Genomic DNA, 56,693 nt, shown 5'->3' with positions numbered 1-56,693 from the left:
ATGACAGGACCCCGGGTCCCATTCCGCGAAATTGTACTTAAAGTACACAGCAGGTGCGATCTTGCCTGCGATCATTGCTACGTCTACGAACATGCAGATCAGAGCTGGCGTACCCGCCCCAAAACAATCTCTGACGACGTCATTTTCCAGACAGCTCAGCGCCTGGCCGAGCATGCCAAGACACATGCACTGCCCTCCGTGTCAGTGATCCTGCACGGAGGGGAGCCCCTGCTGGCGGGCCCCGCGCGACTGCGCCGGGTCTGCGAGGAACTCACCTCCGCCTTCGACGGCGTCGCGGAGCTCGATCTCCGCATCCACACCAATGGGCTCCAGCTCAGTCCCCGGTACCTCGACCTCTTCGACGAATTCGGCGTCCGGGTCGGCATCTCCCTCGACGGCGACCGGGCCGCCAACGACCGGCACCGCCGCTACGCGGACGGACGCAGCAGCCACCCCCTGGTCCTCAAGGCCGTCGAACTGCTCCACCAGGAGCGCTACCGCCACCTTGACCTCGGCCTCCTGTGCACCGTCGACATCCGCAACGACCCGCACGCGGTCCTCGACGCGCTGACCGAGCTCGAACCGCCCCTCATCGACTTCCTGCTCCCGCACGCCACCTGGGACGACCCGCCGCCGCGTCCGGACGGTTCGCCCACCGCCTACGCCGACTGGCTCCTCGCGATCTTCGACCGCTGGCAGGAGCGGGGGCGCCCGGTGCCGGTGCGGCTCTTCTCCTCGGTGCTCTCCACGCTGAGCGGCGGCCCCAGCCTCACCGAGTCCCTGGGGCTCGCCCCGACGGACCTCGTCGTCGTCGAGACCGACGGCCGGCTGGAGCAGGTCGACTCGCTCAAGAGCGCCTACGAGGGCGCCGCGGCCACCGGGTTCGACGTCTTCGCCCACACCTTCGACGAGGTCGCCGACCACCCCGGGGTGCGGGCCCGCCAGCTCGGGCTGGCCGGGGTGGGCGAGACCTGCCGCCGCTGCCCCGTGGTGCGCACCTGCGGAGGCGGCCTGTACACCCACAGGTACCGCTCCGAGGGCCCGTCCGGCGCGTTCGACAACCCCTCGGTGTACTGCGCCGACCTGTTCGCCCTGGTGCGCGGCATCGAGGCCCGTACGGCGCAGGAGCTCGTCGCGCCCGCGGTGACCGGGCCCGCCGGGGCGGCCGCCGCCCAACTGGACCTCAACCGCACCCTGCTCGCCCGGCTGAACGCCGACATCGGCCGGCGCGGCGGCGCGGAGTGGGAGGCCGCCTGGGAGCTCGCTGCCGCCGTCGAGGCGTCCGAGGAGGGCGCCCGCGCCCTGGACGAGGTGCTGGCCCTGCCGTACGCCCGCGGCTGGCTGCTCGGGGCGCTGGAGTCGGTCCACGAGCACTCCGGCGCCGTACGGGCGGCGCGCGGGCTGTCGGCGTACCTCGCGGCGGCCGTCGTGCGGGGCGGTCTCGACCTGCCCGTACCGGTGGACCTCCCGGACGGCGGCCTCTTCCTGCCCGGTCTCGGCGGGCTGCGCGTCCCTGGCGCGGGGGAGCGCGGCACGGGCGTGCTGCGGGCCACCGGGGGCGGTTTCCTCGTCCGGCCGGAGGGGAGCGGCGGGGCCGAGGTGCGGGTCGCCCGGCCGGCGGAACCCGGTCCGGGCTGGCGGCCGCTGCGGCGGCCGGCGATCCCCGGGACGGTGTCCGGTCCGGTGCTCGACGACGCCGATCCGTTCCGCGACTGCTTCCCGGTACCCGCCGCGGCCCCCCTCGACGACCGGACCGCTGCCGGTCTGGAGGCCAGGATCGTCGAGGCCTGGACCCTGATCGGGGCGAAGGCCCCCGGGCGGGCCGCGGAGATGGCGGACCGCCTCACCACCCTCACGCCCCTCACGGGTCTGGACCCGGCCGAGCCCGCCGTGGGACGACACGGGTTCGGGGCGCTGGGCATCTCCGTGGACGGCGGCGCGGAGGAACTGGCGTTCGCGCTGTTGAGGGGATTCCGGAGGGCCGAATTGCAGGCGCTTGTCGATGTCACGGATCTTTACGCGGCGGACGGCTCCTGGGAACATCGAATGCCTTGGAAGGAAGAGTCGGTTCCGTTTTCCCGGTTGCTGGCCGACACCTATGAGCGGATGGCGTTGGGCGCATTCGAGCCGAACTGCCTGGAGGGGGTACCGGAAGCCCTCGACATGCTGGAAGGTGCCGCCGAAGTGACCGTCGGCGGGAAAAGGTTGGTGGAGCTGATGAGAAAAGAGATCTGAGGGTCGAATTCCGGTTCGATCAGGGGTGCCGGTGTGCAGGGGACAACTGGGAGGAACGACCGCAGACCGAATTCGATCAAGGAAATGATCGGCCGAACCCGGGAACGTATGACTGAAAACCGGCGTTGAATGACTGAACGCCATGGGGGTGGAGCAACCTCCGCTCCGGAATGATGAATTCGCTCGCATTCACTTCATGCCTCGGGTGCGGGTGCTCACACAGGACGGGGGTCGTGTGCACGCGATGACGCAGCAGCGAGCGGCGGACCATCGGCCGTACTTCTTCTTGAGTTATGCCCACACACCGGGGTACGGCGGTGGAACGGACCCCGACATGTGGGTCGAACGCCTCTTCAAGGATCTCTGTGACCATGTGCTGGCCATGACGGATCTGCCCGCGGGCGCGCCCGCCGGGTTCATCGACCGGGAAATACGCTCCGGCGAGGGCTGGTCGGAGCGGCTCGGCGAAGTGCTCGCCACCTGCCGGGTGTTCGTTCCGCTGTTCTCGCCGCGTTACTTCGCCAGTGAGATGTGCGGCAAGGAGTGGTACGCCTTCGCGCAGCGCGCCATCCACTACCGGGCCCGCTCCAACCAGCCGGCCGAGGCGATCGTCCCGGCCCTCTGGGTGCCCGTGCCGCCGAGCCAGCTCCCCGGCCCGGCCGAGCGGTTGCAGTTCAACCACCGTGATTTCGGGGACCGTTACGTCAGCGACGGGCTCTACGGCCTCATCAAGCTCAGGCTCTTCGCCGAGGAGTACGAGCGCGCGGTGTACGAGCTCGCCAAGCGCATCGTCAACGTCGCCGACACCATAAGGATCGGCACCGGGCGCCCGGTCGACTACCGACTGGCCCCCAGTGCCTTCGGCCCGCCCAACAGCGTGGCCGGCGGACCCCGCCCCATGCAGGTGACCATCGCCGCACCCACCCGGCACGACCTGCCCGAGGGACGCATGGCCGACTACTACGGCGACAACCCGCAGGACTGGAACCCCTACCACCCCCACACCACCCGCCCGCTGGCCTATGTCGCCGAGGACCTGGTGCGTTCCCTCAACTACCAGGCCACCATCTCCTCGTTCGACGAGGAGGTGGGACACGGCGAGGGCAAGCAGCCGCCCAGCAGGCCCGAGATCCTGCTCGTCGACCGCTGGGCCCTGCAGGACGAGGACCGGCGCAGGAGGCTCGCCGCCTTCGACGCCGAGGACCGCCCCTGGGTCACGATGGTCGTGCCGTGGAGCCGCGAGGACCGGCAGAGCATGGCGGCCGAGGCCGAGCTGACCGAGAAGCTCGAACGGACCATGCCGACCAAGATGCGCCAGGGACGCGCCTACTGCCGCGCCGCGGCCAGGGGCGTGCCCAGCATGGAGGCGTTCGGGCAGATCCTGCCGCAGGTGGTCGAGGTGGCGGCCCAGCAGTACCTGAGGCACGCGGCGGTGTACCCACCCGCCACCGGTGGCGGACACAGCGAACGGACGAGGTTGCTGGGACCGATGGCACAGATGAACCACATCCCCGAGACACACGACCCTGCGACGGATGCGGAGGACACGGATGACGGCCGGTCGTGACGGGCGCATCGTCACCTTCTACTCGTACAAGGGCGGCACCGGGCGCACCATGGCCCTGGCCAACACCGCCTGGATACTCGCCGCCAACGGCAAACGGGTACTGGCCGTCGACTGGGACCTGGAGGCGCCGGGGCTCCACCGGTTCTTCCACCCCTTCCTCGACCCGTCCACCCTCGGTGCCACCACCGGCGTCATCGACCTGATCACCGAGTACGCGTGGGCCGCGACCAGTCCCGTCCAGCGCGCCGACGACTGGCACCGGGACTACGCCCGCATCCAGCCGCACGCCGTCTCCCTCACCCCCGAGGCCCTCGGCTGGGAGTTCCCGCAGGGCGGCACCCTGGACTTCGTGTCCGCCGGGCGGCAGAACCGCGAGTACTCCGCGACCGTCTCCACCTTCGACTGGGACAACTTCTACGACCGGCTCGGCGGCGGCCACTTCTTCGACGCCCTGCGCGACGACATGAAGGCCCACTACGACTACGTCCTCATCGACAGCCGTACCGGCCTCAGCGACATCGCCGACATCTGCACCGTCCACCTCCCCGACATCCTCGTCGACTGCTTCACGCTCAGCGACCAGTCCATCGACGGCGCCGCCTCCGTGGCCCGGCAGATCTCCGAGCGCTACACCGGCCGCCCCATCTCCATCTTCCCCGTCCCGATGCGCATCGACGAGGGCGAGAAGGAGAAGGCGGACGCCGGACGCGCCCTGGCCCGGCTGAAGTTCGACCGGCTGCCGCGCGACCTGTCCGGGGACGAACTCACCGCCTACTGGGGCGCGGTGGAGATCCCGTACCGCCCCTACTACGCGTACGAGGAGACCCTCGCGACCTTCGGCGACGAGGCCGGTCTCACCAACTCGCTGCTCTCCGCCTTCGAACGGCTCACCGCCGTCATCACCGACCAGCAGATCACCTCGATGCCGCCGGTAGGCGAAGAGGTGCGGCTGCGCATCCGGGACGCCTTCACCCGGCGCAGGCCGGCCCTGCCCGCCGACCTCTTCCTCAGCTACGTGGCGGAGAACCGGATGTGGGCCGACTGGATCGAGTCCGTGCTCACCAGGGCCGGGTTCCGCGTCGTCCCGCGCGACGTGTCCGCCGAACGGGACCTCCCGGAGACGGCACCCCCGGAGAACGCGACCCGCACCGTGGTGCTGCTCTCCAGCGCCTACCTCAAGTCCCAGCGCGCGGTGAACCTCTGGGACCGGGCCGTCGCGGAGGACCCCGGCGGCGGCCGGCGCCACCTGCTGCCGCTCAGGGTCGGCGACGTGCGCCTGTCCGCGCCCTACATCGACCGCAACCCCGTCGACCTCTTCCGGCTCGACGAGGTGCACGCCACCGCCGCCCTGCTGCGCGCCCTGGACCGGCCCGTGCAGCTCACCGACTCGGTGTCGCCCGGACCGCGCTTCCCCGGCACCGTCCCCCGGATCTGGAACGCGCCGCCGCGCAACCCCGGCTTCACCGGCCGGTCCCTGGTCCTGGAGCGGATGCGCGACCAGCTCGGCGGCGGCATGGCCGTGGTGCTGCCGCAGCCGCAGACGCTGTACGGGCTCGGCGGCGTCGGCAAGACCCAGGTCGCCCTGGAGTACGTGCACCGGTTCATGGCGGACTACGACCTGGTCTGGTGGATATCTTCCGAGCAGACCGACGACGTGGTGGCCGCGCTGGCCGAACTCGCGGTCCGGCTGGGCGCCCAGGGCGGCGACGACATGGCGGCGGCCTCCCGGGAGGCGGTCGACCTGCTGCGGCGCGGGGTGCCGTCGGACCGCTGGCTGCTGGTCTTCGACAACGCCGACGATCCCGAACGGCTCCGGCGCTACTTCCCGCAGGGCGGGTCCGGCCACATCCTGGTCACCTCGCGCAACCAGGCGTGGTCCCAGCACGGGGACGCGCTGCCCGTCGACGTCTTCCTGCGCGAGGAGTCCATCGAGCACCTCCAGCGCCGGGCTCCCGGGCTGAGCGACGAGGACGCCGCCCAGGTGGCCACCGCCCTCGGCGACCTGCCGCTGGCCGTCGAGCAGGCGGCGGCCTGGATCGCGGAGACCGCCACCCCGATCGACACCTATCTGGAGCAGCTGGCCCAACAGGCCCCCGAGGTCCTGGCGCTCAACCAGCCGGCCGGTTACCCGGAGCCGGTCGCCGCGACCTGGAACATCTCCATCGAACGGCTCAAGGAGCGCTCGCCCGCCGCGGTGCGGCTGCTCCAGCTCTGCGCCTTCTTCGCCCCCGAGCCCATCTCGGGGAACCTCCTGTACAGCAAGGAGATGATCGAGGCGCTGAAGCCGTACGACGCCTCGCTCCAGGAGAAACTGGTGCTGGGCCGGGTCATCCGGGAGATCGGCCGGTTCGCCCTCGCCAAGGTCGACCAGGTCTCCAACTCCATCCAGGTGCACCGGCTCGTCCAGGCGGTCATCCGGGCGCAGCTCAGCGAGCAGGAGCAGCAGGACGCCCGGCACGCCGTGCACCGCATCCTGGCGGGCGCCCGGCCCGACGACGACGAGCCGATCGACAACCCCTCGACCTGGCCGCAGTTCGCCACCATCTGGCCGCACCTCGGCCCGTCCGACGCGCGCAACTGCAAGGAGCCCGAGGCCCGCAGGCTGCTGATCGACCGGGTCCGCTACCTCTGGAAGCGCGGTGACTTCAGGACCGCCACCACGCTCTGCGAGGACCTGCGCGAGATCTGGCGGGAGACGCTGGGGGAGCGGGACATCCAGTACCTCTACCTCTGCTTCCACCTCTCCAACATCTACCGCTCGCGCGGCCGTTACGTGGAGGCCCGGGAGCTCGACGAGATCACCCTGGCGGTGCAGCGGGAGGTCCTGGGCCCGGAGCACCCGCACACGTACATGAGCACCAGCAGCCTGGCGACGGACCTGGGCACGCTCGGCGAGTACACCAGGGCGATCGAGCTGGCCACCGAAGCCACCGAGGGGTTCAACCAGATCTTCCACGAATCGCACCCGAGGACCCTGGCCGCGGCCAACAACCTGGCGTTCACCCTGCGCTCCATCGGGCAGTACGCCAAGGCCCGCGAGATCGACCAGGACGTCTTCGACCGGCGCGTGGAGGTGCTCGGCGCGGAACACCCCTACAGCCTCTCCTCGGCCATGAACCTGGCCCGGGACCTGCGGGACGTCGGGCGGTACGAGGACTCGGTCGGCATCCTCAGCCGTACGTACGACAGCTACAAGGCCACTCTGGGCCGGGCCTTCCCCGGCACGCTGAGCGCGGCGAAGAGCCTGGCCGTGTCGCTGCGCCGGGCGGGCAGGCTGGAGGACGCCCGCCGGCTGACGGTGGCCACCCGGGGCAGGTACCGGGCCAAGTACACCTCGGCCAACCCGGAGTCGCTGGCCTGCGACCTCAACATGGCGGCCGACCTGTACGCGGCCGGCGAGACGACCGAGGCCAGGGACACCGCGCAGGAGGTCGTCGACCAGTACATGAAGGTGCCGGGGGAGAAGCACCCGTACACCCTGGCCGCGCTGAACAACCTCGGTGTCTACCAGTCGGGCAGTGGCGCGGCGGAGGAGGCGGTGCAGGTACTGACCCGGGCCGTCGCCGCGATGCGCGAGGTGTACGGGCCGGAGCATCCCAACACCCTGTTCTGCGTGATGAACCTGGCCAACGCGACAGCGGAGAGAGGCGATCTCGAACTGGTCCTGGAGACCGAGGAGAAGGTGTCCGGGCAGCTCCGCCGGGTCCTGGGGGCGCACCATCCGGAGACCCTGGCCATGACGTCCAACATGGCGGTCACGCTCGACGCGCTGGGCCGCAAGGACGAGGCGCTGCGGCTGAGGAGCGAGACGGCCGAGGAGTTGTCCCGGCAGCTCGGCGACGACCACCCGATGACCCGGATCGCCCGGGACGAGCGCAGGTTCGAGCGCGAGCTGGAACCGATGCAGGTGTGAGTCCGGTGGGCGTCCGGCGGCGGCCGGACGCCCACGCACCGCTCTGCCGGGTCTTCAGAGGGCGGCGGGCTCCAACAGCCAGTTGAGGATGTTGGGCAACGCGTGCAACGCGTCGAAGTGCGCGGCCGCCGGTTCCACCACGACGGTGGAGTTCGGGATGCGCCCGGCCAGCCAGCGGGAGTGGCCCACCGGTGTGAACACGTCTTTCTCACCGTGCCACAGCAGCACCGGACCGGGGATGTCGGCGGGATCGAAGCCCCACGGGCTGCTGAAGGCGATCGCGTCGTCGATCCAGCCCCAGGCCGAAGTGCGCAGTGCTTCACGGTAGTTGCGCAGCAGCATGGTGCGGACTCCGGCGTCGTTGACCACCATGCGGTCGGAGTCGGTCAGGTCCTGGCGCAGGTCGTCGATGAGCCGGACGGGGTTTTTCCTGATGACCGCGGACCGGGAGATGAACGATTCCGCGAGTCCGTCCGGATCGGCCGCCGCCGTGGAATAGGCCAGCACGTTGGACGCGGCCATCCCCTCGAACCAGTCGAGCCCATCGGCGTCCCGGGGCGCCAGACCGACCAGGGCGGCCGTACGGGTCACCCGGTCGGGCATCAGCGCCGCGCAGGCCAGGGCGTGCGGGGCGCCGCCGGACCGCCCCACCACGGCGAACCGTTCGATGCCGAGGTGGTCCGCGATGGCCCGCACGTCCTCGACGGCGTCGGCGACGCAGCGGCCCGGAAGCCGGTCGGAGTCGCCGTAGCCCGGCCGGTCGTAGGTGATCAGCTGGGTCTTGCGCTGGTACAGCACCATGCCGCGTGGAGCGGGGCCGAGTCTGCTGCCGGGCATTCCGTGCATCAGGAAGACCGGCCTGCCCCGGGGATCCCCCAGGCGCTCCACCACCAGCTGCCGCCCGTCCCTCGCGCGCACCCGACTACGCACTCCGCGCCTCCTTCGTGTGGTGCGGGCACGGCGTGCCCGGCTTGTGCCGCCCGGTTCGATGATGACCCATCAGAGCTCTTGCCGGGTATGTGCGTTGGGAAACAGTGGAGGCATTCGGAGAGTGCGCCCGTCCCGGTGAGAAGGTGCGAGTGCAACGGCGGGCGGGTGCCGGGCGGGCGCGGCCGGCACCGTGGGGAGGCCGGCCGTGCCCGCGGGGCGCGACGGTCAGGCGGTCTTCATCGGCGCCACGCCGAAGATGTCCACGGCGTGGTAATACGTCCACGCGGTGCTGTTGCACGCGGTGAGCTTCGCGCCGGTGTAGGCGGCGCACACGCGCTTGAGGTCCGCGTAGAACGCGGAGTCTATGCGGGACTTGTTGGCGGAGAAGGCGCCGGCGGCCTTGTAGTTGCGGTAGCCGAAGTCGTGGCGGGCGCAGGCGGTCTGGAAGGGGAAGCCGAAGGGGTTGTCGGGGGAGCTGCTGCAGTAGTCCGTCGACCAGTCGAAGCCGTACGCGGCCCAGGCGCTCTGGTTGGCGCGGGCGGATTTCCAGGCGTTGTAGCTGGACAGGCTCGTCTGGGTCCAGGAGCTGAGGACCTGGGGCTTGTCCGCGGGGGCGGCCGAGGCGGACGCGGCGGGGAGCAGGACGAGCGGGAGCGACAGGGCCACCGCGGCGAGCGGAGCGGCGAATCGACGACGCATGGGCAACCTCCGGGGTACGAAAGCCAGTTGGGCCCGTGCTCCTCGTGGTCCCACGGGTCGCTCCAGCATGACGGCATGTACTTGTCATGCCTAGAGGTCGTTCGGTGGATCAGGGGGCCGTCGACTCCAGGTGGTAGGTCGTGTCGACCCAGAAGCCGTTCGCGGCCCTCGCCCTGATCTCCAGCACGTACGCGCCCGGCAGCAGCGGCGGGAAGCCGCCCCAGACGCCCCACGCGTAACGCTGCGTCGACTCCGTCCGGAACGACGCGGAGAACTCCCGCAGCGGCAGCGGGACGCCGTTGAGCGACGCGGTGGCCTCCACCACCGGCATGGACAGGGGAACCCGCGAGTACGACCGGGGGTGCTGCATGTTGAGCACGGGGAAGAAGGCCGGCCGGTCCGAGGGGATCGGGCAGCGCCGCACCACCCGGCCGCCGTAGGTGCCGGCCAGGAACCAGAGGTCGTCCGGCTGGTTCCAGGCGGCGTGCTCGCCCGTCGTGTCCTTGACCGGGCTGCGGTCGTCGGGCGCGGACATGGCCCACTTCCACCACCGGCCCGCGAGCTCCCCGCCCTCTTCGTCGCTCGGCCTCCACATGTCTTTGGCCCGGCCCGCACCGTTCATGACGCCCCTCCCACGTGCACCCCCCTGACCAGGGGCTCGACTTGAACAAGCGGACAGTACCCGGGGCGGACGAGGGGGCCGACGGCGGCCTCCGGAACCGGTCGAGCCGGCCCCGGAGGGGTCAGCCGATGGCAACCGTGCGCGCCCAGGCGGGCGGGGAGACCGGAACGTGGGGGGACTCGTCCTCGTCCCACGGCCGGGGGAACAGGCCCACCACCGTCCGGCACGCCGGCGGAGCGGTCGGCCAGGGCGTCTGACCGTCGGTCAGGACCACGACCACATCGGGCCGGGGCTGCGTCCGCAACGCCCTGGCGAAGCCCGTGCGCAGATCCGTGCCCCCGCCGCCCACCAGCGGTATCCCCTCGGCACTGCACAGCGGATGCGCGACCCGGGCGGCCGCGTCGCACGGGAGGACGGTGACCAGGTCGCGGCGGCCGCCGACGGCGCGGGAGATCGCGGCGACCTCCAGGAGCGCGCTGCCCAGTTCGGCGTCGCTGACCGAACCGGACGTGTCGATGACCACGCAGACCCGGGGCGGCCTGCGCCGCAGGCTCGGCAGGACGGCCCCGGGCACGCTCGCCGAGCGCCGCGACGGACGGCCGTACGTGTAGTCCTCGCCCGCCCCGGCCCCGGCGGCGGCCGAACGGACCGCCGCGCCCAGCAGCTCCCGCCACGGCTGGGGCGGGTGGAACGCCTCCTCCGCCCACCGCTTCCACCCCTTCGGGGCGTTCCCCGGACGGCCGGTGATGCCCTGCGCCACCCGGAACCGGACCGCGTCCTGCTCCTGTTCGCTGAGGCCGTGCGCGCCGTCCGGCCCCAGGTCCCACTCCCGTTCCAGCCCGTCGGCACCGCTGCCGCAGTCCAGCCAGGCGAGGTCCCCCAGATGCGACCCGAGCCGGAACTGGCGCAGGTAGTCCTCCATGAGCTGCCCCGGGGGGAGCCCCAGGATCTCCGGATCGACGGCGCCCTCCGGCCGCGTCAGCCCTTCCCCGAACACGTCGTCGTTGATCTCGCAGTCGGCGGCGATGTTCATCCGCAGCCGCTCCCCGGGGCCGGTCAGCCCGCGTTCCCGGGCCACCCGGTCGCCGCGCCCGTGGTGGTCGCGCAGCAGGTGCGACACCTCGTGCACCCATACCCCGGCCAGTTCCTCCACCGGGGTCCGGTCCACGAAGCCGGGCGAGACGTAGCACCGCCAGTGCCGGTCGACGGCCATCGTCGGCACCCGCCGCGACTCCACGACCCGCAGGGCGAACAGGGCCGTCGCCAGGTAGGGGCGGACCCGGACGGCCTGCAGCCGGGCGGCGAAGAGCTTGTCGAGGTCCAGCGCCCCGGGCCCGTCCGGTGTTCCGTGCCCGTCCGGGGCCGGGGGTGCGTCCCGGGGCATCGGCTCGTCCGGAGGCATTGGTTCGTTCCGGGTCATCGGTTCGTCCGGGGTCATCGGCCGGCCTTCGCGGCTGCCGCGGCCCGGTCCGCCGTCCGCGCCGCCGCCCGGTCCGCCCGGCGGGACAGGGAGACCACTCCGGCGAGCCGTTCGATCGACTCCGGAACGTCCCAGTCCTCCTGGCGCAACGAGGCGAGCGTGGTCGCGGGGACGACCACCACGTCCGGGGCCCCGTCCTCCAGCGCCCGGACCAGGAGCGCCCACGCCGCGTCCCAGCGGGACTTGTCCGGGCGGTTGCGGACCGCCGCCACCGCGCCGTCGAGCGCGGCCTGGCGCAGGTCCCCCCGTTCGGGCAGCTCGGCCCCCGCCGGGTCGGCGAGGAGCGTCTCGGGGTCCGGCAGGTCCATCCGGTCCAGGGCCGCCAGCAGCTCCAGCCCCGGACCGTCCCCCACGGTGCCCCTGACCAGCAGGGAGAGCGCGTCCCTGGAGGAGTCGGCCGCGGTCGCGAACGCGATCAGACGCAGGGTCATGTCCCAGCTGCGGGGCGACGGCCAGGCCCCGCCCCGGTGCGTCTCGCCACTGGGCAGCCGGTGCACGAGCGCGGGACGGGCGGTGAGGAGCCCGCACACCGCGCGACGGGCGAAGTCCACGGCCTGCGACAGCCGCCCGGGGTCGAGCCGCGGCAGCGTCGCCCGGGGCCAGGTCCCGCCGAGGCCGCGCACCACCACCTCGTGGTCGTGCGTCCACTGGAGGTGCACGAACCGGTTGGCCAGCGGCGGGCTCAGCTCCCAGCCGTCGGCCGCCGAGGAACGCGGATTGGCCGCGGCCACGATCCGTACCCCGGAAGGCAGTCGCAGGGCGCCGACCCGCCGTTCCAGCACGAGGCGGAGCAGGGCGGCCTGGACGGCCGGGGGCGCGGTGGACAGTTCGTCCAGGAACAGCAGCCCCCGGCCGGCCCTGACCAGGCGCACCGCCCAGTCCGGCGGCGCCATCGGGACACCCTGTTCCGCGGGATCGTCCCCGACGACGGGCAGCCCCGAGAAGTCGGACGGCTCGTGCACGCTGGCGATGACCGTGGTCAGCGGAAGGTCCAGGGACTCGGCGAGCCGGGTGAGGGCGGCGGTCTTGCCGATGCCGGGCTGACCCCACAGGAGCACGGGCAGATCGGCGGCCACGGCCAGGGTCAGGGCCTCCAGCCGGCTGTCGGCGCGGGGTTCGGTGGTGGTCTCGCTCAGCAGGGCCGTCAGTTCGTCGGCGATGTCGAGCTGGGAGGCACGGTCCCCGACGACGGGCATGACGGAAGGGAGGGAAGGAGCGGAGGGGACAGAGGGAACAGAGGGAACAGAGGGAGCGGAGGGGGCTGCGGGGGTGCGTACGGGCATGGCTGATCACCTTCGGAGTCGTGGTGGATGTACGGGGCCGGCGGGCGCCGGTTCAGCGAAGGGCCGCGTCGCGCGGGTGCGCGCGGCGGTGCCGGGGGCGATGGCGGTACGGATGGAGGCGGTCGGGCCCTTCGGCCAGGCCCGCCCGGAACAGCCCGTAGGTGATCCGCCGCCGCGCGGCTTCCTCCAACTCGTCCCGCAGTTCGCCGCTGCGCAGCAGCGCGCCGGGGCCCAGCAGACCCTCGACGACGGCCAGCGCACCGGCGATGTCGCCGTGGTCCAGGCGTTCGCGCACGCCGGTGAGGCAGTCCGGGCGGCGGTGCGCCTCGTCGATGGCCCGCAGACAGGGCAGCGGAGTGCCGGTCAGGGCGACCAGCAGCTCCTCCCGGCGGATCTCGGCCGGGTCGTGGTCCAGCGGGACCAGCACCCCGTCGACCAGGCCGATCCGGTGCCGGTCGCCCCGGCAGTCCACGAGTCGCGGCTGCCCCGCCGGGTCCGGGGGCCGGGCTGCGGCGGCCGGGGCGTGATCCGGCATCAGGGCCGCGACGACCAGCGGGTGCAGCCGGTCGGCCCCGATCGCACCGGTACGGATCAGTTCGAGGTCGGGCAGCGTCCAGGTCGCCGCGTCGGGCAGGACCGGCGGTGCGGACGGACCGTCGGCCCCGCCCGCGAGCCGCAGCGCGGGCGGCCCGTGGCCGTCCCGTTCCGCGGCCAGGTCCAGGAGCAGCCGGTGCCGGCCCCCGAGGCGTACGGCGACGGGGCCCGCGGACCGCCCCTCGGCACGGAGCAGGATCCGTGCCTCGGCCGCCCACCGGTCGACGGCGCAGTGACGCCCCGGCGGCACCGCCGCCGACACCTCCGGGTGCACCGGGGGCGGGGCGTCGGAGGGCGGTGGGCCGACCCCGGCCCGGACCCGCAGCTCGTCGGCCCGGCGGGCATCCCACAGGTGGCGGTGCAGGTCGAGGCGGAACCGGGGGTTCGGGCGGTGGTGCGGGTGGCGGCGGGGACCGTCCCCGGAGCCGTCCCACAGCGCGAGGCCGACCCGCTGGCCGGCGTCCGCCCAGGCGGGCGGGGTCCGCACCACCAGGTGCACCGGGCGCACGCCGTCGGGCCCCTCGGTGCCGTACCGGGCCAGAGTGATCGTCAGACCCGGTCGCAGCAGCCCGCGAGGAGCGATCCTCGGCATGTGCCAGCGCAACAGGTCGGGCGCCAGATGGCGCAGATCGTCCCGGAGCCGGGAGGCGAGTTCCCGGCCGTGGGTGCGTGCCACGGACCGAGGGCTGAGGTCGACGTCGATGCCCGCGGCGGCACACGCCCCCGCCCAGTCGCCGGCCCGGCGGCGGGCGCTCGCGGTCTCGATCATGGAAGGCGGCACGGCGAACTCGCGCACGCGCCGCCAGAAGGAAAGCCGGGAATCCCCGTTCGCGTCCTGAGTGAGCATCAGCACTCACCTTGCGCGGACGGGTCCCCCAATCTGCAGAGAGAGTAAGTGGTCATCGCGGGGCAGCGTAGCCCTCCTTCCCCCGATCGGCCAGGACTTTCTTTCCGATCGAGGTCGGGCCGGACGTCGGCGCGGGGGTCGCCGGGCCGTGGGATCAGTCGACGACCGAGCCGATGGCGGGGTGGTCGCCGGTGAGTTCCTCCGGGGTGCGGCGCGCGGCGACCAGGAGGGTGACGGCGGTGCCCGCCACCGCCCACGCGGAGAGCACCAGCAGGGGACCGGTGATCGCGTTGCCCTTGAAGTAGGCGATCGAGCGCGCCACCCAGGTGCCCGCGCCGGGCGGCAGGGCGGGGCCGATCGCCCGCCAGAAGTCCGGCAGCATCGGCAGCGGGAAGGCGCCGCCGGCGCTCGGGTTGCCCGCGATCACCACGATCAGGACGGCCAGGCCGATGCCGACGATGCCGGTGAGGGCCTGGAGGGCGAGAGTGAGCATGCCGACCGCGAAGACGGTCAGCGCCCCCAGCCCCGACAGGCCCCAGAAGCTTCCGGGCAGGGCGCCGAGGACCGGGCCGATGATGAGCGCGCCGCCGATCCCGCCCACGATCGAGTACAGCGCCATGACACCGGTCCGGATCACCGCGCGCCGGCGGTTGGCGGGCTTGGCGCCCGCGCTGATCGCGAGGATCGAGGCGCAGAGGTAGCCGCCCACGCACCAGCCCACGACCAGGTAGAAGGACGAGATCCCGTTGAAGTCCTGGCCGGAGGCGGGGGCCAGGTCCACGGCGCGTACCGTGCGCTGCTGCGTCCGGTCGACCTCGGTGATGATCCGCGTCAGCGTGTCGGCCATGGCCGTGCCGCCGCCGGAGGCGACGAGGACGGTGTCGGTGGTGCCGGTGGGGTTCACGACCAGGGCGCCGTCGATCTCGCGGTCGAGGATCTGCCGGCGGGCCGCGGCCTCGTCGGCGACCGGACGGGGGTCCAGCGGACCGCCGGGCAGCGCCTCCAGGTCGGCCGTGAGCCGGGCGGACATCTGCTGGGGTGCGACCACGCCGAAGGGCACGTCCGTCGGTTTCGGCTTGTGCAGCGCCCCGACGTAGGACGTGATGAACAGCAACTGCAGTGCGAGCACACCGATGACGAGCAGCGCGGCCCGTGGGGTGACGGCGTTCTTCACCTCGTCGACGAAAGTCATGTCCCCACGTTCCGGGGCATCGGCCGTTCGTGCAGTCGGAACTGGGCCGGATGGCGGACCGCGGGGCCGGGGGCGTCCGTACGGTTCCGTCCCGCCGGACTGACACGCCGACACTTTTTACCGACACGTAACTTCCCAGGCCACCTTACCGGCGCGTAATTTGGCACGGAGCAAGCAGAGCCAGTGTCAGAACTTGTGGTCCGGGCCGCAGGGTGCACAGACGTCGAAACTCCCCTGAGCCGCAAGGAGACCTCACGATGCTGCCCCGGAACCGTGCGTCGCGCCCCCCACGTGCGCGCAGGACCCTCGCCGCACTGCTCCTCGCCGTCGCCGCAGTCGCCACCTCCACGACCACCGCGGCCGCGGCCGCCCCCACCGCCGCCACGGCCACCTCCCGCGGCTGGAACGACTACTCCTGCAAGCCCTCCGCAGCCCACCCCCGCCCGGTCGTCCTGGTCCACGGAACCTTCGGGAACTCCATCGACAACTGGCTGGTCCTCGCGCCCTACCTGGTCAACCGGGGCTACTGCGTCTACTCCCTCGACTACGGTCAACTGCCCGGCGTGCCGTTCTTCCACGGCCTCGGCCCGATCGACGAGTCGGCCGGTCAGCTCGCCACGTTCGTCGACGAGGTGCTCGCCGCCACCGGCGCCCCCGAGGTCGACCTCGTCGGCCACTCCCAGGGCGGCATGATGCCGAATCACTACCTGAAGTTCCTCGGCGGTGCCGCCAAGGTGAACGCCCTGATCGGGCTCGCCCCCGACAACCACGGCACCACCCTCCTCGGGCTGACGAAGCTGCTGCCCTACTTCCCCGGGGCCGAGGACCTGCTGAACGCCCACACCCCCGGCCTCGCCGACCAGGTGGCGGGCTCCCCGTTCATGACCAGGCTCAACGCGGGCGGCGACACCGTGCCGGGTGTGAAGTACACCGTCATCGCGACCCGGTACGACGAGGTCGTGACCCCGTACCGCACGCAGTTCCTGGACGGGCCGAACGTGCGCAACGTCCTGCTCCAGGACCTGTGCCCGCTCGACCTCTCCGAGCACGTGGCGATCGGCACCATCGACCGGATCGCCTACCACGAGGTGGTGAACGCCCTCGACCCGGCACACGCCACCCCCACCACCTGCGCCTCGGTCATCGGCTAGGACGCGGGGGCGCTCCGTGCGCCGGTGACGAGCGGTCGCACCCGCGGTGGTACGAGGGGCCGGTCCGGCCGCGCCTCTCGTACCACCGTGAGCCGGTGTGGCGCCGCCCGGGCGGCCCGTGCGCCCGGATTCACCACCGAGAGCCGAACGCGATCCCTCCGGAGGGGCGCCGTTGTCGGTGGTGGCTGGCACGATCGACCCATGACGACGATCGACTGGGACTCCGCGGCCGACTCCTTCGACGAGGAACCCGACCACGGCCTGCTCGACCCGGTGGTCCGGCACGCCTGGGCGCGGCGGATGGAGAGCTGGCTGCCCGAGCAGCGTTCCGAGGTGCTGGACCTGGGGTGCGGCACCGGAAGCCTCTCCCTCCTCGTCGCCGGACAGGGCCACCGGGTCACGGCCCTCGACCGGTCCCCGCGCATGGTGGAGCAGGCGCGCGCCAAGCTCGCCGGGACGGGGACCGGGGTGCTCCTCGGCGACGCGGCCCGGCCGCCGGTCGGCAGACGGCAGTTCGACGTCATCCTGGCCAGGCACGTGGTGTGGCTGCTGCCCGATCCGGCGGCGGCCCTGCGCCACTGGTTCGGCCTGCTGCGGCCCGGCGGCCGGCTGATCCTGATCGAAGGGGTCTGGAACGACGTCGGAGTCTCCGCCGAGACCCTGACCGGGCTGCTCTCGGAATTCACCGAGCGCGTCCACCACGAGCGGCTCTCCGACGATCCGGACCTCTGGGGCAAGCGGGTCCACGACGAGCGCTACGCCCTGGTGGCCCGCGCCGTGCCGCCGCACCGGCACACCGAGGTCGTCGACGTGCACCTGATCCTCCGCCGGGGCTCCGAGGTCCTGCTCGCCCGCCGCGCCAACACGGGGTACGCGGACGGGCTGTTCAACGGCCCGTCCGGACACGTCGAGGACGGCGAGGACGTCCGCGAGGCGATGATCCGCGAGGCCGCCGAGGAGATCGGGCTCGAACTCGCCCCGGACGAGCTGCGGGTCGCCCTGGTCATGCAGCACCGGGGCCCCGGCGGCACCCCCAGGACGGGCTGGTTCTTCGAGGCGGAGTACGACCCCGACCGCGAACCCCACAACCGCGAGCCGGACAAGTGCTCCGAGCTGAGGTGGTTCCCGCTGGACGACCTCCCGGACGACATGGTCGCCTACTGCCGGGCGGGGCTCGACGGATACCGCGCGGGGGAGCACTTCCTGATCCACTGGCACGAGGACGGCGACTCCGTGGCCCACCGGCCGCACGGCGCGAGCCGGGCCGTCGCACTGCCGGCCGGGCGGGCCGGCACCGGCGGGGTGCACCACATCGAGCTGTGGGTGCCCGACCTGGCGGCGGCCGAGCGGGGGTGGGGCTGGCTGCTCGGCGAGCTGGGCCACGTCCCGTACCAGCGCTGGGAGCACGGGCGCAGCTGGCGGCGCGGCGAGAGCTACGTGGTGGTCGAGCAGTCGCCCGACCTGCTCCCGGAGCCGTACGACCGCCGCCGCCCCGGACTCAACCACCTCGCGTTCCACGTCCGGGACCGGGCCGCCCTCGACGCCCTGGTGGCGCGGGCCCCGGAGCACGGCTGGCGGCCGCTCTTCGCGGACCGCTATCCGCACGCGGGCGGCGAGGAGCACGTCGCCGCCTATCTGGAGGACGCCGCGGGGTACGAGGTGGAGCTGGTCGCCGGGGGGCGCCGGGAGCCCCGCCCGGCACGGGTGGAACCGGATCCGTACGCCGACGTCTGGGCGCGGCGCCGCGACTGACCGGGCCCGGACCCGGCCGGCTGGGCGGCGCGGGCCCGCCGGGTCGCGGTGCTCCGGGCCGTCAGGCCAGCAGCGGTGCGAGGCCCTCCGCGCGGGCCAGCCGCTCCAGTTCGTCCAGCGCCTTCCGGGCCGCGCCGGCCGCCGCCGGGTCGCGTCCGGCCAGACCGCTCTGCTCGAACTCGTCCTCGTCCAGCCGCAGCACGGTCGTGCCGTCCGCCGACACCCACAGGTCGAGGTCCAGGTCCTCCACCAGGAGCCGGCCGTCCCGCAGCACGGCGGGGCGGGTGACGTCGCAGTACCAGCCCTTGAGCACGCCCGCGCCGGAACGGACCTCCTTCACCGCGTACCACCGGTCGCGCCAGTAGTGCTCGGTGAACACGTCGCCCGGCTCGAACCGCACGAAGCCGAAGTCGCGCACGCCGGGCGCCGCCCAGGGCGCCCGCACCGTCACCCGGACGCCGTCGTCGCGGACCACGTCCGCCGGATAGCTGATCTTGGCCCGCCCGGCCTTCACCAGGGCGACCGTCAGCGAGGTCTCAGCCGAGGCCGCGGACATACCGCACCTCCGTGGCGCAGACCCCGTAGCCGAGCCACCGGTTGACCGCCAGCATCGGGCCGTTCGCCGTGTCGTTGCCGGTGTACGCGTCCGTGTACCCGGCGGCGCGGGCCCGGTGCAGCGAGTCGTTCTTGGCGAGTTTGGCCAGGCCCCGGCCGCGGTGTGCCCGGCGGGTCCCGGTCATGCCGGACATGTACCGGGTCAGGCCGTCGGTCTCCGCGAGACTGAACGCCGCCGGCTCACCGTCGGCCACTGCGACCGTGGTCAGTTCGTGGTCGAGCAGGGGGAGGTTCCAGGTGTGGTCGAGCCAGTCCTCGTAGTCGGTCAGCTCGGCCGGGATGTCGCCGGGCTCGTCGGCCGCGGTCTCGGCGTCCAGCTCGAAGAGCGGACGCGGATCGTCCGCGAAGTCCGCGGCGGTGCGCAACTCCACCCCCGCCGGGGGCTCCTGCCGGGGCGGCAGGTCCCCGCCCGCCAGGTCGAGGTGGAGGAAGTGCGCCGAACGGCTCGGCACGTAGCCGCGCCTCTCGGCGAAGGCGCGGTTCGCCGGCGCGTCGAGCACCCAGGCGTGGACCGTGGTCGCGCCCTCCCGGGCCAGGTGCTCCTCGGCCGTTGCCAGCAGCAGCGCGCCCGCCCCGCGCCCGGTGTGTTCCGGGTGGGTGTACGGATTGCAGAACCCCTGGCCGGGCTCGGGGCTGTCGTACGCGAGGCCGACCTGCGCGGTGCCGATGAGCTGCCCGTCCTCCTCGGCCACCAGCAGCCGGTAGCGCTTGTCGGGATGGGCGCGGGACAGGCCGTGGACGACGTGCTCGGGCGTCGTCACCATGCAGGGAAGTGCGGCGCGCCGGATCCGTACCCAGTCCTCCGCGTCGGCCGGCCGGAAGTCGCGAACGGTGACAGTCATGAACCGGACGCTACGCGCGGGACGCCGGGGCCCGCCCCTGAATTTCCGGCGCCGCCGGGGACGGCGTGGGGGAGAATCGGGACGTGACTTTGAAGATCGTCCTTGACCCGGACTCCGGCATCGCCCCGTACGAGCAACTGCGCACGCGGATCTCCGAACTGGCCCGTTCCGGCGCGCTGCCCGTCGGCTTCAGACTTCCGACCGTACGCGGCTTCGCCGAGGAGCTCGGCCTCGCCGCGAACACCGTCGCGAAGGCGTACCGCGCGCTGGAGACCGACGGGGTGATCGAGACCCGCGGGCGCAACGGCACGTTCGTCGCCGCCGCCGGTGACGCGGCGGACCGGCACGCGGCGGCCGCGGCGCAGGAGTACGCGGAGCACGCGCGGCGGCTGGGCCTGCCCAGGGACGAGGCGCTGTCCCTGGTGGCGGACGCGGTGCGGGCGGCGTACGCGGACTGATCCCGGCGGGGGCACCACCGGCCGGGGGCGCCGGGCCCGGGCCGCACGCCCTGTCCCGGCGCGGGACTTGGAGGTACGGGCCCGGGTTCGTCCGGCCCCGGCGTAGGACTTGGAGGTACGGGGCCGCGTCCGTCCGGCCCCGGCGTAGGACTTGGAGGTACGGGGCCGCGTCCGTCCGGTCCCGGCGCGGGACTCAGAGGTACAGGCCCGCGTCCGCCCCGGAGTCCTGCTTCGGGACCGACGCCGGGCCGTTGCCGCGCCGCAGGGCGTACAGCTCGGCGAGCGTGGCGCCCTCCCGGCCGATTCCCTCCTCCGTGCCGAGCCAGGTCACCGCCTCCTCACGGGTCAGCGCGCCCACCTCGATCCTGGCGAGGCAGCGGCCGGGCCTGACCACGGCCGGGTGGAGCCGCCCCAGGTCCTCGTTGGTGGTGACCCCCACCAGTACGTTGCGGCCCTGGCCCAGCAGCCCGTCGGTGAGGTTCAGCAGCCGGGACAGCGCCTGGCCCGCCGTGTGCCTGGCCTCGCCGCGGATCAACTCGTCGCAGTCCTCCAGGAGCAGCAGCCGCCACCGGCCCTTCGCCGTGCCGTCGTCCTCGCCGATCGCGATGTTCATCAGATAACCGACGTCGTTGAAGAGCTGCTCCGGGTCGAGCACGCAGTCGACCTGGCACCAGTCCCGCCAGGAGCGCGCGAGCGTGCGCAGCGCGGACGTCTTGCCGGTGCCCGGCGGGCCGTGCAGCAGGAGCAGCCGGCCCGCGACGTCCTCGGGCGTGAGCGTCATCAGCCGGTCCATGGCGCGGGCCACCGGAGCCGTGTAGTTGCCGCGGACCTCGTCCCAGGTGCCGGAGGAGATCTGCCGGGTGGTGCGGTACGGGCCGCGGCGCGGGGAGGTGTACCAGAAGCCCATCGGCACGTTCTCCGGCCGGGGTTCCGGTTCGTCCCGGGCCCCGTCCGTCGCCCGGTCGAGGATCTTCTGCGCCAGCTCCGGGCCGGTCGCGGTGACGGTGACGTCGGCGCCGCGGTTCCAGCGGGAGACGAGCAGCGTCCAGCCGTCGCCCTCGGCGAGGGTGGCGCTGCGGTCGTCGTCGCGGGCGGCGCGCAGCACCTTGGCGGACGGGGGCAGCAGGGTGGCACCGGCCTTGACGCGTTCCAGGGAGGTGCTGTGCGAGTACGGCTGCTCGCCCGTCGCGAAGCGGCCCAGGAACAGCGCGTCGATGACATCGGACGGGGAATCGCCGTCGTCGACGGTGAGCCGGATCGGCAGTGCGGACTCGGGAGTGGCGGACATGGCGTCATGATCGGGCACGGGGACCGCGGGTGCATCCGGGTTTCGTCGCCCCCGCCATCCCCTGTCCGTCATCCGTCCGTCACCCGCAAGGGGGGAGCGGGGGTATGACACGGGATCAAAGGGGCGCACAGGAGGAGACTTTGGAGCAACTTGGCATGCCCACTTCCGGCAGGGGGGCGGCTGCTGCTACCACGGACTCGGCAGACCGGGCGGAGATCCCGCCCGTCGGTCCACGGGAGGTTCCATGAAGATGTCCCGACTCGCGGCATTCTCGTCCTCGCTCCTGCTCGGTGCCGCGCTCGCCCTGACCGGGGCGGCCACCGCCCTCGCCGCCCCGTCCGCCCCGTCCGTCCGGGCCGTCGACTACGTCGCCCTCGGAGACTCGTACTCCTCGGGCGTCGGGGCCGGCAGCTACGACGGCGCCAGCGGTTCCTGCAAGCGCAGCACCAAGTCGTACCCCGCTCTCTGGGCCGCCGCGAACTCGCCCGCCTCCTTCGCCTTCACCGCCTGCTCGGGCGCCCGCACGGGGGACGTGAAGGCCGGTCAGCTCGGCCCCCTCGACTCCTCGACCGACCTGGTCTCGATCTCCATCGGCGGCAACGACGCGGGCTTCGCCGACGTCATGCTCACCTGCGTGCTCCAGTCGGAGACCACCTGCCTCAACCGGATCGCCACGGCCCGCAGCTTCGTGGACACCACCCTGCCCGGCAACCTCGACTCGGTGTACTCGGCGATCAGCGCCAAGGCGCCGTCCGCCCGGGTCGTCGTCCTCGGCTACCCGCGCTTCTACGAGATCGGCGGCAGCTGTGCCGCCGGCCTGAGCGACAAGGTGCGCTCCGCGATCAACGCGGCGGCCGACCACCTCAACGCGGCGACCGCCAAGCGCGCCGCCGACCACGGATTCGCCTTCGCCGATGTCGCGGGGCGGTTCGCCGGCCACGAGATCTGCTCCAGCAGCTCCTGGCTGCACAGCATCAACTGGCTGAACATCGGCGAGTCCTACCACCCCATCGCCGCCGGACAGTCGGGCGGCTACCTGCCCGTTCTCACCTCGGCGGCCTGATTCCGCCCGGTCGCGCACCCGCCGGACCCGTCGGCCGCCCGACGGGCGGGAGACCCTCTCCGCCGGGGCCTTTGTCCGGCGGGTCGCGGCCGGCCACCGGACCGGGCCGGACCCCTCGCGCCCAACTCGCCCCGACGCGAAGGGATCCGGAGGCCGGTGTCAACCCCCGTACATGTGTGCGCAATCCTGCGCCCGGGATACACGAGTGTCGTTGCGGGGCGATAGGGTTAACCTGCCCGGGGCGGGTGCCCTCGTACGGGTGGGGAGTGACATGGAACAGATAGCGATGCGGAGCAGGCCGCGTGTGCCTGCCATCACATGCGGGAGCGGTGCGACGAGTTCGCGCCTCGACCGTCATCTCGCGGTGCTCGGCGGACCCGCCGTGCCACAGCGGGAAGCCGCGGAGGCGACGCTGCTGATGCGCGAGCTCACCTCGCGCGACGCCGCTCACCGCGGTGGGAGCAAGAGCGCGCGGGTGTCGCTCTTCGCGCCCTTGCGACGACTGAGGCGTTCGCTCTTCGGAAGTCACCACTGACCCTGCGGCCCGTCATGACCACCCGTCGGTCCTCGGCCCGGACTCCCCGGCCGGGGCCCGTCATCCGGGCCTCCGGTCCGGGACGGTGAACCAACCCACCGTCCCGGCTCCGCGCTGCTGTCGACCCTCCCCGTCATCCCCGGGGCCGACGGCGGCGCTTCGACATGTTCACCCGGCAGATCACCGTCCCCCGCGCGTGACCGTCACTCCCGCGCCGGGTGCCGTCATCGGCCTTCCCGTCACTCGCCGCCGCGCGCGTGGCGCCGTACGGACAGCGGCACGAACACCGCGAGCAGCAGCGCCGACCAGAGCAGCGTCCCGGCCACCGGATGGGCGACCGGCCAGGCGGCGTCGGAGGCCGGGGACGCGTTGCCGAACAGGTCGCGGGTCGCCGAGGCCATGGCGCTGATCGGGTTCCACTCCGCGACCGTCCTCACCCACCCCGGCAGGTTGTCGGTCGGGATGTACGCGCTCGACAGCAGCGGCAGGACGAAGGTGGCGCTGCCCACCTGGCCGGCGACCTCCTCGTTGCGGATCAGCAGGCCCAGCCAGTAGCCCAGCCAGGACGTGGCGAAGCGGAAGAGCAGCAGCAGCCCGAAGGCGCCCAGCGCGGCGAGCGGCCCGCCCTCGATCCGCCAGCCGACCGCGAGCCCCACCAGGATCAGCGGGACCATGCCGACGGCCGTGGTCAGCAGGTCGGCCGCGGTCTGGCCGAAGGGCACGGCCGGGCGGCTCATCGGCAGCGTGCGGAGCCGGTCCATCACCCCGCGCTGGCAGTCCTGGGCCGACTGGAACATCCCGACCATGATGCCGTTCGCCGCCGTCGCCGCCAGCAGCCCCGGTACCAGGAACGCGCGGTACTCCTGACCGGGCATGGCCAGGGCGCTGCCGAAGACGTACCCGAAGAAGAGCAGCATCGTGATCGGCATGGTCTGGGTCAGGATCATCACGCCCGGGGACGCCTTGATCCGCTGGAGGTGACGGCCCAGCATGGCCAGGCAGTCGGCGGCCGGGGTGCTCGTGACGGGGGCGACGCGCGGTGTCGTGGCGCTCATGCCGCTGTCTCCTTCGGGGTCGGGCCCGGGTTCGGGTTCGGGGCGGTGCGGACGTCGCCGCGGCCGGTCAGCCGGAGGAAGACCTCGTCGAGCGTCGGCGGGCGCAGGCTCGCGTCGACCAGCGGCACTCCGGCCGCGTCGAGTTCGCGGACGATCCGCGGGAGGGTGAGCGTGGCGTCGGCCGCGACGGCGCCCACGGTGCGGTGCTCGTGGTCGAGCACCGGTTCGGCACCGGTGAGCCGGTCCAGCACGCCGGCCGCCGGGACCAGCGCCGACTCGTCGGCGACGACCACCTCGGCGTAGTTGCCGATGAGGGACTTCAGCTCCGCGGGGGTGCCGCGGTGGGCGGCCCGGCCCCGGTCGATCAGCACGATGTCGTCGGCCAGCTGGTCGGCCTCCTCCAGGTACTGCGTGGTGAGCAGGACGGTCGTGCCGAGGTCCGCCAGGTCCCGGACCGCCGCCCAGATCTGGTTGCGGCTGTGCGGGTCGAGCCCGGTGGTCGGCTCGTCCAGGAAGAGCACCCGCGGGCGGGTCAGCAGGCTGGCCGCGAGGTCGAGGCGGCGCCGCATGCCGCCCGAGTAGGTGCGGGCCGGCCGGTCGGCCGCCCCGGTCAGCTCGAAGCGCTCCAGGAGTTCCTCGGCGCGGGTGCGCCCGGCCTCGCCGCGCAACCCCAGCAGCTTCGCGAAGAGCCGCAGGTTCTGCCGCCCGGTCAGCTCGCCGTCGACGGAGGCGTCCTGCCCGGTGACGCCGATCGCCCCGCGCACCGCCGCCGCCTCGCGCACCACGTCGTGGCCCGCCACCCGGGCGCTCCCGGCGTCCGGTGTCGTCAACGTGGTGAGCACCCGGACCGCGGTGGTCTTCCCCGCTCCGTTCGGCCCCAGCACCCCGCAGACGGAGCCCTCGGCCACGGCGAGATCGAGCCCCCGCAGTGCGTGGACGTCGCCGTAGCGCTTCTCCAGACCTTCACTAAGTACAGCGTACGTAGTTTTCATGCGGCCACCGTACCGCACTACGTACGATGTACGTAACTACGATGGGGGCGAGGTGATGAACGATGGTCGGGCGACCCGCTGTACCCCAAGTGATCTGGGCGCGTCCCGAGCGGGCGGGCCGCGGCCCCAAACCGGCCCTCAGCCGGGCGGACATCGCGGCGGCGGCCGTTCGCATCGCCGACGCGGAGGGCTTCGACGCGGTCTCCATGCGGAAGGTGGCGGCGGAGCTGGGCTGCGGCACGATGTCGCTCTACAACTACGTGCCGCGCAAGGAGGACCTGCACGAGCTGATGCTCGACGCGGTCAGCGCCGAGTACGACTGCCCCACCCCCTCCGGCGACTGGCGGGCCGACCTCGGCGCGCTGGCCCGCCAGGCCCGCGCGATGATGCACCGCCACACCTGGGTGCCCCGGCTGATGTCACCCGTGTACGGCTTCAGCCCGAACGCGCTGCGGTACCTGGAGTACGCGCTCAGCTGCCTGGACGGGGTCGACGCGCGGTTCGGCGAGAAGATGGAACTGATCGCCATGGTCAACGGCGTGGTCACCACCTACGCGGCCAACGAGATCGCCACGGCGGAGCGCAGCCGGTCGCTGCCCTGGTCCGAGGAGCAGGAGCAGGCGGTGCGCACCGCCTACCTGATCAGCCAGGTCTCGACGGGGAAGTATCCGCGGATGGCGGCGGCGTTCGCCGAGGACGCCGGACCGATCGATCTGGAGAGGGTCTTCGACCGCGCCCTCGACCGGGTACTGGACTCGTTCGACCGGTAGCTCCCCCACGGGCCGGGTCCGTGGACCGGTGACCGTCAGTGGGCCTCCAGGGTGACCGAGAAGGAGAAGCGGTCGCCCCGGTACCGGATCCGTGCCACGTCGACCACCCGGCCGCTCTCGTCGTACGTCACGCCCGTGTAGAACAGGATCGGGCTCAGCAGTGGAACCCGCAGGAGCTCGGCGGTGGGCGGGTCGGCGAGGCGGGCCTCGACGGTGTCGGTGATGCGCGCGATCCGGACGCCGACCCGGTCGCGCAGCACCTTGGTCATCGGCCAGCGTTCGAGATCGGCGGCGTCCAGACGGGCCGCGACCTCGGGATGCACCATGTTCTCCGCCCAGTTGGTGGGCTCGTCGTCGTTCTCGTCGCGGCGCAGCCGGCGGTAGCCGACCACCTCCGCGCAGTCGGGGAAGTACTCGCCGAGGTCCCCGGGCACGGCGACCGGGCCGTGGCCGAGGACCTCGGTCCGCTCGCCCGACTGCTGGGCCACGATCGCGTCGATCGAGCCGAGCAGCCGGACCGGCGACACCCGGCGGGCGCGCGGCTCGATGAACGTGCCGCGCCGCCGGTGCCTGCTGATCAGCCCCTCCGTCTCCAGCTCCTTGAGCGCCTGGCGCATCGTCAGGACGCTGACGCCGTAGTGGGCGGCGAGCTGTTCCTCGGTGGGCAGCCGGGTCGACGCGTCCTGGGCCCGGCCGAGTATCGAGGCGCGCAACGACTGCGAGACCTGGTACCACAGCGGCAGCTTGCGGTTCAGGACCAGCGAGTCGGGGGCGAAGGCCGGCCCCGGGGGCGTCTTGGGCGTCTGGGGCACCTGGGTCACCTGGTCTTTCCGTGCTGCGACTGGTCTCTCCGTACCGCGACGGGCGAACGCGCCGACGCGGGGCCGGGGAACGGCCCCGCCGCCTACGGCCTGAAGTTGCGGCTCAGACCCTGCCACACGTCGTCGTAGCCGCGCTGCAGATGGCCGGCCGTCGCCGCCTGGGCGGTCGCCGTCACCGGCCAGCGGGTCTCGAACATGAAGGCCAGGCCGTCGTCGATCTTCTGCGGCTTCAGCTCCGCCTCGCTCGCCCGGTCGAAGGTCTCCCGGTCCGGGCCGTGCGCCGACATCATGTTGTGGAGCGAGCCGCCACCCGGGACGAAACCGCCCTTTCCGGCCGTCTTCGCGTCGTACGCGCCCTCGATCAGGCCCATGTACTCGCTCATCACGTTGCGGTGGAAGTACGGCGGCCGGAAGGTGTCCTCGCCGACCAGCCAGCGCGGCGCGAAGACGACGAAGTCGACCCCGGCCAGCCCCGGGGTGTCGGACGGCGAGGTCAGCACCGTGAAGATCGACGGGTCGGGGTGGTCGTAGCTGATCGAGCCGATGACGTTGAAACGGCGCAGGTCGTAGACGTACGGGGTGTGGTTGCCGTGCCAGGCGACGACGTCGAGCGGGGAGTGGTCGTAGGTCGCGGCCCAGAGGTTCCCACAGAACTTGTTGATCACCTCGACCGGGCGGTCGTCGTCCTCGTACGCGGCCACGGGGGCCAGGAAGTCCCGGGCGTTCGCCAGGCCGTTGGCGCCGATCGGGCCGAGGTCGGGCAGGGTGAACGGCCGGCCGTAGTTCTCGCAGACGTAGCCCCGGGCGGTGGCGTCGAGCAGCTCCACGCGGAACCGGACGCCGCGCGGGATCAGCGCGACGTGCCCCGGATCGGCGCGCAGCAGGCCCATCTCGGTGCGCAGCAGCAGGCCGCCGCGCTCCGGGACGATCAGCAGCTCGCCGTCCGCGTCGCTGAACACCCGGTCCGTCATGGAGGTGTCGGCGCAGTAGAGGTGCACGGCCATGCCGGTGCGCTGCGTCGCGTCGCCGTTGCCGCCGAGGGTCCACAGACCGGCCAGGAAGTCCGTCCCGGCGGCGGGCTCGGGGAGCGGGTCCCAGCGCAGCCGGTTGGGGTCGGGCACGGATTCGGCGAACGGGGCGGTGCGCAGGGTGCCGTTGTCGATGCGGGCGAACGGCGGATGGGCGGCCGAGGGGCGGATCCGGTAGAGCCAGGAACGGTGGTTGTGGGCGCGCGGCTCGGTGAAGGCCGAGCCGCTCAACTGCTCGGCGTAGAGCCCGAGGGGCGCGCGCTGGGGGGAGTTGCGGCCGTGCGGCAGCGCCCCCGTCACCGCCTCCGAGCTGTGCTCGTTGCCGAAACCGGCGGAGTACTCGAGCCCCTCCGTCGTCTTCCTCGCCTGCTCGATGCCGCTCATCCGCGCTCCCGGTGCCGAAGAAATCCTATGGACAACCGTAGGAATTGAATCGGGGCGCGTCAACGGCATTCGTGACGCAGGAGGGGTTCCGGAAGCTGAACAATGCTCTACTCTCTCGTGCATGTCATGGACACGAAGAGTTCTGGTGGTCCTGGTGGCGCTCGCGGCCGCCCTCCTCGCGGCCCCCGCGGCGCAGGCGCACGAAGAACGTCCGGTCGAACTGCCCGACGGAACCGGAAGCGTTCCCGTGTACCGCACGGGCGAACCCGATCTGCTGGTCTGCAAGGGCGACCGGGCGGACTTCGAGCGCCGGGTGGCGGCCTTCCCGGCCGGACTGCGGGCCCGGAACCTGGAACTCTTCGACCGGTGCCTGGAGTCCGGCTTCCGCCATCTGCAGCAGGCCGTCGACGCGGTCGACAGGCCGGGCATGAACATCGCGGTCCTGCCCGGTCTGTACGAGGAGGAGCCCTCGCTGCCCGCCCCGGCGGGGGAGTGCGCCCGGCTGAAGGCCCCCGACTCCCAGCTCGGCTACCAGATCCTGTCGTACGCCCAGCAGGTGCGGTGCCCGCACAACCAGAACCTGGTGGCGATCCTCGGCAAGAAGAACCTCCAGATCGAGGGCACGGGCGCCGAGCGCACGGACGTGGTGATCGACGCCAAGTACCAGAAGCTCAACGCGATCCGCGCGGACAGGTCCGACGGCGTCTACTTCAAGAACTTCACCGCCCAGCGCACCACCTTCAACTCCCTGTACGTTCTGGCACAGGACGGCTTCGTCATCGACGACGTCCTCACCCGGTGGAACGACGAGTACGGCTTCCTGACCTTCGCGAGCGACCACGGGCTGTACAAGAACTGCGAGTCGTACGGCAACGGCGACTCCGGCATCTACCCCGGCAGCGCCTCCGACATCAACGACGGCCGGGGCTACGACGTACCGCGCTACTCCATCGAGATCACCGGCTGCCGCAGCCACCACAACATGGTCGGCTACTCGGGCACGGCGGGCGACTCCGTCTACGTCCACGACAACGAGTTCGACCACAACATGGGCGGCGCCTCGATGGACAGCGCCTTCCCCGGCCACCCCGGACTGCCGCAGAACCACGCCCGCTTCGAGCGCAACCTGATCCACGACAACAACGCCGACTACTACCGGTACGTCGCCGACGGCACCTGCGCCAAACCGCCCGTGGAACGGGGCTACGAGGACGGCGTCGTGTGCCCGCAGATCTCCATGCCGCCCGGCTCCGGCATCATCACCGCGGGCGGCAACTGGAACCTGTACGAGAACAACTGGATCTACGGACACCGGCGCACCGCCTTCTACCTGTCCGCCGTCCCCGCCTTCATCCGGGGCGAGAACGCACTGTCCAAGCAGACCGACACCTCCCACCACAACCGGTACGCGAACAACCACCTCGGCAAGGACCGGGCGGGCAACTCCCGGCCCAACCGCACCGACGTCTGGTGGGACGGCCAGGGCGGCGGCAACTGCTGGCAGGCGGACACCGGCGCCTCGTCCCCGCGCACCCTGCCCACCTGCGGAGCCGAGCGCGGCGCCGTGTCCGGCGGCAGCGACCGGCTCGTCGGCGAACCGGTCAAACTGGCCCAACTGCTGGTCTGCGCCGACTACGACGTGCGGGCGCGGCGGCTGCCGGCCGGCTGCGACTGGTACGGCGCGCGGGGCATCGAACGCATCGAGACGCAGGTGACGCTGGCGATCGCCGTGGTGCTCGCCCTGGTCGGCGGGGTGCTGTGGTGGCGCAGGCTGCGGGGCAGCCGGTCCGCCACCGTCGTCACGGCGCTCGGGGCGATCGGCCTCGTGCTGGACGTCGCCGGTTCGACGACGGGGCTCGCCTCCTCCCACGTGCCCGCGCTGGCCCTGCTGCTGACCGGGGTGTGGTGGACCGGGACCGGGCTCGTGCTGCGGCGCGAACGGCCGGGGCTGGGGTGGACCACGGTGGTGCTGGGCGCGCTCACGCTGCTGGACGCCCTCGACAAGGCCGTGTTCATGATCCCGTGGATCCCGCTCGGTCCGGCCTGGGTGCGCGGACTCCTCGGCGTGGTCTGGGTGGTGTGGGCCGTGATCGCCACCGCCCGGCACGGCGAACGGGGCGGGGACCCCGGAGCGCCGGAGACCTCCGGGACCTCGGAAACCTCTGCGGCCTCTGCGGCACCGGAAGCACTGACGGCACCGACGGCATCGGCAACCCCGCGGACCCCGGGGGCGGCACCGGCCCCGGAGGCGCCGCGGACCTCGGAAGGGGACGGGGCATGAGGCGTTCTCGCAGACGGCCGCGGGCCGCCCGGCCGGTCCTCACGGCCGTCACCGTGCTCACCGCGGGCGCCCTCGTGTTCGGGGCGAGCGCCTGCGGCGGGCGGGCCACCACCCACCACAAGCCCGGCACGAGCCACGAGCAGGCCGAGGGGGACCACGGCCGGCTGCTCACCGCCGAGGACGGCTCGGGCAACCGGCTGCGCGAGGTCGACGCCGAGGGCGCCCCCGCCGTGACGGTCACCGTACGACGGGACTCCGAGGACGGGTGGAACGTCCACCTCTCCGTACGGAATTTCAGGTTCACCCCGGACAGCGTGGGCGGCGCCGCCCTCCTCGGACGCGGCCACGCCCGCCTGTTCCTCGACGGCCGCCCCCTCGCCCGCGTCTACGGCTCCTGGTACCACCTCCCCGCCTCCCTCGTCCGCGGCGCGGGCGGCGGCACCGGCCTCACCGCCCGGCTCCACGCCGACGACCACACCGCCTGGGCCGTGAACGGAGCCCCCGTCCAGGCCACCGCCTCCCTCGCGGCCCCCGCCGCGAAGCCCACCGCCGCCACCGAGCCGGCCCCCGGCGCGACCGGCTCCGGGGAACCCCGCTCCGGGAAGCCCCGGCCCGGCACGGTGCTGGAGATCACCGTCTCCCGCGGCGAAGTCAGCCCCGCCCCCGGCCGCACCGAGGTCGAGAAGGGCGGGACCGTACAGCTGCGCGTCCGCAGCGACCGCGCCGACAGCCTCCACGTCCACGGCTACGACAAGGAGGCCCGACTGCCCGCGGGCCGCACCGTCACCCTGACCTTCACCGCCGACCGCAGCGGGCTCTTCGAGGTCGAGACGCACGAGTCCGAACTGCTCCTGACCCAACTCGTCGTACGGTGACCGCCCTCGCCCACGGCATCGGCGCCCAGCACGACCTGCCGCTGTCGCCCTTCTACGCCTTCGCCGGAGCCTTCACCGCGCTCTTCGTCTCCTTCCTCGCGCTCGGCCTGCTCTGGTCCGCCTCGCGGTTCCGCGGCGACCGGGCGGGCCGTCCGGTCCCGGCCGCCGTCCAGCGCCTCGCCGACGCCCGCCCGACCCGTACCGCCCTGCGCGTCCTGGGACTCGCCGCCGGGCTGTTCGTCGTGCTCCACCTCCTCCTCGGACCGGACGACCCGGAACGCAACCCGGCCCCCGGCGCCGTGTACGTGCTCCTCTGGGTCGGGCTGGTCCCCGCCTCGCTCCTGTTCGGGCCCGTCTGGCGGCTGGTCAACCCGCTGCGCACCGTCCACCTCGTCGCCTGCCGCCTGCTCCGCCGCGCCCCCGGCCGGGGGCGCCCCCTGCCCACCCGGCTCGGGCTGTGGCCCGCCGCGGCCGGGCTCCTCGCCTTCACCTGGCTCGAACTCGTCGCCCCCGACCCCGCCTCGGCCACCACCCTGCTGCTCTTCCTCGCCCTCCACACCGCCGTCCAGCTCGCGGGCGCCGCCCGCCACGGCGCCGCATGGTTCGACCACGCGGACGCCTTCGAGGTCTACTCCGTCCTGCTCGCCCGGCTCTCCCCGCTCGGCCGCCGCCCCGCCGACGGCCGGCTCGTGCTCCGTTCCCCGTTCAACGGCCTCGACGCCACCCCGCAGCTCCCCGGCCTCGTCGCCACCGTCTGCGTCATGCTCGGCTCCACCGCCTACGACGGCTTCTCCGACTCCCCCTCCTGGATCACCACCGTCCAGGCATCGCCCCTGGGCCGCACCGCCGCGGCCACGCTCGGCCTCCTGGCCGCCGTCGCCCTCGTCGCCACCCTCCACGCCCTGTGCGCCGGGGCCGTCCGGCTGATCTCCGGCCGGCTCCGCCACCCGCTCACCGCCTTCGCGCACTCGCTCGTCCCGATCGCCCTCGGCTACCTCGTCGCCCACTACTTCACGCTCTTCGTCACCGAGGGGCCGCGCACCCTCATGACGGCGTTCGGCGCCGACGATCCCGTCCCGCCCGATCCGCCCCTGGGGCCCGGCGGCGTCGCCACGCTCCAGGTCCTCGCGATCGTCCTCGGCCACGTGCTCGGCGTCGTCGCCGCCCACGACCGGTCCGTACGCCTCTTCCCGCCCGGCCGCGCCGTCGCGGGACAGCTCCCGCTGCTGATCCTGATGATCACCTATACCGTCGGAGGGCTTTCGTTGCTCATCGTGTGAGCATCGACGGCGGTCGGCCACCCGTCGCAGAGGAGACCCACGGCATCATGGAGCCCGTGTCCCACGTCAACACGAACCTCCGTCGCGCCCCCGTGCAGCAGCGCAGCGCCGAACGCCTCGCCCGGATACTCGACGCCTGCGCCGAGCTCCTCGATGAGACCGGCTACGAGCAGCTGTCCACCCGGGCCGTGGCCGTGCGCGCCGAAGTGCCCATCGGCTCCGTCTACCGCTTCTTCTCCAACAAGCGCGCGCTGACCGACGCGCTGGCCCGGCGCAACCTGGACAGCTTCGCCGAACGCGTCACCGGCCGCCTGGCCACCATCCCCACCGCCGACTGGCGCAGCGCCATCGACGCGGTCCTGGACGAGTACCTGGCCATGAAGCGGTCCGTGGCCGGATTCGCCCTGGTCGACTTCGGTGTGCCGGCCCCCGTCGACGACCCCGCCGACGACGCCAACCGCCGGGTCGCCGGCCGACTCGCCGAACTGCTCTCCGGGTACCTCGGCCACGCCCCCGAGGAGGAGCGGCTCCGCACCATCCTGGTCTGCGTCGAGGCCGCCGACGCCGTTCTCAGGCTCGCGTTCCGCAGCGACCCGGCGGGCGATCCGGCCATCGTCGCCGAGACCCGCATCCTGCTGCGGGCCTACCTGGCGCGGCTCCTGGACTGACAGCGCGGCGGAATCCGCGTTGACCTCAAGCCCACTGGAGGTCGTACGTTCCTTGCATGAGCATGGAAACCACGGCGTGGACACAGCTCCACAACGTCATGAACGCGCAGACCGACCGGCGCCCCTTCGACCGGGCCACCCTGCGGCGCATCGCCGCTTTCGCCCGGCCGCACCGGCGCCGGGTCGTCCAGTTCCTGGTCCTGAGCGTGGTGACGGCGCTCCTCGCGGTCGCCACCCCGATCCTCGCGGGACGCGTCGTCGACGCGATCGTCGCGGGCGAGGAGTCGGGCACCGTCACCGGCCTCTCCCTGCTCATCGCGGTGATCGCCGTCGCGGAGGCCGGGCTCGGCCTGGTCAGCCGCTGGCTCTCGGCGAACCTCGGCGAAGGACTGATCCTCGACCTGCGCACGGCCGTCTTCGACCACGTGCAGCGCATGCCGATCGCGTTCTTCACCCGGACCCGCACCGGCGCCCTCGTCAGCCGCCTCAACAACGACGTCATCGGCGCCCAGCGCGCCTTCAGCAACACCCTGTCCGGCGTCGTCAGCAACCTCGTGACGCTGCTGCTCACCCTCGGCGTCATGCTCTCCCTCTCCTGGCAGATCACCGTGCTCGCGCTGGTGCTGCTGCCGGTCTTCGTCCTGCCGGCCCGCCGGATGGGCAGCCGGATGGCGAGGCTCCAGCGGGAGGCCGCGGCCCACAACGCCGCGATGGGCACCCGGATGACCGAGCGGTTCTCCGCCCCCGGCGCCACCCTGATCAAGCTCTTCGGCCGGCCCGCCGACGAGTCCGCCGAGTTCGCCGCCCGGGCCGGCCGGGTCCGCGACATCGGCGTCCGCACGGCCATGGCCCAGTCCGCCTTCATCACCGCCCTCACCCTCGTCTCGGCCCTCGCCCTCGCCCTGGTCTACGGCCTCGGCGGCCACTACGCGCTGCGCGGACAGCTGGACGCGGGCGCGGTCGTCGCCCTGGCCCTGCTCCTGACCCGGCTCTACGCCCCGCTCACCGCCCTCGCCGGGGCCCGCGTCGAGGTGATGAGCGCCCTCGTCAGCTTCGAGCGGGTCTTCGAGGTACTCGACCTGAAACCGCTCATCGGCCAGAAGCCGGACGCGCGGACGGTCCCGGACGGCCCGGTGTCCGTGGAGTTCGACCGGGTCAGGTTCGGCTACCCGTCCGCCGACAAGGTCTCGCTCGCCTCGCTGGAGGACGTCGCGACCCTCGACACCCGCGACAGCGGCGAAGTGCTGCGCGGCGTCTCCTTCCGTGCCGAACCCGGACAGACGGTGGCGCTCGTCGGCTCGTCCGGCGCGGGCAAGTCGACCATCGCGCAACTGCTGCCGCGGCTGTACGACACGGACGAGGGAACGGTGCGCATCGGCGGCATCGACGTGCGCGACCTGACCGCCGACACCCTGCGCGACACCCTCGGCATGGTCACCCAGGACGGCCACCTCTTCCACGAGTCGGTCCGCGCCAACCTGCTGCTCGCCCGCCCCGACGCCACCGAGGAGGAACTCTGGGACGCCCTGCGCCGCTCGCGCCTGGACGGCCTCGTCGCCTCGCTGCCCGACGGGCTCGACACCGTCGTCGGCGAACGCGGCTACCGGCTCTCCGGCGGCGAACGCCAGCGGCTGACCATCGCCCGCCTGCTGCTCGCCCGCCAGCGCGTCGTCATCCTCGACGAGGCCACCGCCCACCTGGACAACACCTCCGAGGCGGCCGTCCAGGAGGCGCTGACCGAAGCCCTCGCCGGACGCACCGCGGTCGTGATCGCCCACCGGCTCTCCACGGTGCGGGCGGCCGACCTCATCCTCGTCGTGGAGAGCGGGCGGATCGTGGAACGGGGCACGCACGACGAACTCCTCGCGGCGGGCGGCCGGTACGAGGAGCTGTACCGGACCCAGTTCGAGAACCCCGGCCACGAACCCGCGGAACTGGGCTGAGCGCGCACGCCCCACCGGGCGTGACGGGCGTCTCTGGCGCCACAAAACTAACAGCGCTAGTTTGGGGCGGGCGACATCGCCGCAACCGCGTCCGGGAGTCCGGGAGGAACAGCCATGAAGGCCCACGACGGCATGTACATCGACGGCGCCTGGCGGCCTGCCGCGGGACGGGACACGATCGAGGTCGTGAACCCCGCGGACGAGCAGGTCATCGCCCATGTCCCGGCGGGCACGGCGGAGGACGTCGATGCCGCGGTACGGGCCGCCCGCGCCGCGCTCCCCGGCTGGGCGGCCACCGCCCCCGCCGAACGGGCCGCCCGGATCGCCGCCCTGCGCGACGTGCTGGTGGCCCGCAAGGACGAGATCGCCGGGACCGTCACCGCCGAACTCGGCGCACCGCCGTCGTTCTCGCAGGCGGTGCACGCGCGCCTGCCGGTCGAGGTGGCGGGCTCGTACGCCGAGCTCGCCGCCTCGTACGCCTTCGAGGAGAGGATCGGCAACTCCACCGTGTACGCCGAGCCGGTCGGCGTGGTCGGCGCGATCACCCCGTGGAACTACCCGCTCCACCAGATCGTGGCCAAGGTGGCCCCCGCCCTCGCGGCGGGCTGCACGATCGTCCTCAAGCCCGCCGAGGACACCCCGCTGACCGCCCAGCTCTTCGCCGAGGCCGTCCACGCGGCGGGGATCCCGGCGGGCGTGTTCAACCTGGTCACCGGCCTCGGCCCGGTCGCCGGACAGGCCCTGGCCGAACACCCCGGCGTCGACCTGGTCTCGTTCACCGGCTCCACCGCCGTCGGGAAGCGGATCGGCGCCGCGGCCGGCGCGGCCGTCAAGCGCGTCGCCCTCGAACTGGGCGGCAAGTCCGCCAACGTCATCCTGCCGGGCGCGGACCTCGCCAGGGCCGTCGCCGTCGGCGTCGCGAACGTCATGGGCAACTCCGGCCAGACGTGCAGCGCCTGGACCCGCATGCTGGTGCACACCTCGCAGTACGACGAGGCGGTCGCGCTCGCCGTGGAGGCGGCCGGCAAGTACGGCGACCGCATCGGCCCCCTCGTCAACGCCAGGCAGCAGGCCCGGGTGCGCGGTTACATCGAGAAGGGCGTCGAGGAGGGCGCCCGGCTCGTCGCGGGCGGCCCCGACGCCCCGCGGGAGACGGGCTGCTACGTCAGCCCCACCGTGTTCGCCGACGTCACCCCGGAGATGACCATCGCCCAGGAGGAGATCTTCGGCCCCGTCCTCTCGATCCTGCGGTACGAGGACGAGGACGACGCCCTGCGGATCGCCAACGCCACCGTGTACGGGCTCGCGGGCGCCGTCTGGGCCGCCGACGACGCCACGGCCGTGGCCTTCGCCCGCCGGATGGACACCGGGCAGGTGGACATCAACGGCGGCCGGTTCAACCCGCTCGCCCCGTTCGGCGGTCACAAGCAGTCCGGCGTCGGCCGCGAACTCGGCCCGCACGGCCTCGCGGAGTACCTCCAGACCAAGTCCCTCCAGTTCTGATTCCTTTCCGGCCCCCGCCGTCACCCGTACCACCTGCACCACCCGCACGCCCGTCCAGTCCAGTCCCGTCGATCGTCGAGGAGCCCGTTCGTGGTCCGCGCCGCCGTACTGCCCGCCGTCAAGGCCCCGTTGGAGATCACCGACATCGAACTCCCGGAACCCGGCCCCGGCCGGGTGCGGGTCGCGCTCGCCGCCGCGGGCGTCTGCCACTCCGACCTCTCGCTGTCCGACGGCACCATGCGGGTGCCCGTCCCCGCGGTCCTCGGGCACGAGGGCGCGGGCACCGTCGTCGCGGTCGGCGAGGGCGTCACCCATGTCGCGCCCGGCGACGGCGTCGTGCTCAACTGGGCCCCGTCCTGCGGAAGCTGCCACCACTGCGGGATCGGCGAGGTCTGGCTCTGCGCCCATGCCCTGGCCGGAGCGGCCGGCATCCACGCCCGCACCGCCGACGGCACCGAACTCCACCCCGGGCTGAACGTGGCGGCGTTCGCCCAGGAGACCGTCGTCGCCGCGAACTGCGTACTGCCCGCCCCGGACGGCATCCCGCTCACCGACGCCGCCCTGCTCGGCTGCGCGGTCCTCACCGGATACGGCGCGGTCCACCACAGCGCCCGGGTCCGGGCCGGCGAGTCCGTCGTGGTGTTCGGCATCGGGGGCGTCGGCCTCGCGGTGCTCCAGTCCGCCCGGATTGCGGGCGCCTCGAAGGTCATCGCCGTGGACGTGTCGCCGGAGAAGGAGGAACTGGCCCGCCGGGCGGGCGCCACCGACTACGTCGTCGCCTCCGACACCACCCCGCGCGCGATCCGCGCACTCACCGGCGGCCAGGGGGCCGACGTCGCCGTCGAGTGCGTCGGCCGGCCGGTCACCATCCGCGGCGCCTGGGAGTCCACCCGCCGCGGCGGCCGCACCACGGTCGTCGGCATCGGCGGCAAGGACCAGCAGGTGTCCTTCAACGCCCTGGAGATCTTCCACTGGGGCCGCTCGCTGACCGGCTGCGTGTACGGCAACAGCGACCCGGCCCGGGACCTGCCCGTCCTCGCCGGACACATCCGGGCGGGCAGGTTCGACCTCTCCATGATGGTCACCGGACGGATCGGCCTGGACGGCATCCCGGCCGCCTTCGACGACATGATCGCGGGCAGGGGCGGCCGCGCGCTCGTGGTGTTCGAGTAGCCCGCCGCCCCGGTGCCCGGCCCGCCGCCCCGGTGCCCGGCCCGCCGGCCCGGCACTCAACCCGTCGGCCCGGCCTCCGCCCGCTCCGTGGTGAGCAGCCGGGCGTCCATCTCGCCCCGCTCGAAGAGCCGGGAGGCCGGGCCGACGATCAGCGGATCGGGTTCGCCCACCACGTCCGTGTCCTTGTCCGGGTAGTCGAAGCGGTGCAGCACGTGCCGGATCGCCTCCAGCCGGGCCCGCTTCTTGTCATTGCTCTTCACCACGGTCCAGGGCGCGTCCGCCGTGTCCGTGTGGAACAGCATCAGCTCCTTGGCCTCGGTGTACGCGTCCCACTTGTCGAGCGAGGCGAGGTCGACCGGGCTGAGCTTCCACTGCCGCACCGGATCGATCTGACGGATCATGAACCGGTTGCGCTGCTCGTTGCGCGAGACCGAGAACCAGAACTTCACCAGATGGATGCCGTCCCGGGCGAGCATCCGCTCGAAGCCCGGTGCCTGGTGCATGAACTCCAGGTACTCGCGGGTGGTGCAGAAGCCCATCACCCGCTCCACACCCGCCCGGTTGTACCAGGACCGGTCGAACAGCACGATCTCCCCGGCGGACGGCAGATGGGCCGTGTACCGCTGGAAGTACCACTGGGTGCGCTCGCGTTCGGTGGGCTTCTCCAGCGCCACCACCCGCGCCCCACGGGGATTGAGGTGCTCGGTGAAGCGCTTGATCGTGCCGCCCTTGCCCGCCGCGTCCCGCCCCTCGAAGAGGATGACGAGGCGTTCGTCGCGGTCCTTAACCCAGTGCTGGAGCTTGAGCAGCTCGATCTGCAGGGCGCGCTTGGACTTCTCGTACGCCTTCCGGCCGAGCTTGACGGAGTACGGATAGTCCTCGCGCCACGCGTCCCGGGGCCGGCCCTCGGGCGTCACCAGGACCGGGTCGTCGTCACCGCTGTCGGCCACGGCGAAGCCCTCGAGCCCGGCGCCGTGGCGGGCCGCCTCGGCGAGAGCGTCCGACATGTCCTTCCGGTCCCCGGCCGCCGCCTTCGCCGCCCTACCGCGGCCGTTCGGTCGCTTGGCGCTCCGTGTCATCCCGGTGTCCCTCCGCAGGCTGCGTCGGTTCCTTCCGTGTCAGGCCAGTCTGCGTACGGGTCCGGGAGACCGCCACCCCTGCCAGGCAGAGCAGGCCCCCGCCGACGGCGAGCGGCGCGGGCACCTCGTCCAGCACCAGCCAGGACATCGCCACCACCAGCGCGGGCACGGCGTAGGTGGTGGCGCCCATCCGGCCCGCCGTGGTCCTGGCCAGCGCGTAGGCCCAGGTCGTGAAGGCCAGCGCGGTCGGGAAGAGCCCCAGATAGACCATGTTCAGGGTGGCGGACAGGGGCGCGTCGGCGGCCTCGGAGACCAGCGCACCGGAGAACGGCAGACAGACCACCGTGCCGACCAGGCAGCCGAACGTCGTGACCTGGAGCGGGGAGCCGTGCCGCAGCGCGGGCTTCTGGAGCACCACCCCCGTCGCGTACGCCACCGCGGCCAGCACGCAGAGCGCCACGCCGAACACCGGGGCGCCGCCGCGCCCCGACATCGAGAACCCGACCACGACGGCGCCCGCGAACGACACGGCCATGCCCGCGATCAGCCTGCCGGGCAGCGCCTCGCCCAGCACCCTGGCGCCGAGCAGCGCGATCAGGAGGGGACCGATGTTCACCACCATCGCGGCCGTGCCCGCGTCCACCTGCCGCTCGCCCCAGTTGAGGGCCACCATGTAGAGGCCGAACCAGAGCAGCCCGGACCAGAGGATCCCCGGCCGGGCGGCCCGCGGCGGCAGCCCCTCGCGCCGCAGCGCCAGCAGGACGCCCAGCGCCAGGGTGCCCGAGAGCAGCCGGCCGAGGGCGAGCGCGCCGGGCGAGTAGGCGTCCCCCGCGCTGCGGATGGAGACGAAGGCGGAGGCCCACAGCACAACGGTGGTGCAGGCGGCGGCGGGGGCCCGCCAGTCACGGGGCGCCGCGGGGGAGGAGATCGTCGTCATGCCCCGACCGTAGGGCCGCGACCGTTCGGTACCTACCGAATCGACTCCGGTTCGATGCCGAGGTGTTCGCGCAGCGCCCGTTCGCCCTCCGCGGTCGCCCGCACCGCGCGCCCGGACCCGATCCGTACGCACCACCGCGCCTCCAGGGCGTACCGGCACAGCGCGGCCCCCGCCGCGCCCGCCAGGTGCGCCCGGCGCTCCGTCCAGTCCAGACAGCTGCGCGCCAGCGGACGCCGCGACCCCGGATCCAGGCCGATGCCCAGCCCGTCGAACCAGCGCAGGCCGTCGTCGGTCAGGGCGAAGCCGGTGTCCTGCCGGAGCAGCCCCCGTGCGGTCATCGCGTCGGCGATCGCGATGCCGAGCCGCCCCGCGAGGTGGTCGTAGCAGGTGCGGCCGCGGGCCAGCGCCCGGTCGGCGGTCGCTGCGCCCAGGCTCCGCGGACGCGCGGGGGAGGGGCCCGGGGAGGCGTGGGCCGCCAGGTCCTCGACGAGGTGCGCGACGCGTTCGCCGGCGAGCCGCAGATAGCGGTGGCGGCCCTGTCGCTCCTCGGCCAGCAGCCCCCCGGCGACGAGCCTGCCGAGGTGTTCGCTGGCGGTCGACGGCGCCACGGAGGCGTGCCGGGCCAGTTCGCCCGCGGTCCAGGCGCGGCCGTCCAGCAGGGCGAGGCAGAAGGTGGCGCGGGTCTCGTCGGCGAGGAGCGCGGCCAGGGCGGCCAGCCGGGGCGCGGCCGGATCGGGGTGTGCCATGCGTGCCATGGGACCAGGATGCGTCAGGAACGCTTCGGCGCCGGCCGAACCGTCAGGTCGGGCGTCAGCAGCTCGTACTGGAGCGAGAGGCCGTCGACCAGGGCCCGCAGCCCGGTCTCGAACGCCCCCTCGTCGACCTGCCGGCGGCGCTCGGCCAGCAGATGGGCCCGGCCGAGGTGCGGGTACTCGGCGGGGTCGTACGCCGTCTCGTCGTCCACGAAGCCGCCGGCGAACGAGCCGAGCGCCGAGCCGGTGACGAAGTAGCGCATCAGGGCCCCGATGTACGTGGCCTGGGCGGGCGGCCAGCCGGCCCGGACCATCGCGCCGAAGACCGCGTCGGCGACCCGGAGACCGGCCGGACGGCGGCCCGGCCCCCGGGCGAGCACCGGGACGATGTGCGGATGCGCGGAGAGCGCCGCACGGTAGGAGACGGCCCAGTCGTGCAGGGCGGCCCGCCAGTCGCGGGTGTCCGACTCGTCGAACATCGACAGGTCGACCTGGGCGGAGACGGCGTCCGCGACCGCGTCCAGGATCTCGTCCTTGTTGCGGAAGTGGTTGTAGAGCGAGGGCCCGCTGACCCCCAGCTCGGCGGCGAGCCGTCGGGTGGAGACGGCGTCGAGCCCCTCGGCGTCCACGAGCGCGCTCGCCGTCTCGACGATCCGGTCTCGGCTGAGGAGGGGCTTGCGCGGTCGGGCCATGCGGCACATAGTAGGGCCTGCGAACGAAAAACTAGCAGTGCTAATTAAGGGTGGGGGTCAGGGATGAACCTGGAGCTCAGCGAGGAGCAGGAAGCCGTCCGCAGGCTCGCCGAGGACTTCGTCGCCCGCGAGGTGTCCCCCCACGTCGTGGAGTGGGACCGGGCGGAGAACGTCGACAGGTCGATCGTGGGGAAGCTGGGCTCCGTGGGCTTCCTCGGGCTCACCGTCCCCGAGGAGTACGGCGGCTCGGGCGGCGACCACCTCGCGTACTGCCTGGTCACCGAGGAGCTGGGGCGCGGCGACTCCTCGGTCCGCGGCATCGTCTCCGTCTCCCTCGGCCTGGTCGCCAAGACCGTCGCGGCCTGGGGCGACGAGAAGCAGAAGCGGCACTGGCTGCCGAGGCTCACCGCGGGCGAGGCGATCGGCTGCTTCGGCCTCACCGAGCCCGGCACCGGCTCGGACGCCGGGAGCCTGACGACGAAGGCGGTCCGGGACGGCGACTCGTACGTCATCAACGGCACCAAGATGTTCATCACCAACGGCACCTGGGCCGACGTGGTGCTGCTCTTCGCCCGCACCGGCGGCGCCCCCGGCCCCAGGGGCATATCCGCCTTCCTGGTCCCCGCCGACACCCCCGGCCTCACCCGCCGCCCCATCCACGGCAAGCTCGGCCTGCGCGGCCAGGCCACCGCCGAACTGGTCCTGGAGGACGTCCGCGTACCCGCCTCCGCGCTGCTGGGCCCGGAGGGCAAGGGCTTCTCGATCGCCATGTCCGCCCTGGCCAAGGGGCGGATGTCGGTCGCGGCCGGCTGCGTCGGCATCGCGCGGGCCGCCCTCGACGCCGCCGTGGGCCACGCGGGCGAGCGCGAGCAGTTCGGCCGCCCCATCGCGGGCCACCAGCTCGTCCAGGAACTCATCAGCGACATCGCCGTGGACGTCGACGCCGCCCGGCTGCTGACCTGGCGGGTGGCCGACCTCGTGGACCGCGGCGAGGACTTCGCCACCGCCGCGTCCAAGGCGAAGCTCTTCGCCTCCGAGGCGGCCGTCCGCGCCGCCAACAACGCCCTCCAGGTCTTCGGCGGCTACGGCTACATCGACGAGTACCCGGTCGGCAAGCTGCTGCGCGACGCCCGGGTGATGACCCTGTACGAGGGGACCAGTCAGATCCAGAAGCTGATCATCGGCCGTGCGCTGACGGGGGTCTCCGCCTTCTGACCCGCCGCCCGCCCGAGCGGCTTCGAACGGGAGTCTGAGTAGCGGACTGAGTACGGGAACGGATGTGGCGCACGCCACCCCGCCCGATGCTGGCGGCATGAGCGAGACAACAACCGTCAAGCAGCAGGGCACCGCGGCCTTCTACGGCCAGGCCGTCGCCTCCTTCGGAGTGGCGATGGGCGCGGTGACCCTCGGTATCTACTTCCTGGACGCCGACGCCTGGGTCCGCGGGTTCCTCGCGATCGGGGTCCTCTATCTCGTGACCTCCTGCTTCACCCTGGCCAAGGTCATCAGGGACCGCCAGGAGGCGGGGCAGCTCGTCAGCCGGGTCGACCAGGCCAGGCTGGAGAAGATCCTCGCCGAGCACGACCCCTTCCAGAAGCTCTGACCCGACCGGGGCCCGATCCGTCCCGGGCCCCGGCCCCCGGGCCCCGGCCCCCGAGCACCGTCCCGGCCCCTAAGCGCTTGCTCAGGGGTCGCGGTATGGTGTTCGTCCTGCTGACGAGAGGGGCGAGGGACGATGAGCACGGCGGAGGAGACCGACGGCGACGCGCCGTGGGGCGAGGTGACGCCCGAGGCGGCCAGGCGGCTGCTCGTCGCCGCCGTCGACGCCTTCGCCGAGCGCGGGTACCACGCCACCACCACCCGTGACATCGCGGGCCGGGCGGGGATGAGTCCCGCCGCGCTCTACATCCACTACAAGACGAAGGAAGAGCTGCTCCACCGGATCAGCCGGATCGGCCACGACCGGGCCCTGGCCGTCCTGGAGGCCGCCGCCGACGGCGGCGGCACGGCGGCCGAGCGGCTGGCCGAGGCCGTACGGTCCTTCGTCCGCTGGCACGCCGAGCGGCACACCACCGCACGCGTGGTCCAGTACGAACTCGACGCCCTCGGCGAGGAGCACCGCGCCGAGATCGTCGGCCTGCGCCGCAGGAGTGACGCCGTGGTCCGCCGGATCATCGGCGAGGGGGTGCGGGCGGGGGAGTTCGACGTCCCCGACGTGCCGGGCACCACGCTCGCGGTGCTCTCGCTCTGCATCGACGTGGCGCGCTGGTTCAACGAGCAGGGCAGCCGGACGCCGGACGAGGTCGGTGAGCTCTACGCCGGCCTCGTGCTGCGCATGGTCGGCGCCGAGCGGTGACGGCCGCGCGGCGCGCCGTCAGGTGTGCCACGCGGGGCCCGTGCGCCGCCGGGTGAGTCGCGCGGGGCCGCGTGCCGCCGGGTGTGCTGCGCTGCCGCGGGCAAAGGCGCGGCGGCGCGGCGGCGGGCGTCAGAAGTAGTAGCGCGACACCGACTCGGCCACGCACACCGGCTTGTCGCCGCCCTCGCGCTCGACCGTGACGAGGGCGGTGACCTGCACGCCGCCCCCGGCCTCCTCGACGTTCTTCAGGACGGCGCTCGCGCGCAGCCGCGAGCCCATGGGCACGGTGGAGGGGAAGCGGACCTTGTTCGTCCCGTAGTTGATGCCCATCTTCATGCCCTCGACCCGCATGACCTGGGGGACGAGGGCGGGCAGCAGCGAGAGCGTGAGGTAGCCGTGGGCGATGGTCGTGCCGAACGGCCCGGACGCGGCCCGCTCCGGGTCCACGTGGATCCACTGATGGTCGCCGGTGGCCTCGGCGAAGAGGTCGATCCTCTTCTGGTCGACCTCCAGCCAGTCGCTGTGCCCCAGTTGCTCGCCCACGCCGTCGCGCAGCTCCTGCGCGGACGTGAAGATCCTCGGCTCCGCCATGTTCCCGCTCCCTGCCCTTCCAGCTCCATGCCATCCCTGAGCGCCCTGTCTAAGCGCTTGCTCAGCATGGTTCGCGGGTGCGTTCCTGTCAACGACGGACCGCCGGATGGGCGGGCAAGTAGGGTTGGAGGAGTGCCCCAGATCCCACAGACACTCCATGAACTCACGGTCGGACAGCTCTCCACGCGCAGCGGAGCCGCCGTCTCGGCCCTGCACTTCTACGAGGCCAAGGGCCTGATCAGCAGCCGCCGCACCAGCGGCAACCAGCGCCGTTACACCAGGGACGCGCTGCGCAGGGTCGCGTTCGTCCGGGCGGCGCAGCGCGTGGGCATCCCGCTCGCCACCATCCGGGAGGCGCTCGCCGAGCTTCCCGAGGAACGCACCCCGAACCGCGAGGACTGGGCGCGGCTGTCCGAGGCCTGGCGCTCCGAACTGGACGAACGGATCAAGCAGTTGGCCCGGCTGCGGGACCACCTCACCGACTGCATCGGCTGCGGCTGCCTGTCGTTGGAGAACTGCGTGCTCTCCAACCCGAACGACATCTCCGGTCAGCGGATGAGCGGTTCGCGCCTGATGCCGGAACGCCCCTCGGTCGAGCGCCCCTCGGTCGAGCGCTCATCGGCCGATTGCCCGCCGGCCGATTGCCCGCCGGGCGACTGCCCGTAGCCCCGGGGTCCGGGGGCGGGCGGGCGTCACCGGGAGGTGCCGCCGGGACTCCGCACGTCATGCCACCGAGGCGAGATCCCGGCGTCGTGCGCCCCGGGCCGCGGCCAGCGCCCCCGGTGTGAGCACCGGCTGCGGCACCACGATCCCGCAGCCCGCGCACACCGGTCCCGGGACGGGCCCGCCCCCGGCCTCCTCCCGCCAGTGCATCTCGGTCCCCGCGCACACCGGGCAGGCCGTACCCGGCCCGGACTCCAGGGCCGCGATCAGCCGGCGCAGCACCTCGGCGAGCGGCGCCGACGGGTGTACCGCCGGGTCCGCGCAGCGGGCGACCCCGTGGCCGCCCCAGGTGTGCCGGTGCCAGTCGTCGAGCGCGCCGGGTCTGCGCAGCCCGTCGTGCTTCTCCCGTCTGCGGCGTTCGGCGAACCCCGCCTCGTGGCCCAGCCAGACCGCCCGCGCCGCCTCCAGCTCGTCCAGCGCGCGCACCAGCCGCGCCGGGTCGGGGGAGCGGTCTTCGGGTTCGATGCCGTGCCGGGCACACAGATGGTGCCAGGTCGCCCGGTGCCCGTACGGGGCGAACCTCTCCAGGCACTTGCGCAGCGAATACCGCCGCAGCGCCAGATCGATCCGTGGATCGCGGACCTGTCTCGCAAGACTCCGAAAACCGGCCATCGCACTGCCACCTCCGTCGCTCGTACTTCGCCGTCGTCGTACTTCGGTGTCAATGAATTGACGTACGGCCCCCCGATTTGGATCCCGGGACGGTGAAGAGGCGTCCGGCGGGAGGGGTGCGGCAGCGCGCGGCCGGGGGAGGAGCGGCGCCATGTGACGATTCAGAAAATGTGACGGTTGCTCACCTTACCGGCGGGGCCTACCGCCAGTAACCTCCGGCCCACAGGCCACTTGGAGGAGCGCTCATGCCCCCACGCACCGTCAAGCTCAGAGCCGCCACCGTCACGGCGGTCCTCGCACTCGGCGCCGCTCTGCTCGCGGCCTCGCCGCAGTCCGGCGCGGCCGCCGCGGAACCCGCACCCGTCATCGACCACTGCCGGGGACAGTGCGACGACATCCTGCCGCCCGGCGAGAACGGCAACGCCACCCTCGTCGAGATCCTCGGCAACAAGACGCTCGGCACGCACCCCGCCCACAGCGACGACCAACTCGACCGCTACAACGGCCTGGTGGCCGGGCACACCGGCCTCACCGACCAGAAGCTCACCGAATTCTTCAACGACGCCTCGTTCGGCGTGCCCGAGGACCAGGTCGAGTCCGTCGTCTCGCCGCGCAGCGACGTCACGATCACCCGCGACAAGGCGTCCGGCGTCCCGCACATCAAGGGCACCACCCGTTACGGCACCGAGTTCGGGGCCGGGTACGCGGCCGGGCAGGACCGGCTGTGGCTGATGGACCTCTTCCGGCACATCGGGCGCGGCGAGCTGACCTCGTTCGCCGGCGGCGCGCTCGCCAACCAGGGCCTGGAGCAGCAGTTCTGGCCGCAGGCCCCGTACACCGAGGCCGACCTCGAAGCCCAGGTCGAGTACATCAGGACCCATGAGGGCGCCCGCGGCGAACAGGCCATGGCCGACGCCCAGGCGTACGTCGACGGCATCAACGCGTACCGCGAGAAGTCCAAGAACGGCCGCTACTTCCCGGGCGAGTACGTCCTCACCGGCAAGATCGACGCCATCACCAACATCGGCGAGATCCAGCCGTTCAAGCTGACCGACCTGATCTCCATCGCCTCCGTGGTCGGCGGCCAGTTCGGCGGCGGGGGCGGCGGCGAGGTGCAGGCGGCGCTCTCGCTGCTCGCCGCCCAGCAGAAGTACGGCGTGGCCGAGGGCACCAGGGTCTGGGAGTCGTTCCGCCAGCGCGAGGACCCCGAGGCCGTGCTGACGGTCCACGACGGCACCTCGTTCCCGTACGCCCGCAAGCCCGACCAGGCGCGCGGCACCGCGCTCCCCGACGCCGGGTCCGTCACGGCCGAACCCCTCATCCACGACCGCACCGGCTCCGCGGGCACCGACCGGAAGACGCCCGTCGAGGCACCGGCCGGGCTCGAGAAGGCCCAGGGCATCTACGACCACGGCGTCATCCCCGAGGGCGCGCTGCCCGGCTCGGGCCCCGGCGCCCAGAAGCGCGGTATGTCCAACGCCCTGCTGGTCTCCGGCAAGCACACCGCGAGCGGAAACCCGATCGCCGTGTTCGGGCCGCAGACCGGCTACTTCGCCCCGCAGCTGATGATGCTCCAGGAACTCCAGGGGCCCGGCATCAGCGCCCGCGGCGTCTCCTTCGCCGGCGTCGGCATGTACGTCCAGATGGGCCGCGGCCAGGACTACGCCTGGAGCGCCACCTCGGCCGGCCAGGACATCACCGACACCTACGCCGTCGAACTGTGCGAGCCCGACGGCACCACGCCCACCAAGGAGTCCACGCACTACCTCCACCGGGGCACCTGCACCGCCATGGAGACGCTGTCGCACACCAACTCCTGGAAGCCGACCCTCGCCGACTCCACGGCGGCGGGCTCCTACCGGATGCAGGTGAGGCGCACGAACTACGGCATCGTCACCCACCGCGCCACCATCGACGGCAAGCCCGTCGCGTACACCTCGCTGCGCACCACCTACCGCCACGAGGCCGATTCGATCATCGGCTTCCAGATGTTCAACGACCCGGACTACATCAAGGACGCCGCCTCCTTCCAACGGGCGGCGAGCAACATCGACTACGCCTTCAACTGGTTCTACGCGGACTCCCGCACCGCCGCCTACTACAACAGCGGCATGAACCCGGTGCGCGCGGCGGGCGTCGACCCGGCACTGCCGGTGCGGGCCGAGCAGGCCTACGAGTGGCGGGGGTACGACCCGGCCGGCAACACCGCCGAGTACACCGCGTTCGCCGAGCACCCGCACTCCAGCGGCCAGGACTACTACATCTCCTGGAACAACCGGCAGGCCGAGGGATACGCCACGGCGGGCTTCGGGTTCGGCGCGGTGCACCGCGGGGACCTGCTGGACGACCGGGTGGCGAAGCTCGTCGAGGAGGGCGGGGTGACCCGGGCGTCCCTGACCCGGGCCATGGCCGAGGCCGCGGTCACCGACCTGCGCGGCGAACAGCTGCTGCCCGAACTGCTGAAGGTGATCCGCTCCGGTCCGGTCACCGACCCGGAACTGAACACCGCGGTCCAGCAGTTGGACTCCTGGCGGGCGGCCGGCTCGCAGCGCCGGGAGAGCAGCCCGGGATCGCACGCGTACAGCCACGCCGACGCGGTACGGATCATGGACGCGTGGTGGCCGAAGCTGGTCGAGGCGGAGTTCGCCCCCGGCCTCGGCAGCGAACTGTACGGGGCGCTGACCGCCAACCTCGCCACCGACGAGTCCCCGTCGGCCGCCCACGGCCCGAGCGGGGCGCACAGCGGATCGGCGTTCCAGTACGGCTGGTGGGGCTTCGTGGACAAGGACCTGCGCCAGGTCCTGGGGCAGGAGGTCGAGGGACCGCTGGCCCGGACGTACTGCGGCGACGGGGACCGGGCCGCCTGCCGCGACGTGCTGCTCGCGGCCCTGAAGCAGGCCGTGGCGGAACCGGCCACGGAGGTCTACCCCGGGGACGGCAGCTGCAAGGCGGGCGAGCAGTGGTGCTCGGACTCGATCGTCCACCGGCCGCTGGGCGGGATCACCCAGAAGGCCATCCACTGGCAGAACCGGCCGACGTACCAGCAGGTGGTGGAGTTCCCCACCCACCGGTAGGGCGTTCTCCGGAAGCGGCGCCGTCCGCCCGCGGGGCGGCGCCGGTGCCGCGCCGGGCGGGCCGGGGAATCACCCGGCCCGCCCGGTCCGTCCCTCCAGCACGGGAAGTACCGTCTCATCAGTGCTGGAGGCACCGTCTCACCGGTACTGGAGATACCGCCTGCGCACGGCCCGGAACGCGGCGAGGTCCTCCGCCCACGCGCCCACGACCTCGTCCGTGTCCGCGCCCGCGTCGATCATCGTGCGGACCCGGGTGTTGCCGGTGAGCTTGTCGATCCAGTTGTCGGACCGCCACGCGAACCCGCTCCAGGTCCGCTTCGCCGTCACCAGCAGCGCGATCCCGGTGCGCACCGGGTCGAAGGCCTCGCGGTCGTGGACGTGCAGCTGCACGCCGCCGACGGTCTTGCCCTGGAACTTGGAGAACATCGGCGCGAAGTACGCCTCGCGGAACGCCACCCCGGGCAGGTCGAGCGCGTTCGCCGCCGCGGCCCAGCGGTGGTCGACGCCCTCCGCGCCGAGCAGTTCGAACGGCCGGGTGGTGCCGCGCCCCTCGGAGAGGTTGGTGCCCTCGAACAGGCAGGTCCCCGAGTAGACCAGCGCGGTGTCGGGCGTGGGCATGTTGGGGCTCGGCGGCACCCACGGCAGCCCGGTCCCGTCGAAGAAGTCCGAGCGCCGCCAGCCGGACATCTTCACGATGCGCAGGTCGACCGGGCGCTCGGCGAAGAACTCCGCGTTGAACAGCAGCGCCAGCTCGGTGACCGTCATGCCGTGCGCCTGCGCGATCTCCCGGCGGCCCACGAACGTGCCGAACGCCGGGTCGAGCACCGGCCCGAGCGCCGCCCGCCCGGTCACCGGGTTCGGCCGGTCCAGGACGACGAACCGCTTGCCCGCGAGCGCCGCCGCCTCCATGCAGTCGTACAGCGTCCAGATGTAGGTGTAGAAGCGGGCGCCCGCGTCCTGGATGTCGAAGACCACCGTGTCCACGCCGGACGCGGTGAAGACGTCGGCGAGCGGCTGACCGCTCTTCAGGTACGTGTCGTAGACCGGCAGTCCGGTCGCCGGGTCGTCGTACCGGCCCTCCGAGCCGCCGGCCTGGGCGGTGCCGCGGAAGCCGTGCTCGGGGCCGAAGACGGCGATCAGGTCCACCCGGTCGTCCGGGTGCATCACGTCGACGACGTGCCGCACGTCGGAAGTGATCCCGGTCGGGTTGGTGACGATCCCGACCTTCTCGCCCCTCAGCAGGGAGTAGCCGTCCGCCGCCAGCCGGTCGAAACCGGTGCGGACCCGGCCGCGTCCCCGGCCCGGAGCGGGGGCGGCACCCGCGGTCCCGGTTCCGGCGGCCGTCGCCGCGAGCGCCCCCACCGCACCGCCGGCGGCCAGCAAACCACGTCTGGACAGGCTCATTCGGCTACCTCCATGATCGCGACCTCTGTCATGGTCACGCACGCTAGCGCGCGTTCAGGCCGTACGGAATGAGCCGGACGTGACGGGTGTGAGGGGTGCGCCTGCCGGGCGGTGCCGGTCTCGTCGGTCCTGCCGGTTCTGCCGGTGCCGGTTTCGTCGGTCCCGACGGCCCCGCTGCTCCCGGCACGGCGTCCACCCCTTCCGGTTCGACATACCGACTGGTTAGTCTGCCGAGGGAGTCGGCGGATTCGATGGAATCGGTGGAGAGAGGCGGGACCGATGGGTGGCACGGTGCGGGGCGCGGGCGTGGTGGTCACGGGGGCCGGAGGCGGCATCGGCGCCGCGCTGGCCCGCCGGTTCGCCGAGGAGGGCGCGCGGGTCGTGGTCAACGACCTCGACGCGGCCGGCATCGGGCCGCTGGCCGAGGAGATCGGCGCCGTCGCCGTCGTCGGCGACGCCTCACGGATCGTGGAGGAGGCCCGGGACGCCCTCGACGGCACCATCGACGTCTACTGCGCCAACGCCGGCCTCGCCTCGCCCGGCGACGTGCTGGCCGACGAGGAGGTCTGGGCCGCGGCCTGGGACGTCAACGTGATGGCCCACGTCCGCGCCGCCAGGGCCCTGCTGCCGGCCTGGCTGGAGCGCGGCGGCGGCCGGTTCGTCTCGACCGCCTCCGCCGCCGGACTGCTGACGATGATCGGCGCCGCCCCCTACAGCGTCACCAAGCACGGCGCCGTCGCCTTCGCCGAATGGCTCTCCCTCACCTACCGCCACCGCGGCGTCAAGGTCCACGCGATCTGCCCGCAGGGCGTGCGCACGGACATGCTCGCCGCCGCCGGATCGGCGGGCGAACTCGTCCTCGCCCCCGGCGCCATCGAGCCCGCCGAGGTCGCCGACGCGCTCTTCGACGCCATGGCCGAGGACCGCTTCCTGGTCCTGCCGCACCCCGAGGTCGCCGGGTACTACCGGGCCCGGGCCGAGGACACCGACCACTGGCTCGGCAGCATGAACCACCTCCAGCGGAAGTGGGAGGAGACCCGCGCGTGAACGGGTCCCGTGTCCACCGGCTCCGCATCCGGCGGCGAGGAGCCGGGCGCGTACTGCCGGGAACGGTTCGCCGCGTACGAGTACCCGCTGCCCGCGCGGGGCGGAGCTCCTGGCCGAGCCGCCGAGGACGGCGAGTGGGAAGATCCTCGGGAGGGAACTGCGTTCCCCACGGTGGATCCGGTTCGCCCCGGGCACGGGAACCCGCACGGATCGATCGGGCACGGTACGGAAGGAAGGCGGCGGCAATGACCAAGGCGACGGACGAGGACACCGCTCCCGTCCCCCAGCGACTGCTGGCCGCCGCCACCCGGCTCTTCGCCGAGCAGGGCTACGACCGCACCTCGGTCCAGGAGATCGTCGAGGCCGCGGGCGTCACCAAGGGCGCGCTCTACCACTACTTCGGTTCCAAGGAGGACCTCCTCCAGGAGGTCTACTCACGGGTGCTCCGGCTCCAGCAGGAGCGCCTCGACGCCTTCGCCGACGCCGACGCCCCCGTCGAGCGGCGCCTGCGCGACGCCGCCGCCGACGTGGTCGTCACCACCATCGAGAACCTCGACGACGCCTCGATCTTCTTCCGCTCCATGCACCACCTGAGCCCGGAGAAGAACAAGCAGGTACGGGCGGAACGGCGCCGCTACCACGAGCGCTTCCGGGCCCTGGTGGAGGAGGGGCAGCGCAGCGGCGTGTTCTCCACGGCCACCCCCGCGGACCTCGTCGTCGACTACCACTTCGGCTCGATCCACCACCTGTCCACCTGGTACCGGCCCGACGGCCCGCTGGGCCGCCAGGAGGTCGCCGACCACCTGGCCGACCTGCTGCTGCGCGCGCTGCGCCCCTGACCGCGACGGCGGCCGGGGCGCGGCCCGCCGCCCCGGTCACCGGCGGCGGACCTCGGCCAGGAAGCAGCCGAACTCCACCGCCCGTACGTGCACCAGCGCCACCGCCGGGTCGGCGAGGACGCCGCGCAGCACCTCGTCCACCTCGGCGGCCCGCTCCACGGGGAGCTCCACCAGTGTTCCGCCGATGATGTGCCCCCGGGCGTCGTAGGCGCGCAGCATCCGGCGGGCGCCGTGCAGCGCGGCCGGATAGCCGGGCCCGCCGGCCGGCCCCGCGCACTGTTCGGCGTGGATGAAGACGGGACCGCATTCGTCGTACGGGCCGGGCTCGGCCCCCGTCCCGGCCGCCCAGCGGCGCAACGGCGCGTACGAGACCAGGACGATCCGCTCACCGGCCGCGCTGCGCCGCAGACAGCAGCGGAGCGGGGCGCCGCCCTCGGCGTCGGTGACGGGGCGGCGGGTGGCACCGGCGTCGTCCCGTTCGCGCAGCTGCTCCAGGACGTCGGGGGCGATGGCCCGCGTCTCGTGGAGGGTCGTCGTCGGGGCGTGGAGCGTCGTCGGGTCGTGGAGGGTTGTTGGGGCGTGGAGCGTTGTCATGGCTCCAGCATCGGCACCGCTCCGGCCTCGTACCGGCGGAAAACGGACGTCGCGTTGGGGGCCTGCGCACGGCCACTTTCGCGGTCCTGGCCGGTCAGCCGGTCGAGGAGGGCCTCCGCTGCCGGATTGCGGGGCCGGGGCGCGCGCCCCGCCAGGACCACCGTCCGGCCGGGCTCCGGCTGACGGATGCTCACGCACGGCAGCCCCGCGTCCTCCCCGATCCGCCGCGGCACGATCGCCACCCCGATGCCGGCCCGCACGAGATCGACGAGCAGCCGGATCTGGGTGACGTCGCAGGTGATCCGGCGCTCCAGACCGCAGTGCGCGGCCAGCCGCCGCACCGCCGTCTCCAGGCCGGTGCCTGCGCGGAAGTCCACGAACGGCTCGTCGGCGAGGTCCTTGATCAGGGCGCGTCCGGCGGTCGCCAGTCGGTGGCCCGGCGCGGTGATCAGCACCAGGTCCTCGTGCCAGGTCGCGAACCCGGCGATGCCGTCGGGGAGTTCGGCCGCGTCCGGCGCGAGATAGGCGAGGTCCAGCTCACCGGCCCGGAGCCCCGCGACCAGCTCCGGCGTCGTCGCCTCGCGCAGTGAGATCTGCACCCCCGGCCACAGCCGGTGGTACGAGGCCGGCTCGGCCGCCAGGTCCACGCAGGTCAGGGTCTGGATCGTGCCGATCCGCAGCCGGCCGGTCGTCAGCTCCGTCACGGCCGCCACGGCCTCCCGCGCGGCCCTGGTCCCGGCCAGCACCGACCGGGCCGCGGGCAGCAGCGCCCGGCCCGCCTCGGTGAGCACCACCCGTCGGCCGGTCCGGTCGAACAGCTCGGCGCCCAGCTCCCGTTCGAGGTTGCGCACCGAGGTGCTCAGCGCGGACTGCACGATCAGCTCGGCCCGTGCGGCGGCGGTGAAACTTCCGTGCGCGACCACCGCCATGAAGTGGCGGAGCTGGCGTATCTCCATCCATCCACGTTATCGATGGCAGCCAGCTGATCCATCTGTTGGACCGATCACGGTTACGGGGCGAGGCTGGACGCATGACCCACATCCAGCCGTCCGTGCGTGTCCCGGCACTCTGGAGCGCGGCCTACGGCCCGCGCCACCGCCGGTCCGTCCGCCTCGCCGCCCGGTGCCTGCTGCGGGTGCGTGCCTTCGCCCGTGAGCTGGCGCTGACGGACCACGTGGGCTCCGGCGGCTACTGAGCGCCCGCCGGGCGGGCGCGCACGGGAGCCGGGACCGCGGCCGAATTCCGTTGGTGGCGGCCGGAACGCCCCGGTTAGCATCCGACGATGCGGAAACCGGCCGACACACACCTCCACGGCGCAGTGGACCGGGCCGGCACCGGCCCGCTGCCCGGAGCCCCGGACGCACGGGACTGCCCACCGGAAGTCCTGGGGCGGCTGATCCGGCACGAGGACCCCGCCCAGCGCCACCTGGGACTGGTCCTGCTCGACGAGCGGCTCACCGCCTGCGGCCCGTCCGACGACGGGGAGCGGGCCGAGCTCGCCGCGCTGCTGCCGAAGGAGCTGACGGGCCCGCCGGAGGCGGATCTCCTCCTGGCGGGACTGTACGAGCGGCTCGCCCCCCACCTGCGCGGACGCCCCCGGCCGTCCTGGCGCACCGCCGGGGAACTGCCGGAGCGGGTACGGACCGCCTGGCTGCGCGCCGACATCCTGCACGACCCCGCCGTGCTCCGTGACCCTGCGCTTCTCCGTGACCCCGCCGTGTTCCGTGACTCCGCCGTGCTCCGTGACGGGGCGCCCGGCGAACTCCTCCACCGGGCCGTGCGGGAGACGGACATCACCGCCGCGCCCCACCCGGCACGGCTCGTGGACGAGCTGGCGGCCTGCGGCGATCCGGTCCTGCGGGCCGAGGCTGTCCGGCTGGTCCGGCAGGGCCTGCACGCCGGACTGCTGGCCCCGGCCCCGGCCCGGGCCCGCCTCACCGGCCTGCTCGACACCGACGACACCCGGGTCCTCGTCGACGCGCTGACCGCGCTCGCCGAACCGTGGGCGGCGACGGAACCGCTGCCCCGGGGACGCCTCGCCCCGTTCCTCACCACGGAGGACTTCGTACGGGAGCGGCCCGGGGCGGCCGAGGCCGCCCTCGCGGCCGCCGCTTGCCACGGCCACCCCGACCTGCTGCGGCAGGTCGTCGAGGACCCCGGCCTCCCACCGGTCCTTCGCCGGCGCGCCATGGAACTGCTCGGCGACCTGGCGGACCGCGACGACATCGGCGCGCTGACGGCCGTCGCCGCGCGCGACCCCCTGCTCCTCGGCGGACCCGCGTTGACCTGCCTGCGCGGCCTCCACCGGCGCGGGCACTTCCCGCAGGACCCGGACGTCCCGGCCGTCGTCGGCCTCGCCCTGGCCGACCACTCGATCCCGTCCCGCGAGGTGGCGACCGTCCTCTTCACCGCCCGGAAGGAGACGCTCCGGGTCCTGGCGGAGGCGGCGGCCGACGACCCGGGCTGGCCCCGGCGGCTCGCCCTGCTGGTGGCCCTGGCCGGGCAGGGTGCCGGCGACCTGCCGGTCGGGGACGCCATCACCCGGCTGCTCCCGTCCGCTCCCGACCCCGCGCCGTTCCTCGACGCGATCCGCACCCTGCGCCACGAGGACGCCGAGGAGGCCGTGCTCGCCCTGCTCCCCACGGCACCGGCCGCGGCCCTGGAGACCCTGGAGGCGATCGGCGGGCCCCGCACCGTACGGGCCCTGCGGGACGGGCTGGGAACCGAGGCGGACACCCCGGCCCCGGACGGGATCGCGCCCCACCTGCGCACCGTGCGCGACCGCGCCCTCGAAATCCTCTGGCAGCTCACCGACGACCCGGAACGGCGCCACGACCTCCTTGCCCGGCTGGACCCCCTCGCCCTGCCGCCCCGGATCGCGGCCGGACTCGGCGGCCCCGACGAGCGGGAACTGGCCCTGCTGAGCTCCCCCCTGGACCCGGACGAACCGGTGGCCGCGCTGTGCGGGCTGGCCGCCCACGGCACCGCCGCCACCCTCCCGGCCATCGCCGACCTGCTGCTGCGCGTGGTGGCCGACCGGGCGGCGTCGTGGCGCCCGGACGCCCCCGCCCGCACCGGGGAGCACGGGCAGCCGGTCGGCGAACCCGTGGTGCCGCAGGAGGTCCTGGACGCCGTGGCCGCCCTGGGCCGCCGACTCCACGCCCGGGGCGCGATCAGGCCGGTCTGCCTGCTCGGCGCCGCGGACGCGCGGGAGGCCGGCCACGCCCTCGTCGCCTCCACGGCACTGGACCTGCTGGACCGGACCGGATTGTCCGACGCCGAACGGGCGATCCTCCTCGAAGCGCTGCTCCGGGCCCCCTGGGCGGGCACCCGGGCCCGGGTGCACCGGATGCTGCGCCACCGGGACCGGCACGTGCGCAAGCACGTCATCGCCCTCCTCGCCCGCGACACCACCGGCGAGGACGCCCAGGCGCTGTCGGCCTCGCTGACCGCGCTGACCACCGCCCGGGACGTCCAGACCGTGCGCCAGGCCCTGCACGCCCTGGGACACGCCCGCGCCCACTGGGCGAGCACCGCGATCGCCGCGTGCCTCGACCACCCCAACATGAACATCAGGAAGACCGCGGCCGAGGCACTGGTCCGGGCGGGCACCCCCGCGGCGCTCCCGAAGCTGCTGTTCCGGGTCGGGCACGACGACAACCCCGGACTGCGCACCGCACTCCTCGCGGCTCTGCGCACGATCCTCGGCGACGCCTGCGCGGCCACGCTGCTGGCCGCCGCCGAGCACAGCCACGACGCCCGTTCCCGCGAACTGCTGCTGGCGGGCCTCGACGGCGCCCTCACCGTGCGTGCGATCCTCGCGCTGGAGGAGCAGCGGTCCCCGGTGGCCGCCGAACTGCTCGCCCTGGTGGCCTCGGGCCGGGTCACGGCGGCCTCCGGCCGGGTGGACGAGCTGGCCCCGGCCATGGCCCGGCACGGGATCGCCGCGCCGGACACCGGACGGCCCCCGGCGGCCGACGAGGCGGACCGGGAAGCGGACCGGGACGTGGCGGCGCTGGTGGCCGGGGGCTGGAACCCCTCGCTCGCCCTGCGGATCGCCGACCGGGACGGGCCGCTGGGCCCCGGTCGGGCGGACGAACTGCGGCCGATGCTGGACCACTGGCTCCTCCTGGCCGGCTCCCGGCCCGCGCACC

General features: G+C 73.2%; 48 protein-coding genes (1 of these 48 only partly in view). 25 read left to right on the top strand and 23 right to left on the bottom strand.

The window, feature by feature from the left end; translation table 11 throughout:
* From fxsBH to fxsT, 3 genes are all read left to right on the top strand, one after another.
* The gene (fxsBH, locus tag OCT49_RS06045) at positions 1-2,235 is read left to right on the top strand and encodes a radical SAM/SPASM protein FxsBH, inactivated beta-hydroxylase extension form (RefSeq protein WP_283850856.1); all 2,235 of its coding nucleotides are present in this window, start codon (positions 1-3) and stop codon (positions 2,233-2,235) included.
* A gap of 196 nt (positions 2,236-2,431) precedes the next feature.
* Positions 2,432-3,802: an FxsC protein gene (fsxC, locus tag OCT49_RS06040; protein WP_283850855.1), complete on the top strand. Its 1,371-nt coding sequence runs from the start codon at positions 2,432-2,434 to the stop codon at positions 3,800-3,802.
* The gene (gene fxsT, locus OCT49_RS06035; RefSeq protein ID WP_283850854.1) at positions 3,786-7,715 is read left to right on the top strand and encodes an FxSxx-COOH system tetratricopeptide repeat protein; all 3,930 of its coding nucleotides are present in this window, start codon (positions 3,786-3,788) and stop codon (positions 7,713-7,715) included. Before fsxC ends, fxsT begins: the two co-directional genes overlap by 17 nt.
* A 54-nt stretch (positions 7,716-7,769) precedes the next feature.
* Here fxsT and OCT49_RS06030 read toward each other — a convergent pair whose 3' ends face one another.
* From OCT49_RS06030 to OCT49_RS06000, 7 genes are all read right to left on the bottom strand, one after another.
* On the bottom strand, positions 7,770-8,645 hold the full coding sequence (locus tag OCT49_RS06030; RefSeq protein WP_283850853.1) for an alpha/beta fold hydrolase: 876 nt from the start codon (positions 8,643-8,645) through the stop codon (positions 7,770-7,772).
* 225 nt (positions 8,646-8,870) lie between these two features.
* Entirely contained in the window at positions 8,871-9,344 is a 474-nt protein-coding gene (locus OCT49_RS06025) for a phospholipase (protein WP_283850852.1), read from the bottom strand.
* 109 nt (positions 9,345-9,453) lie between these two features.
* The gene (locus OCT49_RS06020) at positions 9,454-9,966 is read right to left on the bottom strand and encodes a hypothetical protein (protein ID WP_283850851.1); all 513 of its coding nucleotides are present in this window, start codon (positions 9,964-9,966) and stop codon (positions 9,454-9,456) included.
* A 121-nt stretch (positions 9,967-10,087) separates the two neighbouring features.
* Complete coding sequence (locus OCT49_RS06015; protein ID WP_283855683.1) at positions 10,088-11,350, bottom strand: vWA domain-containing protein; 1,263 nt, start codon at positions 11,348-11,350, stop codon at positions 10,088-10,090.
* 50 nt (positions 11,351-11,400) lie between these two features.
* Positions 11,401-12,642: an AAA family ATPase gene (locus OCT49_RS06010; RefSeq protein ID WP_283850850.1), complete on the bottom strand. Its 1,242-nt coding sequence runs from the start codon at positions 12,640-12,642 to the stop codon at positions 11,401-11,403.
* A gap of 139 nt (positions 12,643-12,781) precedes the next feature.
* Entirely contained in the window at positions 12,782-14,170 is a 1,389-nt protein-coding gene (locus OCT49_RS06005) for a hypothetical protein (RefSeq protein ID WP_283850849.1), read from the bottom strand.
* Between the two features lie 154 nt (positions 14,171-14,324).
* On the bottom strand, positions 14,325-15,362 hold the full coding sequence (locus tag OCT49_RS06000; RefSeq protein WP_283850848.1) for a DUF3533 domain-containing protein: 1,038 nt from the start codon (positions 15,360-15,362) through the stop codon (positions 14,325-14,327).
* Between the two features lie 257 nt (positions 15,363-15,619).
* Between OCT49_RS06000 and OCT49_RS05995 the strand changes: the two genes are divergently transcribed.
* Together OCT49_RS05995 and OCT49_RS05990 are read left to right on the top strand one after the other, a co-directional pair.
* Positions 15,620-16,513: an esterase/lipase family protein gene (locus tag OCT49_RS05995; RefSeq protein WP_283850847.1), complete on the top strand. Its 894-nt coding sequence runs from the start codon at positions 15,620-15,622 to the stop codon at positions 16,511-16,513.
* 201 nt (positions 16,514-16,714) lie between these two features.
* Entirely contained in the window at positions 16,715-18,265 is a 1,551-nt protein-coding gene (locus OCT49_RS05990; protein ID WP_283850846.1) for a trifunctional class I SAM-dependent methyltransferase/NUDIX hydrolase/VOC family protein, read from the top strand.
* Positions 18,266-18,326: 61 nt separating this feature from the next.
* Here OCT49_RS05990 and OCT49_RS05985 read toward each other — a convergent pair whose 3' ends face one another.
* Positions 18,327-18,821: a ribonuclease FAU-1 family protein gene (locus OCT49_RS05985; RefSeq protein ID WP_283850845.1), complete on the bottom strand. Its 495-nt coding sequence runs from the start codon at positions 18,819-18,821 to the stop codon at positions 18,327-18,329.
* A complete protein-coding gene (locus tag OCT49_RS05980) occupies positions 18,802-19,722 on the bottom strand; it encodes a GNAT family N-acetyltransferase (protein ID WP_283850844.1) in 921 nt (306 codons plus the stop codon). Before OCT49_RS05980 ends, OCT49_RS05985 begins: the two co-directional genes overlap by 20 nt.
* A gap of 83 nt (positions 19,723-19,805) precedes the next feature.
* On the opposite strand from OCT49_RS05980, the gene OCT49_RS05975 reads away from it, so the two are divergent.
* Entirely contained in the window at positions 19,806-20,180 is a 375-nt protein-coding gene (locus tag OCT49_RS05975) for a GntR family transcriptional regulator (protein ID WP_148833804.1), read from the top strand.
* A 193-nt stretch (positions 20,181-20,373) separates the two neighbouring features.
* Here the strand turns inward: OCT49_RS05975 and OCT49_RS05970 are convergent, their stop codons facing one another.
* Positions 20,374-21,468, bottom strand: a complete 1,095-nt coding sequence (locus tag OCT49_RS05970) for a DUF5925 domain-containing protein (RefSeq protein ID WP_283850843.1) — start codon at positions 21,466-21,468, stop codon at positions 20,374-20,376.
* Between the two features lie 244 nt (positions 21,469-21,712).
* Between OCT49_RS05970 and OCT49_RS05965 the strand changes: the two genes are divergently transcribed.
* Together OCT49_RS05965 and OCT49_RS05960 are read left to right on the top strand one after the other, a co-directional pair.
* Complete coding sequence (locus tag OCT49_RS05965) at positions 21,713-22,531, top strand: SGNH/GDSL hydrolase family protein (protein WP_283850842.1); 819 nt, start codon at positions 21,713-21,715, stop codon at positions 22,529-22,531.
* Positions 22,532-22,802: 271 nt separating this feature from the next.
* The gene (locus OCT49_RS05960; protein WP_283850841.1) at positions 22,803-23,066 is read left to right on the top strand and encodes a hypothetical protein; all 264 of its coding nucleotides are present in this window, start codon (positions 22,803-22,805) and stop codon (positions 23,064-23,066) included.
* Positions 23,067-23,305: 239 nt separating this feature from the next.
* Here OCT49_RS05960 and OCT49_RS05955 read toward each other — a convergent pair whose 3' ends face one another.
* Entirely contained in the window at positions 23,306-24,121 is an 816-nt protein-coding gene (locus OCT49_RS05955; RefSeq protein WP_283850840.1) for an ABC transporter permease, read from the bottom strand.
* Positions 24,118-25,113 carry an ATP-binding cassette domain-containing protein gene (locus OCT49_RS05950; RefSeq protein ID WP_283850839.1) on the bottom strand — a complete coding sequence of 332 codons (996 nt, stop codon included), beginning with the start codon at positions 25,111-25,113 and terminating at the stop codon, positions 24,118-24,120. Before OCT49_RS05950 ends, OCT49_RS05955 begins: the two co-directional genes overlap by 4 nt.
* Before the next feature lie 62 nt (positions 25,114-25,175).
* Between OCT49_RS05950 and OCT49_RS05945 the strand changes: the two genes are divergently transcribed.
* A complete protein-coding gene (locus OCT49_RS05945) occupies positions 25,176-25,883 on the top strand; it encodes a TetR/AcrR family transcriptional regulator (RefSeq protein ID WP_283850838.1) in 708 nt (235 codons plus the stop codon).
* A 35-nt stretch (positions 25,884-25,918) separates the two neighbouring features.
* Here OCT49_RS05945 and OCT49_RS05940 read toward each other — a convergent pair whose 3' ends face one another.
* Both OCT49_RS05940 and hmgA read right to left on the bottom strand, forming a co-directional pair.
* Positions 25,919-26,704 carry a GntR family transcriptional regulator gene (locus tag OCT49_RS05940; RefSeq protein WP_283850837.1) on the bottom strand — a complete coding sequence of 262 codons (786 nt, stop codon included), beginning with the start codon at positions 26,702-26,704 and terminating at the stop codon, positions 25,919-25,921.
* An 83-nt stretch (positions 26,705-26,787) separates the two neighbouring features.
* On the bottom strand, positions 26,788-28,116 hold the full coding sequence (gene hmgA, locus OCT49_RS05935) for a homogentisate 1,2-dioxygenase (protein ID WP_283850836.1): 1,329 nt from the start codon (positions 28,114-28,116) through the stop codon (positions 26,788-26,790).
* Between the two features lie 121 nt (positions 28,117-28,237).
* On the opposite strand from hmgA, the gene OCT49_RS05930 reads away from it, so the two are divergent.
* From OCT49_RS05930 to OCT49_RS05900, 7 genes are all read left to right on the top strand, one after another.
* Positions 28,238-30,397 (top strand): right-handed parallel beta-helix repeat-containing protein, encoded by a 2,160-nt coding sequence (locus OCT49_RS05930; RefSeq protein ID WP_283850835.1) that lies wholly within the window; start codon positions 28,238-28,240, stop codon positions 30,395-30,397.
* Positions 30,394-31,272: a cupredoxin domain-containing protein gene (locus OCT49_RS05925; RefSeq protein WP_283850834.1), complete on the top strand. Its 879-nt coding sequence runs from the start codon at positions 30,394-30,396 to the stop codon at positions 31,270-31,272. The genes OCT49_RS05930 and OCT49_RS05925 overlap by 4 nt, the downstream gene beginning before the upstream one ends.
* Complete coding sequence (locus OCT49_RS05920) at positions 31,269-32,552, top strand: hypothetical protein (RefSeq protein ID WP_283850833.1); 1,284 nt, start codon at positions 31,269-31,271, stop codon at positions 32,550-32,552. The genes OCT49_RS05925 and OCT49_RS05920 overlap by 4 nt, the downstream gene beginning before the upstream one ends.
* Before the next feature lie 47 nt (positions 32,553-32,599).
* A complete protein-coding gene (locus OCT49_RS05915; RefSeq protein WP_283850832.1) occupies positions 32,600-33,220 on the top strand; it encodes a TetR/AcrR family transcriptional regulator in 621 nt (206 codons plus the stop codon).
* A gap of 56 nt (positions 33,221-33,276) precedes the next feature.
* Complete coding sequence (locus OCT49_RS05910) at positions 33,277-35,163, top strand: ABC transporter ATP-binding protein (protein ID WP_283850831.1); 1,887 nt, start codon at positions 33,277-33,279, stop codon at positions 35,161-35,163.
* Between the two features lie 114 nt (positions 35,164-35,277).
* On the top strand, positions 35,278-36,666 hold the full coding sequence (locus OCT49_RS05905) for an aldehyde dehydrogenase family protein (protein WP_283850830.1): 1,389 nt from the start codon (positions 35,278-35,280) through the stop codon (positions 36,664-36,666).
* A 90-nt stretch (positions 36,667-36,756) separates the two neighbouring features.
* Positions 36,757-37,839 (top strand): Zn-dependent alcohol dehydrogenase, encoded by a 1,083-nt coding sequence (locus OCT49_RS05900; RefSeq protein ID WP_283850829.1) that lies wholly within the window; start codon positions 36,757-36,759, stop codon positions 37,837-37,839.
* 56 nt (positions 37,840-37,895) lie between these two features.
* Here the strand turns inward: OCT49_RS05900 and ppk2 are convergent, their stop codons facing one another.
* The 4 genes from ppk2 to OCT49_RS05880 are packed head-to-tail and all read right to left on the bottom strand — an operon-like array spanning position 37,896 to position 41,299.
* Complete coding sequence (ppk2, locus tag OCT49_RS05895) at positions 37,896-38,918, bottom strand: polyphosphate kinase 2 (protein ID WP_283850828.1); 1,023 nt, start codon at positions 38,916-38,918, stop codon at positions 37,896-37,898.
* The gene (locus tag OCT49_RS05890) at positions 38,881-39,855 is read right to left on the bottom strand and encodes a DMT family transporter (RefSeq protein WP_283850827.1); all 975 of its coding nucleotides are present in this window, start codon (positions 39,853-39,855) and stop codon (positions 38,881-38,883) included. Before OCT49_RS05890 ends, ppk2 begins: the two co-directional genes overlap by 38 nt.
* Before the next feature lie 32 nt (positions 39,856-39,887).
* Positions 39,888-40,610 carry an ArsR/SmtB family transcription factor gene (locus OCT49_RS05885; protein WP_502963338.1) on the bottom strand — a complete coding sequence of 241 codons (723 nt, stop codon included), beginning with the start codon at positions 40,608-40,610 and terminating at the stop codon, positions 39,888-39,890.
* Positions 40,611-40,624: 14 nt separating this feature from the next.
* Complete coding sequence (locus OCT49_RS05880; RefSeq protein ID WP_283850826.1) at positions 40,625-41,299, bottom strand: TetR/AcrR family transcriptional regulator; 675 nt, start codon at positions 41,297-41,299, stop codon at positions 40,625-40,627.
* 63 nt (positions 41,300-41,362) lie between these two features.
* On the opposite strand from OCT49_RS05880, the gene OCT49_RS05875 reads away from it, so the two are divergent.
* The 3 genes from OCT49_RS05875 to OCT49_RS05865 all read left to right on the top strand — a co-directional run bounded on the left by OCT49_RS05875 (position 41,363) and on the right by OCT49_RS05865 (position 43,655).
* Positions 41,363-42,514: an acyl-CoA dehydrogenase family protein gene (locus tag OCT49_RS05875; RefSeq protein WP_283850825.1), complete on the top strand. Its 1,152-nt coding sequence runs from the start codon at positions 41,363-41,365 to the stop codon at positions 42,512-42,514.
* 97 nt (positions 42,515-42,611) lie between these two features.
* Positions 42,612-42,902 carry a YiaA/YiaB family inner membrane protein gene (locus tag OCT49_RS05870; RefSeq protein WP_283850824.1) on the top strand — a complete coding sequence of 97 codons (291 nt, stop codon included), beginning with the start codon at positions 42,612-42,614 and terminating at the stop codon, positions 42,900-42,902.
* Positions 42,903-43,034: 132 nt separating this feature from the next.
* Positions 43,035-43,655: a TetR/AcrR family transcriptional regulator gene (locus OCT49_RS05865; RefSeq protein ID WP_283850823.1), complete on the top strand. Its 621-nt coding sequence runs from the start codon at positions 43,035-43,037 to the stop codon at positions 43,653-43,655.
* A gap of 129 nt (positions 43,656-43,784) precedes the next feature.
* On the opposite strand, the gene OCT49_RS05860 is transcribed toward OCT49_RS05865, so the two are convergent.
* Complete coding sequence (locus tag OCT49_RS05860) at positions 43,785-44,246, bottom strand: MaoC family dehydratase (protein WP_283850822.1); 462 nt, start codon at positions 44,244-44,246, stop codon at positions 43,785-43,787.
* 132 nt (positions 44,247-44,378) lie between these two features.
* Between OCT49_RS05860 and soxR the strand changes: the two genes are divergently transcribed.
* Positions 44,379-44,912 carry a redox-sensitive transcriptional activator SoxR gene (gene soxR / locus OCT49_RS05855; protein WP_283850821.1) on the top strand — a complete coding sequence of 178 codons (534 nt, stop codon included), beginning with the start codon at positions 44,379-44,381 and terminating at the stop codon, positions 44,910-44,912.
* A gap of 57 nt (positions 44,913-44,969) precedes the next feature.
* Here soxR and OCT49_RS05850 read toward each other — a convergent pair whose 3' ends face one another.
* Entirely contained in the window at positions 44,970-45,581 is a 612-nt protein-coding gene (locus OCT49_RS05850) for a hypothetical protein (RefSeq protein WP_283850820.1), read from the bottom strand.
* Positions 45,582-45,826: 245 nt separating this feature from the next.
* On the opposite strand from OCT49_RS05850, the gene OCT49_RS05845 reads away from it, so the two are divergent.
* Entirely contained in the window at positions 45,827-48,655 is a 2,829-nt protein-coding gene (locus tag OCT49_RS05845; RefSeq protein ID WP_283850819.1) for a penicillin acylase family protein, read from the top strand.
* Between the two features lie 138 nt (positions 48,656-48,793).
* Here the strand turns inward: OCT49_RS05845 and OCT49_RS05840 are convergent, their stop codons facing one another.
* A complete protein-coding gene (locus OCT49_RS05840) occupies positions 48,794-50,059 on the bottom strand; it encodes an exo-beta-N-acetylmuramidase NamZ family protein (protein WP_283850818.1) in 1,266 nt (421 codons plus the stop codon).
* 279 nt (positions 50,060-50,338) lie between these two features.
* On the opposite strand from OCT49_RS05840, the gene OCT49_RS05835 reads away from it, so the two are divergent.
* Entirely contained in the window at positions 50,339-51,106 is a 768-nt protein-coding gene (locus OCT49_RS05835) for an SDR family oxidoreductase (protein ID WP_283850817.1), read from the top strand.
* A gap of 245 nt (positions 51,107-51,351) precedes the next feature.
* On the top strand, positions 51,352-51,945 hold the full coding sequence (locus OCT49_RS05830; protein ID WP_283850816.1) for a TetR/AcrR family transcriptional regulator: 594 nt from the start codon (positions 51,352-51,354) through the stop codon (positions 51,943-51,945).
* A 36-nt stretch (positions 51,946-51,981) separates the two neighbouring features.
* Here the strand turns inward: OCT49_RS05830 and OCT49_RS05825 are convergent, their stop codons facing one another.
* Together OCT49_RS05825 and OCT49_RS05820 are read right to left on the bottom strand one after the other, a co-directional pair.
* Positions 51,982-52,539 carry a DUF1203 domain-containing protein gene (locus tag OCT49_RS05825; RefSeq protein ID WP_283850815.1) on the bottom strand — a complete coding sequence of 186 codons (558 nt, stop codon included), beginning with the start codon at positions 52,537-52,539 and terminating at the stop codon, positions 51,982-51,984.
* Positions 52,536-53,495 (bottom strand): LysR family transcriptional regulator, encoded by a 960-nt coding sequence (locus OCT49_RS05820; protein ID WP_283850814.1) that lies wholly within the window; start codon positions 53,493-53,495, stop codon positions 52,536-52,538. Before OCT49_RS05820 ends, OCT49_RS05825 begins: the two co-directional genes overlap by 4 nt.
* A gap of 74 nt (positions 53,496-53,569) precedes the next feature.
* Here OCT49_RS05820 and OCT49_RS05815 point away from each other — a divergent pair, with 74 nt between their 5' ends.
* Positions 53,570-53,734, top strand: a complete 165-nt coding sequence (locus OCT49_RS05815; protein WP_283850813.1) for a hypothetical protein — start codon at positions 53,570-53,572, stop codon at positions 53,732-53,734.
* A gap of 87 nt (positions 53,735-53,821) precedes the next feature.
* Positions 53,822-56,693: the 5' portion of a HEAT repeat domain-containing protein gene (locus tag OCT49_RS05810; RefSeq protein ID WP_283850812.1), read on the top strand. The gene runs 1,952 nt beyond the window's last position; the window shows 2,872 of its 4,824 coding nt (coding positions 1-2,872); its start codon is at positions 53,822-53,824; the stop codon falls past the right edge of the window.

Origin of the sequence: Streptomyces sp. ML-6 (genome assembly GCF_030116705.1) — a bacterium.
Lineage (GTDB): Bacteria > Actinomycetota > Actinomycetes > Streptomycetales > Streptomycetaceae > Streptomyces.
The sequence above is the reverse complement of the archived record's forward strand: the minus strand, read 5'-3'. Positions and strand labels throughout refer to the sequence as shown.

Bases quoted from the DNA above. Each gene is read 5' to 3' on its own strand.
- fxsBH (WP_283850856.1), top strand. From the start codon at position 1: ATGACAGGACCCCGGGTCCCATTCCGCGAAATTGTACTTAAAGTACAC.
- fsxC (WP_283850855.1), top strand. From the start codon at position 2,432: ATGCCTCGGGTGCGGGTGCTCACACAGGACGGGGGTCGTGTGCACGCG.
- fxsT (WP_283850854.1), top strand. From the start codon at position 3,786: ATGACGGCCGGTCGTGACGGGCGCATCGTCACCTTCTACTCGTACAAG.
- OCT49_RS06025 (WP_283850852.1), bottom strand. From the start codon at position 9,344: ATGCGTCGTCGATTCGCCGCTCCGCTCGCCGCGGTGGCCCTGTCGCTC.
- OCT49_RS06020 (WP_283850851.1), bottom strand. From the start codon at position 9,966: ATGAACGGTGCGGGCCGGGCCAAAGACATGTGGAGGCCGAGCGACGAA.
- OCT49_RS06015 (WP_283855683.1), bottom strand. From the start codon at position 11,350: ATGCCCCGGGACGCACCCCCGGCCCCGGACGGGCACGGAACACCGGAC.
- OCT49_RS06010 (WP_283850850.1), bottom strand. From the start codon at position 12,642: ATGCCCGTCGTCGGGGACCGTGCCTCCCAGCTCGACATCGCCGACGAA.
- OCT49_RS06005 (WP_283850849.1), bottom strand. From the start codon at position 14,170: ATGCTCACTCAGGACGCGAACGGGGATTCCCGGCTTTCCTTCTGGCGG.
- OCT49_RS06000 (WP_283850848.1), bottom strand. From the start codon at position 15,362: ATGACTTTCGTCGACGAGGTGAAGAACGCCGTCACCCCACGGGCCGCG.
- OCT49_RS05995 (WP_283850847.1), top strand. From the start codon at position 15,620: ATGCTGCCCCGGAACCGTGCGTCGCGCCCCCCACGTGCGCGCAGGACC.
- OCT49_RS05990 (WP_283850846.1), top strand. From the start codon at position 16,715: ATGACGACGATCGACTGGGACTCCGCGGCCGACTCCTTCGACGAGGAA.
- OCT49_RS05985 (WP_283850845.1), bottom strand. From the start codon at position 18,821: ATGTCCGCGGCCTCGGCTGAGACCTCGCTGACGGTCGCCCTGGTGAAG.
- OCT49_RS05980 (WP_283850844.1), bottom strand. From the start codon at position 19,722: ATGACTGTCACCGTTCGCGACTTCCGGCCGGCCGACGCGGAGGACTGG.
- OCT49_RS05970 (WP_283850843.1), bottom strand. From the start codon at position 21,468: ATGTCCGCCACTCCCGAGTCCGCACTGCCGATCCGGCTCACCGTCGAC.
- OCT49_RS05965 (WP_283850842.1), top strand. From the start codon at position 21,713: ATGAAGATGTCCCGACTCGCGGCATTCTCGTCCTCGCTCCTGCTCGGT.
- OCT49_RS05960 (WP_283850841.1), top strand. From the start codon at position 22,803: ATGGAACAGATAGCGATGCGGAGCAGGCCGCGTGTGCCTGCCATCACA.
- OCT49_RS05955 (WP_283850840.1), bottom strand. From the start codon at position 24,121: ATGAGCGCCACGACACCGCGCGTCGCCCCCGTCACGAGCACCCCGGCC.
- OCT49_RS05950 (WP_283850839.1), bottom strand. From the start codon at position 25,113: ATGAAAACTACGTACGCTGTACTTAGTGAAGGTCTGGAGAAGCGCTAC.
- OCT49_RS05945 (WP_283850838.1), top strand. From the start codon at position 25,176: ATGGTCGGGCGACCCGCTGTACCCCAAGTGATCTGGGCGCGTCCCGAG.
- hmgA (WP_283850836.1), bottom strand. From the start codon at position 28,116: ATGAGCGGCATCGAGCAGGCGAGGAAGACGACGGAGGGGCTCGAGTAC.
- OCT49_RS05930 (WP_283850835.1), top strand. From the start codon at position 28,238: ATGTCATGGACACGAAGAGTTCTGGTGGTCCTGGTGGCGCTCGCGGCC.
- OCT49_RS05925 (WP_283850834.1), top strand. From the start codon at position 30,394: ATGAGGCGTTCTCGCAGACGGCCGCGGGCCGCCCGGCCGGTCCTCACG.
- OCT49_RS05915 (WP_283850832.1), top strand. From the start codon at position 32,600: ATGGAGCCCGTGTCCCACGTCAACACGAACCTCCGTCGCGCCCCCGTG.
- OCT49_RS05910 (WP_283850831.1), top strand. From the start codon at position 33,277: ATGAGCATGGAAACCACGGCGTGGACACAGCTCCACAACGTCATGAAC.
- OCT49_RS05905 (WP_283850830.1), top strand. From the start codon at position 35,278: ATGAAGGCCCACGACGGCATGTACATCGACGGCGCCTGGCGGCCTGCC.
- ppk2 (WP_283850828.1), bottom strand. From the start codon at position 38,918: ATGACACGGAGCGCCAAGCGACCGAACGGCCGCGGTAGGGCGGCGAAG.
- OCT49_RS05890 (WP_283850827.1), bottom strand. From the start codon at position 39,855: ATGACGACGATCTCCTCCCCCGCGGCGCCCCGTGACTGGCGGGCCCCC.
- OCT49_RS05885 (WP_502963338.1), bottom strand. From the start codon at position 40,610: ATGGCACGCATGGCACACCCCGATCCGGCCGCGCCCCGGCTGGCCGCC.
- OCT49_RS05880 (WP_283850826.1), bottom strand. From the start codon at position 41,299: ATGGCCCGACCGCGCAAGCCCCTCCTCAGCCGAGACCGGATCGTCGAG.
- OCT49_RS05875 (WP_283850825.1), top strand. From the start codon at position 41,363: ATGAACCTGGAGCTCAGCGAGGAGCAGGAAGCCGTCCGCAGGCTCGCC.
- OCT49_RS05870 (WP_283850824.1), top strand. From the start codon at position 42,612: ATGAGCGAGACAACAACCGTCAAGCAGCAGGGCACCGCGGCCTTCTAC.
- OCT49_RS05865 (WP_283850823.1), top strand. From the start codon at position 43,035: ATGAGCACGGCGGAGGAGACCGACGGCGACGCGCCGTGGGGCGAGGTG.
- OCT49_RS05860 (WP_283850822.1), bottom strand. From the start codon at position 44,246: ATGGCGGAGCCGAGGATCTTCACGTCCGCGCAGGAGCTGCGCGACGGC.
- OCT49_RS05850 (WP_283850820.1), bottom strand. From the start codon at position 45,581: ATGGCCGGTTTTCGGAGTCTTGCGAGACAGGTCCGCGATCCACGGATC.
- OCT49_RS05845 (WP_283850819.1), top strand. From the start codon at position 45,827: ATGCCCCCACGCACCGTCAAGCTCAGAGCCGCCACCGTCACGGCGGTC.
- OCT49_RS05840 (WP_283850818.1), bottom strand. From the start codon at position 50,059: ATGAGCCTGTCCAGACGTGGTTTGCTGGCCGCCGGCGGTGCGGTGGGG.
- OCT49_RS05835 (WP_283850817.1), top strand. From the start codon at position 50,339: ATGGGTGGCACGGTGCGGGGCGCGGGCGTGGTGGTCACGGGGGCCGGA.
- OCT49_RS05830 (WP_283850816.1), top strand. From the start codon at position 51,352: ATGACCAAGGCGACGGACGAGGACACCGCTCCCGTCCCCCAGCGACTG.
- OCT49_RS05825 (WP_283850815.1), bottom strand. From the start codon at position 52,539: ATGACAACGCTCCACGCCCCAACAACCCTCCACGACCCGACGACGCTC.
- OCT49_RS05820 (WP_283850814.1), bottom strand. From the start codon at position 53,495: ATGGAGATACGCCAGCTCCGCCACTTCATGGCGGTGGTCGCGCACGGA.
- OCT49_RS05815 (WP_283850813.1), top strand. From the start codon at position 53,570: ATGACCCACATCCAGCCGTCCGTGCGTGTCCCGGCACTCTGGAGCGCG.